The sequence below is a fragment of the Sediminicola luteus genome (assembly GCF_002514735.1).
Lineage (GTDB): Bacteria > Bacteroidota > Bacteroidia > Flavobacteriales > Flavobacteriaceae > HQA918.
The window spans coordinates 230,687-288,357 of sequence record NZ_NBWU01000001.1; the positions used below are offsets into that span (position 1 = coordinate 230,687).

A 57,671-nucleotide genomic window follows, 5' to 3' on the forward strand; every position below is an offset into this window, starting at 1 on the left:
TGGCCTTGGCTAACCCTGAAAAAGAAGGCGAAAAAGTTTTTGAATGGGTCGGAAATCTCGATAAAATCGGGATGGCGGTCGATCAGCGTGTGAAGTTTCCCCGTTGGATGGATGAATTTGAGAAAATGGGCGGTAACTTGGTCATTGCCGATGCCGATGTAGCCTATATGGATAAACTTAGCCAAGAAAATGATTTGGTCTTGGTCTGTGCCGGTAAAGGCGATATCGTTCGCATGTTCGAAAGGGACGACGAAAAATGTATGTACGATCAACCCATGCGCGCCTTGGCCCTAACCTATGTTACGGGAATGACCCCTAACGAAAACCCAGGGGTACGGTTCAATTTGATCCCAGGTGTTGGAGAATACTTCGTTTTCCCGGCCTATACCACAAGCGGACCTTGCGAGATCATGGTTTTTGAAGGTATACCTGGCGGACCCATGGATTGCTGGCAAGACGTTAAGACCCCAGAAGAGCACTTGGCCAAAAGTTTAGAGATCATCGAGCGCTTTGTGCCTTGGGAATACGAAAGATGTAAAAATGTAAAATTAACCGACGACAATGGAAGAATTGCAGGAAGATTTGCCCCAACCGTTAGAAAACCCGTCTGTACCCTACCATCCGGAAATCATGTTCTTGGGGTGGCTGATGTGGTCGTAGTTAACGATCCTATTACCGGACAAGGCTCGAACAATGCTTCTAAGTGTGCTAAGATTTATTTGGAATCTATTATCGCCAACCAAGGTAAAGCATACGATGCCGCCTGGATGCAAAAGACCTTTGATGCCTACTGGGACTATGCCGAAAACGTTTCGTTATGGACCAACACCTTGTTAGGACCACCACCACCACACATTTTGAACTTGTTGGGTGCAGCCAGTGAAATGCAATCCATTGCCGATATGTTCGCCAACAACTTTAGCGACCCACAAGGTTTCTTCCCTTGGTGGCTAAACCCCGATTTAACCGGAAAATTAATAGAAGAGCACGCCCAAGCGGCAACCGCTTAAAATATACCCCATGAGCATAGACCCAAAAGCTTTTAGGAATCGATGTGGTGACTTCGCGACCGGAGTCACCATCATCTGTTCCAAAGACGAAAACAACGAAGTACATGGCATGACCGCCAATGGTTTTATGTCAGTTTCACTAGACCCAGCATTGATTGTGGTGTCTATTGGGAAAAACCAAAAGACCCATGGCCTAATCAAAGCTGCCGGAGAATACAGCGTCAATATTTTGGCCGAATCACAGATGCCCGTAAGCAATCATTTTGCCGGTCGCCCCGATCCAGAGTTGAACTTGGAGTTCGGGGAGGTAGACAACATTCCTATACTCAAGGAATGCATCTCTTATTTCACGGCCAAGGTAACCGCCATGCACGACGAGGGCGATCACACGCTCTTTATCGGTGAAGTACAAGCCATGGATACCGTAAAAGAAGAGGCCCCATTGCTCTTCCATGCCGGACGATATAATGCGATTAAAGAACAATCATAAGCGGACAAATTGGCCCTAAGGGAGGAATTACCATAGTATTTCCGTAACTTTTTAGGCCTGCCGTACAAAAAAAGAATACCATGAAGATAGCCGTTGTAGGTGGAGGGCCAGGAGGACTCTATTTTTCCATCCTGACCAAAAAAAGACTTCCAGATTGTACCATCGATGTGTACGAACAGAACAATTTCGATGATGCCTTCGGATTCGGTGTCGTTTTTTCGGATGAGACCCTGAGCGAGTTCTTGTCGTACGATATGGAATCTTACGAACTCATTCGTAACTCGTTCGCCTATTGGGATAATCTGGATGTGGCCCGAGATGGCGAAAAAGTACGCATTAAGGGTAATGGCTTTTGTGGCTGTTCCCGCAAAACCTTGCTTCTCCTTTTACAACAGCGTTGTCGTGAAGAAGGTGTCAACCTGCATTTCAACACCCGGGTAGAGGACCTTTCGCAATTTGCCGACGCCGATATTATCGTAGCGGCCGACGGCATTAACTCGGGTATCCGTTCTTCCATGGAAAAAGAATTCGGTACCAGCATAGAAATGAAGACCAACCGCTTCGTCTGGTGTGGCTCTACCAAACCCTTAGATGCTTTTACCTATTTCTTTAGGTCTACGCCATACGGTACCATTTGTGCCCATACCTATCAATATGAAGAAGGAAGAAGTACCTGGATCTTTGAATGTACAGACGAAACCTTCCAAAAAGCAGGTTTCGATGTAACCGATGAGGCTGGCACAGTAGCCCAAATGGAAGCCTTTTTCGCCGAAGAATTGGATGGCCATAAATTGATTACCAACCGTTCGCATTGGCGGCAGTTCCCCCATGTAGAGAATAAAAACTGGTACCACGATAAAGTGGTGCTTTTGGGCGACTCTAAAGCCACGGCCCACTACTCTATCGGTTCCGGAACCAAACTGGCCATGGATTGTGCCATTGGGCTTTCAGATGCCGTGGTGGCCAACCCCGAAAACGTAAACGCCGCTTTTGAACAATACGATAAAGTAAGACGCAATGCGGTAGAAATGATCCAGTATGCCGCCGTGGTTTCCTTGAACTGGTTCGAGGCCCAAGATCGCCATATGAAACTCGATTTCGACTCTTTCGCCTTTAGCGTTATGTCGCGATCTAAAAAGATCACCATAGAAAACCAGGCCCGAAGGGATAAAGAATACGCCCAGTCCATCATCCATGCCTTCAATAAAAATTTGGGGCTTGAGAATCTAGACACCCCACCTGCATTCACTAAATTTAAAATAGGAAATGTAGAACTGCCAAACCGAATTGTTATGAGCCCTATGGGCCAATACAATGCCAATGATGGTATCGCCGGAGACTGGCATTATAGCCATTATACCAGCCGTGCCACCGGAGGCGTAGGTTTGATCCTTACCGAAATGACGGCCGTGGCACCCGATGCCCGTATAACACCACATTGTTGTGGTATCTGGAATGAAGCACAGACCCAGGCTTGGAAACGCATCACCGATTTTGTACATGCCCATACCGATTCCAAAATCGGCATACAATTGGGACATGCCGGTAGAAAGGGGAATTGTGAGACCATTGAAATGGGCCAGATGATTCCTCTTAAAGCAGGCCATTGGGATTTGGTTTCGGCCTCGCCCATCGCCTATAATGCCGATCTACCTACCCCGACCGAACTCGATGCGGCCGGTATGGATCGTATTACCCAAGAATTCGCCCAAGCGGCGGCCAACGCCAAAACCGCTGGTTTCGATTTGATAGAGCTACAGGCCCACCATGGCTTTTTGTTGGCCTCTTTTATTTCGCCCTTGACTAACCAACGAACCGATGAATATGGCGGAGCTTTGGAAAACCGTATGAAATTCCCATTGCGTGTATTGGAGGCCATTAAAACAGCCGCACCTGGCTTGGCCATTTCAGTTAGAATCTCGGCAACCGATTGGGCCGAAGGTGGCTTAAGCGCCCAAGAAGCCAATCAAGTGGCCAAGGCATTTAACGATGCTGGCGCCGATATTATCAATGTTTCTACCGGAAACACCGTTGCCGAACAGCAACCCCTTATTGGGCGTATGTGGCAAAGCCCGTTCTCCGAGGCCATTAAAACGGAAATGGAGATCCCGACTATTACGGCCGGTTATATTCAGGATATTGACCAGGTAAACACCTTGATCTTAAACAAAAGGGCCGATTTGGTAGCCTTAGGGCGACCCTTATTACTAGACCCCTATTTTGTGCGTCGTGCCCAGGCTTATGAAAACTTTGAAGGCCATATGCCCGTTCCCAAGCCCTATGAGGCCGGAACCACTCACCTATACCCCTATGTGCGCAAACAGAGGGCCGAGGTAGAAGACATGAAAATCAGACTAAAACCGGTTTCTCACCAAGTCTCTTAAAAATATTCTCAACGTATTAACTAAAACGACTAATTCAACAGATATGAGCACTTTACAAAACCTTTTGTCCGCCGTACAGGGCAAATCCGTAAAAGTGGTAGATCTTACCCATACCTTGAACGAAGAATTCCCTGCCCTACAGCTCCCACCGGAGTTCGGACAGGTGGCCCCTTTTAGCAAGACCAAAATTTCGGAATACGACGATAAAGGTCCGGGTTGGTATTGGAACAATTTTACCTGCGGTGAGCATACCGGCACCCATTTCGATGCCCCCGTGCATTGGGTTACCGGAAAAGATCATGCCCAGAATTCGGTAGATACCATTCCGGCCGAACATTTCGTAGCCGGGGCCAATGTTATTGATGCTTCTAAAGAGGTGGCCAAAAACCCCGATTTTGTATTGACGCCCGAATATATCCAAGCTTGGGAAGCCGAACATGGCGCTATTGAAGCCAGTACATGGGTAATTTTCCGTACCGATTGGTCAAAACGACCTATAGGTCCCGAGTTTTTGAACGTAGGTGAAGATGGTTTAAACCACACCCCTGGCCCCAACAAGGAAGCCGTTGAATATATGATATCTAAAGATGTGCTTGGCTTTGGTGTAGAAACCATTAATACCGATGCGGGCATGTCGTTCACTTGGGAAATGCAATTGCCTTGCCACACCCTAATGCACGGTGCCGGTAAATACGGTTTGCAATGTTTAAAGAATTTGGATCAATTGCCTGCCAAAGGTGCCGTTATCGTAGCCGCTCCCTTGAAAATCGAGGAAGGTTCGGGTAGCCCGTTGCGCGTATTCGCATTGACTTAAAAAACAGTACGCTATGGCAGAACGTTCGTTTAAGAAAGAGGTAGAGACCTTACGAAAAGGCAAAGGTGAAGTTTGGCAGGGTGAAGGGATTTTGGCAGTGACCAAAGCCCTACTCGAAAATGGTGTTGGATATGTTGGAGGTTACCAAGGTTCGCCCATTTCGCACCTTATGGACGTTTTCGCCGACGCCGACCCCTTACTAAAAGAGTTAGGGGTATATTTTGAAAATTCGGCCTCAGAGGCCGGTGCCGCAGCTATGTTGTCGGCCTCTATGATGTACCCGGTACGTGGTGCGGTTACATGGAAATCGACCGTAGGTACCAATGTGGCTTCCGATGCCTTGTCCAACCTTTCCTCTAGTGGGGTTTTAGGTGGTGCGTTGGTTATCGTAGGTGAAGATTATGGCGAGGGTTCGTCCATTATGCAAGAACGTACCCATGCCTTTGCCATGAAAAGCCAGATGTGGCTTATCGATCCACGCCCGAATCTAGAGAGTATCGTAAAGGCCGTTTCCGATGGTTTTAACCTGTCGGAGGCCAGTAATACTCCGGTAATACTACAATTACGGGTGCGCTCGTGTCACTTGTATGGCCAGTTTATAGCCAACGACAACAAACGTCCCGATTATTCGCTTTCCGAGGCCTTGAACAATCCGGAGCGCGATGTAAACCGTATCGTTTTACCTCCGGCTTCCTTTAAACAGGAACAGGAAAAGGTAAAATCGCGGATGCCACGGGCCTTGGAGTATATCAAAAAACATAAGCTGAACGAGGTTTTCCAAGGGGAACGTGAAGATATCGGTATCATCGTTCAAGGTGGTTTGTATAATAACCTGAACCGTGCCTTGGCCCTTTCCGATCTTTCCGATCATTTAGGGAATACCAAGATTTCTACCTATGTCATGAATGTGACCTATCCGGTAGTACCCGACGAAATCGCGGAATTCTGTAAAGGAAAAACCTCGGTTTTATTAATCGAGGAAGGCCAACCGAACTATATAGAGCAAAACCTGTCGTTGATCCTGAATCAAAAAGGGATCGACACCAAGATCTACGGAAAAGAATTACTGCCGGAAGCCGGGGATTATACCATAGGGGTCATCCAAAAGGCCTTACCTAAATTCTTGGATTTGGCCGAGGCGGAAAATGTACGTGCCGCACGCGAAAAACAGTGGGTGTCGCTATTGAATCCGGAAGACAAGGAACTTTTGGAGACCGAAGTACCTGTGCGTCCGGCCGGATTCTGTACCGGTTGCCCGGAACGTCCTATTTTCGCTGCCCTTAAATTGGTCATGGAAAACTTGGGCGACCACCATATCTCTGCCGATATTGGCTGCCACCTGTTCTCCATCTTGCCCCCCTTCAACCTGGGAACCTCTACCATGGGGTACGGACTCGGACCTTCGTCGGCATCAGCCTTCAACACCATAAATATGGAGGTGAAAGACCAAAAAAGGGTCATATCCATTATGGGTGATGGCGGTTTTTGGCATAACGGGCTTAATTCGGGGATCGGTAATGCCGTTTTCAACAACCACGACGGGGTCATCATTATCGTAGATAATAATTATGCGGCCGCTACGGGCGGACAGGATGTACCTTCGAGTAAGAACGAAAACCCGATCCGTTCTACCAAGAACAGTATCGAAAACGCCGTAAGGGGTGTGGGGGTAAAATGGGTAGAGCTCATAGACCATACCTACGATGTTCAGAAGATGGTAAAGATCATGACCAAGGCCTTGACCACAACCGAAGGTGGGCCCAAGGTGATCATTGCCCAATCGGAATGTAGTTTGAACAAACAGCGTCGTGAAAAGAAAATCTTCCGTCAGAAAATGAAGGAAGAAAAACGGGTCGTAAAAGAACGCTTCGGGGTCGACAGCAAGGTTTGTAGTGGTGACCACGAGTGTATGCGACTTTCAGGTTGTCCGTCACTGACACTCGACTATAGCGAGAACCCTTTAAAAGACGACCCTGTTGCCAAGATCGACAACTCTTGTGTGGCCTGTGGTAACTGTGGCGAAGTGGCCGAAGCGGCCGTTTTGTGTCCGTCTTTCTACAAAGCCCAGATTGTAAACCATCCGGGAGCGGGCGAGCGTATGGCGCACAACTTTAAGAAAAAGATCATTAACTATTTACAAAAACGGCGCGACCGCAAAAGGATACGGGCATGAGTGTAGCAAAGAAGAAGAACGAACCCATTAAAATAGCCTTATTGGCCGTTGGTGGGGACGGTGGAGGTGTATTGAGTGGTTGGATCCGTATGACCGCAGAAGATAACGGCTATTGGGCCCAATCGACCTCGATTGCCGGGGTGGCCCAACGTACCGGGGCCACAGTGTACTATATGGAGCTCATGAACAAAGAGGGCTTGGAAAAAGACGGGAAGATCCAAACCCCCGTTTTAGCCCAAATGCCAGCTCCTTTTGATATCGATATCGTAATGGCTACCGAGATTATGGAAGCCGGGCGAGCCATGTACCGCGACTTTGTCTCGGACAAGACCACCCTGATATTTTCGACTAATCGTAACCTGGCCATAAAAGAGAAAGAAACCCCTGGCGATGGCATCTTAGATGGAAGGAGTATCGTAGAATTGGCCGAAAAACATGCTAAAAAGAGCCTTTTCGGCAACCTGAAACTTATTGCCGAACAGCACAAAAGTGTTATCTCGGCCAGTATGTTCGGGGCCTTGGCCGCCAGTGGTGCCCTACCCTTTACCAAACAGCAGTTTTTAGACACCATTGCCAAAACGGGTATCGCGGTACAGGCCAGTTCCAATGCCTTTAATGGGGCCTATGACTATATCAAGGATTTTATAGCTAAACCCAAACCCTACGAACCGGCCTTGAAAAAAGCGGAGATTCCGGCCATGCCTTCAAGTTCCAAAAACAAGACCGTAGCTGGGTTTATCAACTATATCAAATCGGAATTCCCCAAACCCATACACGATGTGGTCTTTAGCGGGGTGCTCCATTTGGCTGATTGGCACAATGCTACATGGGCCCAAGAATATCTCGATAAGTTAAAACCTTTTGTGGCCAAAGACCAGGGCGAGTACACTTTGTCTTTTAACCTCGCTAAATATTTGGCGACGGCCATGGCCTATGACGATCTTATCTTTGTGGCCGACCAAAAGACACGTACCGAGCGTTTTGCCGAGGTCTACGACCAAATCGAGGCCAAACCCGACGACATCGTTCATACCTTGGATTTCCTACACCCGAGTTTCCCGGAATTCTATGGCTTTCTACCCAAGAAAATGGGACTTAAGGTGTCGAAGAACAAAAAGATGGAAGCATGGTTCGCCAAACGTATGGATAAGGACCGTCGTATTAAATCGACGAGTTTGTTCTGGTACTTGAACCTCTATTTCCTAGGGGGTATGAAACGTTGGCGTATGAAGACCTTTAGGCATTACGAGGAGATGGACAATGTAGATGGTTGGTTGGGCCGTATAGATCGTATGCTGTCCCAAAACTATGCCTTGGCCGTAGACTTGGCCAAAACCTATCGATTGAAAAAAGGTTATGGGGACACCTATGCCCGCGGCCATGGTAAATTCTGGCTCATGAACGAGTTCATTATGTCGAATGCCGATAATGGTAAGGCCCAAAAATTCGCGGCCCACCTTATGGAAGTCGCCCTGCAAAACCCAAAGGTAGAAGCACTGCGCAAGAGTATAGAAGAAATTGAAGCCAATTAAGAGACTGTATTAAAACGATTCAAATGGGGTACCATACTATTTTTATAGGCGGAGGCATCAATAATTTGGTAGCTGCCAGCCTTTTGGCCAAAAGCGGTAAGAAAGTGCTGGTGCTGGAACGTACCGAACATTTGGGCGGATGTATACGATCTGCCCAAGCCGAGGGTTGTACCTTGGATACCTTTTCAACGGCCTACCCGCTTTTCGTAACCGGGCCGGCCTATGGCATGTTACAAGAAGACCTGGCCGCCCAAGGTGTCGATTTTGCCAATAACGATACCCCTACCGCTACGGTTCTTTCCGATAAACGGTTCTCCATTTTACGTACCGATCGGGATACCAACACCCAAAATTTCAATGGGTTCAATGCTGGTGAAGGCGATCGGTTCAGAGAAACCATTGGTTGGGTAGAACAAAATGCCGACCTCTTGTTCAGTATACTGGGGCAAGAACCGGTAACCTTGCAAATGGCCAAGCTATTGGGCAAGACCCTCTGGAAAAAAGGGGTAAAACCAAGTTTGGAACTGGTGGGCGAATGTTTGGCTTCATTACGAAACGATTTTCCGGACCATGTTAAAAGTGAAGAGGTCAACGCCTTGTTATCACCATGGATCTTACATACCGGCCTATCGCCTGAGAGTCCGTTTTCGGCTGCCATGGCCAAAATCGTGGCCTTTACGGTAGAACTCGTAGGCCTTCCCTTGGTAAAAGGCGGAAGCTACAAAATCGTAGAAGCCTTTAAGAACATCATCGAATCGAATGGAGGTACTTGCATACTGAACAGGCATGTAGATGAAGTGGTAGTCGATAAGGCCAGTAAAACAGCTACTGGGGTACGTTGTGCGGATGGTAGCAGCTACAACTCAAAATTCGTTGTCGCCAGTACCACCCCTACCCTTTTATACGATAAACTTATTGCCGATAAATCGCTTTTACCGGAAGCGGTAAAGACCCAAGCGGCCAATTATAAATATGGCATGGGCAATATGCAGATCCATTTGGTGCTGAACGAGGCCCCGAAATGGTTCGATCCGGAGTTGGGCACGGTAATCTATACCCACCTTTCGAATGGCATGGACGATGTTTCGCGTTCGGTAAACCAGGCTACCCGCCAGCAATTGCCCAGCGAAGCTACAATCTGTATCGCCCAACCCAGTGCGGTAGACCCAAGTCGTGCCGCCGAAGGTAAACATATACTTTGGATCCAATTGCCGGAATGTCCCAATTACCCAGAGGCCGATGCCGCTGGTAGTCTAAACGACCTTTGCCAGGGTGAATGGACCGATGCCCTTAAAAACGCCTATGCCGACCGTATTTTGGATCGTATCGAAGGCTATATTTCGAACGTAAAGACGGCCCAGGTATACAAAGCCATCATTTCGCCCAAAGAATTGGGACAAATGAACATAAACCTCATGCATGGTGACCCCTACGGCGGATCGTGTGCCATTGAACAATACTTGGCTTGGCGCCCCTTAAAGTCCACCAAAAACCATGAGACCCCGATCAAAAACCTATTCCATTCCGGGGCATCTACGCATCCCGGACCCGGACTTGGCGGTGGATCGGGCTTTTTAATCTATCAAAAACTACATAAGAAGTAATGGACAATCGTTTTTCCAAAGCAGAAAAAATACGTTTTCAACATTGCGATTTCGCCGGAATCGTTTTTTACCCACGCTATTTCGTAATGCTAAACGATTTGGTAGAAGACTGGTTCGAGGAGGCCTTGGGCTATTCCTTTAACGACATGCATCCCAACTATGGGGTGCCTACGGTGAACGTGAATACCAATTTCCATAAGCCGGCCCGCTTGGGCGAACATATTACCAAAAGCCTGTATATAGAAAAGTTGGGCAAGAAATCGGTGGTATACCGCTTTGCCTTTACCAATGCCCAAGGCGATCAGATTGTTGAGGGAGAGGGTACCTTGGTCTTTATTGAGAAAGACGAAAAAGGCGGCTTAAAATCCAAGGCTTGGACCGAAGAACTCTTGAATAAAATGCGGCCTTTTGTAAGCAACCCATAAGTACTTGCACACCATTGCGCTTGTTATCTTTTCGTCAAATTGTTCGGGGGCTGAAAGAGGCACGGCATTTTCAGTATTTTAGTATGAAAATCGCTTAATACCGTATTATGAAGGTTTTTATCAGTTCCAGTAAGAACGACCGGGCCATGTTACAGCAATTGGCCCAAGCCCTAACCGAAAGTGGGCACAAGGTCTTTTACGAAAACCTGAATATAAAATCGGGCGATAACTGGTTTAAAAAAATCAATGAGGCCATCAAGGATTTTGAGGCCGTCGTGATTATCTTGAGTCGGGAGACCATGAACTCCAAATCGGCCATGATGGAGATGGAATCGATCGTATTGAACGATATCTCCAAGAAATCGACCCGGATCATTCCCGTAATTACCGACAAGAGTGTTTTGCCCTCCTATTTGATGAACTATGGGTTTATCGATATGTCGCGTAACCTCGATTACGGTATCGAAAAATTGAGGGCCTTATTGGCCGAAGGTAGCCAGCGGATCCATCACGAAGGCTTGCCGAGCAAGGAGAGCAACCAAAGGCGTAACGCCATTTTCTCAAAACGCCTTAAAGCCTCACTTAAATCGGGCGAGCTTACTTTAGTCTGTGGAGCCGGGGTTTCCATTGGCGCCGATATACCGGATTGGAACGCCCTCTTACTGGACCTGTTGGAAACCATGATCGCTCGGATAGCGAACGACCCCTCGCTCTCGCTTACCACCAAAAGCTCGGCCAGTTATAAATCGCTTTTAGGCTCTTCGTCTTTGGTAATGGGAAAATACCTAAAATCGAATTTGGGCAAGGATTTTTTACCCGAACTGCGCGATGCCTTGTACAAGAACAACCCCATCAGTTGCGATCTGATCGATGCCATTGTAGAAATCTCAAGGCCTCAACGTGATGGCAAACCTTTGGACTCGATCATTACCTTTAATTTCGACGCGCTGATCGAAGAGAACCTAGCGGCCAACAATATCAAATTCAAGGCCATTGAAAAAGAGGGTATCCGTAACCTTCAAGATGAGCTTCCCATTTACCACGTACACGGATTTTTACCCCGAAAAGGCAAAATTGGGTCCGACAAAAACATCGTGTTCAGCGAAGATTCGTACCATACCCAATTTATAGAACCCTTTAGCTGGTCGAATTTAATCCAACTGAACAAGCTAAGCCAAAATACCTGTTTGTTTATTGGCCTAAGCCTAAACGACCCCAATCTTAGGCGACTGTTGGATGTGGCGAACCGTAAAGACCCCACGAACAACCTCAACCACTATATCATCAAAAAAATACCGAGTCTGGACAATGATGCCACGGTAGACGAACTATTGATGTTTTTGGAAGAGCAAGACGCCAACGAACTGGGTCTGAACGTACTTTGGGTAAACGAGTTCGATGAGATCGGTGACCTTATCCGAGATCTTATTCGATAAACACCCCATGTCAAAATCGTGTTAAAATTCTGTTTTACAGCTTCTTAAAACGTATCTTTTTGATATAATCCATCAAAAACAACAACACATGAGAGCTTTATTACTATCGGCCGTATTGGTACTGTGCATGGGCCTAACCATGGCCCAAAACGAAAAAGAAACCGTAAAACAAGTGGTGCAATCGGCCTATATCGAAGGGCTACAGAACGAAGGTGACCTGGCCAAGATCGAAGCCGGCTTCCATCCCGATTTTAAATTGTTGGGTGTGGGTAAAGACGGTAAAATGTGGCAATACGCTATTGGCGAATGGAAACAAAAACAGGCCAAAAAAAGGGAAGAAGGTAAACTGCCCCTGACTGGCGACGAATTGGTGACCGCCAAATACCAATCGATAGATATTACCGGAAACGCCGCCGTGGTAAAACTCGATTATTATAAAGGGAGCACCAAAGCCTATACCGATTACCTATCGCTCTACAAATTCCCAGAAGGCTGGAAAATCGTGAACAAGACTTTTCATAAATATTAAAAGGCGGTTAACGGGCAAGGCGCTCAACCAGACATTGAACTTTGAATTGGTGGCAGTTCGTTATCTTTACGGATATGCGACAGCAATTCATTTTTTTCTTTTTACTCTTCGGTCTACATGGGATACTAGCCCAAGACACCCTAGATGCGGTATTGGTAAAATATGGCGATAGTTTGGTCACCTATATCAGCACCGCCGAATTGGCCGAAAAGGAAAACATGGTTGTATTGGACAGTCGTAAAAAAGTGGAATTCGAAACCAGTCATCTTAAAAATGCCATCTGGATCGGTTATGACAAGTTTAAACCCAAACGGGTTTTGGAACAGCTTCCCGACAAAAGCACTCCCATAGTAGTTTATTGTTCTATTGGGGTGCGCTCTAACCATATTGGTAAGCGATTAATGGATCTTGGTTATACCGATGTCTATAACCTATATGGAGGCATTTTCGAATGGGTCAATGAAGCACGCCCCATTTACGACCTTGAGGGAAAACCCACCAAAAACATACATGCCTACGACAGGGAATGGGGGCGTTTCCTCGAAAAAGGGGATAAAATCTATGGCAAAAAAAGGCCGAAACAGCCCTAGCCTTTGCCATTTCATCAAATTTTTCGTTAAATAAATCCGAATTATTGGGTTTTCTATTTGTTTTTCAAGAACTTAAAGAGAGAATGAAAAACGAAAAGACTATGAAGCGGATTATTACTTTCACCTTGATTTTGGCACCCTTCTTATGTGCCCTGAACGCCCAAGAAACCCACGCCAGAAACCTAACCATATCCATAGAAAACCTAAAAAGCGAAAAAGGCAATCTATTGATCGCCTTATATACCGATGAAACGGGTTTTCTAAAGGACATCTATCAAGTAAAAACCTTGGCCGCCTCGAAAGGGGAAATAGAAGCCACATTCGAAAACTTGCCCCAAGGCGTATACGCCGTTACCGTGATACACGATAAAAATGGGAATGGAAAATTGGATACCAATTTTTTAGGGTTACTGAAAGAACCCATTGGAGCCTCCAACGAAATAGATGGCAGGTTTAAAGAACCCGATTGGCACGATGCCAAATTCCTTCTAACGGGGAATGACAGGGATTTTAAAATTAAATTCTAAAGGTGGGCACACCAAAATCTACGATCCAGTCGTTGAACTTTACAGTTCGGCAAGCATTCTATGGGGTATTGTATCTTTGATGGCATCTTTGTGGTGTAATCAAAAACATATCCCATGATTCGTATTTTCCACCTTATTATCGTTTTTCTTTTAGGTTTATTATCTGCCTGGGCCCAAGAAGCAAATACCACACATAAGATCTCGGTTACTATTGAGAACATCGACAACGACCAAGGTAAACAATATGTGGCCCTTTATAACGAAGAAGCTAAGTTTTTAAAAGAGCTCCATAAAGGGGCCATAGTAACCATTACCAATGGTAAAGCCCAAACCGTTTTCGAGAATATTCCTCCGGGAGTCTATGCCGTGTCTACCTTTCACGATGAAAACGACAATGGGGAACTTGACACTAACTTTTTAGGTATACCAAAAGAAGATACCGGCACCTCTAACGATGCCCCGGCCCGATTTGGTCCTCCGAAATGGGAAGCCGCCAAATTTTTGGTAAGTGATTCCGATGTGGAGTTGGTCATTCATCTATAGTACACCTTAACGCATCAAGCGAATTCTAAAACACAAAAAAACCTGCCTTCATATGAAAGCAGGTTTTTACAGTTTAGGTCGTAGACCTTTATTTCTCCAGTGGGTGATCTTTCAGCAGTTCCTCCGGAGTATAGAATCCTTTTTTATCGGCAGTGACCTCTCGTACCTTCTTAACCGTTTCCGGTTTGATTACGCTGGCTTTGTTCCCGAAAGAGTTTCGTACATAAGTCAGTACGGCGGCAATTTCGTTATCCTTCAGCATACGTCCGTAGGCCGTCATAGGCACCTGACCCGGATACTTTTTACCTTGCACCTCAATAGGTCCGTAGAGTCCGTTTAGGGCGATTTTAATCAAACGCTCTTCGCTGCCTATGGCCCATTTGGTACCGGCCAAAGGTGGGAATCCAGAGGTTTCCAAGCCTTTACCGTTTTCTTGGTGGCAAGTGGCGCAGAACCCTTCCCTATGGTAGATTTCTTTACCCATTACATAGGCATCGCGATCGACTCCCTTAAGATGGGTATCTACCTTTTCCTCTTTCTTTTCTTCTACCGCTGGGGCATCTTCCAAAAACTCTTGTGACATGGCCAATGATGGAGCCATCCAACGATCTAAATCATGTTGTTCGGCTATGGCGAATACGGCCTTGGCATCGGCCTCAGGCAACCAAGATGCAGCTACAAGGGCTGCCAAGCGTACCCTACCGTTTTCATCGGCGGCGGCGGTTTTAAGCTTGCCCAAAGCATCGGCCAATTGGTGGCCCATATAACGTACCACGGTTACGGCAGCAGCACGCACTTTAAAATCTTGGGCCGACAAACATTGGTCTAAAATGGCAGCATCTACTTTATTGACTCCCCAAGTAACCCAAAGGGCTTCCAAGAGGTTATGCTCGTAGTTGGCATCATTCTTATCCAAGCCCTGGGCCCAGTTGCTTACCGCAGCCAAAACCGCTTCGGTATCGCGCCCCCTTAATTCCCTACGGGTACGGTAACGGGTACGGTATTCCGGTAATTTTAGGTTTTCCAACAATTCCGGAATGGAAGCGCCATCGATCTTGGCCGGTGTTACCAACGGACGGCCCGGATAGGTGATTCGGTACACCCTTCCATGGGCATGATCACGTAAAGGATCACGGGCGTTATGCTGCATATGTCCGATCAATACATTGTGCCAATCGATAAAGTATAACGACCCATCGGGGGCGAACTCCATATCTACCGGACGGAAGTTACCATCGGTATCGGACCAGAACAAATCCTGACGGTGTTCGGTCTTGTAACCTGTACCATCGTCTTCGATCTTGTGCTGCTTCATCCCCAGGAAACCAATGGCGTTGTTGATCAAAAGATCGCCTTGTACTTCCTCAGGGAAATGCCTACTGGAAACGAATTCCAATCCGGAGGTAGGCCGTACACGATCGCCTTCAGGAGCCAAATCTTTAGACTTGGGTGATCCCTTACCATATTTGGGTTTAATGCTACTCGGCATCATCCAGCGAATGGCCGGACCAGAGGTCTCTGCAAAGAAATACTGACCGTATTCGTCAAAGGCGATACCCCAAGGATTGGGTATATGTACCTGTACCGTTCTTTCTAAATGCATACGCGCCGGGTTGTAACGCATAAATCCACCATTGGTGGCCCTAACCGGACCGTATGGCGTCTCAACATTGGAGTGCAAAAACACCCCTTCGCCCATATAAATGGCCCCGGACGGATCGGCACAGAAAGCCGAAATTACGTGGTGGGTATCGTGATCATCGAAACCGCTTAACAATATCTCACTGCTATCGGCCTTATCGTCGCCATCGGTATCTTTCAAGATCTTTAAATGGGTACCCTGTGACACATAGACCCCTTCCGGTGCGATCTCGAAACCAACCGGAATATGCAGGCCTTCGGCAAATGTGGTCTGCTTATCCGCCTTACCATCGTTATCGGTATCTTCTAGAATGATCAGTTTATCGTTCGGTTTTTCATCACCGGGCTTGTAGTGCGGATAAGCCGGCATTACCGCTACCCATAGGCGCCCTTTATTATCAAAGGACATTTGTACCGGATTGGCCAAATCGGGGAATTCTACCTCAGAGGCGAACAATTCCACTTTATATCCTTCGGCCACATTGATAGAAGCCACCGCTTCTTCACCATACAAATACTTTTCGGGATCCCCATTTTTACGACTAGGTTGGTAGTTGGTCTCCACCTCGGCCAAGGTATGGGTTTTGGCATCGGCAGCAGCCAGGTCTTTGGTCTTTCCGTTCAGTGCATCCCAAATGGCGGTATCACGAATGGCCGTCATCTCACGGATCTTGATCAATTCATCCGGGTAATTGTCCGGGCCATAGGGCTCGTAACGTCTTCCGTAAACATGCACCCCGTTCGGAATCTTAAAATCGTTATGCCACATCCAATTCTTTTCCTGTACGGCGGTCAATACGGCATCGGCATGGGAGGTATCGGCCTTTTTGTTACCAAAAGTCCAGGTAGCAAGGTAATCGGCCAATTTTTTATGACCGGCATCATTCAGCTGCACCCCATCTATGGTCAAAGGCGTACCGGCCTTATACCATTCCTTACTCGCGGTGAATACATCTACGAAAACCAAGTTATTGGCTTGGGCCACTTCTCCGATGGCTTTGCTATACAAGGCCAAATTATTGTTTTCTGCCGTTCCCTTGGGCACATCTAAAGTTGCCGTAAGGTCTTGAAAGGCATTGGGCGATACCAAAGCGAGCGCCGGAGCTGCTACGCCATTGTACTTTTGTGACAAGGTATGTTTAACATAGGCATCCAATTCGGCCTTAAAATTTGCCACACCCTCGGCACCTTTAAAGGAAGAGTTGTACCCAAAGAAGGCCAAAATGATATCGGGCTTGAGTTCTGATAGCCATTCGTCCGGATACCAAAAATGCCCTTTGGCCCCGGTCGGATTGGCCAATTCGTCGGTATGGAATGCTTCGGCACCGTCAAAGGCCCAAGGGGTTTTTCTACCCGGATGGGGCCTAAAAGCCGGGGTATTACCCCCGTCTCCCATATTCCTGATTACCAAGGAATCGGATGGGTAACGCATTTGCATCTCGGCTTCAAAATGGCCGTAATCCATCATACGGGAAGCCATATTGGTACCCATGAGTACGATGCGGGAATTCGATTTAAGCGGGATGGTTTTCTCGGGGCCCTTAGTACAGCTCCCCATAATCAAAAGCGCGAGAAGGAGCATTTTTGCTCCAACGAACTTTGTTCTGGTCATGATATGAATGATTGAAGGCCCAGACAGCTACCACCATATGCTAGTAAGGCCAGAATTAGTTTCGTCGATTCGTTCTGCTCAAATATAGAATAAAGAATAGGTTTTTACCTATTTTTCTTAGCATTAGTTTAACTTGACCTCCCGACTTTCTTATACCCATGCCCCTATGAAGACCAGTAATATAAGGGCTTCCCTTCGTTCTAGACCGTCTTTAGCTTATTTTGAATTTAAACAATACCGCCCCATAATGTTACAGTACCACAATTGCCCGGAAAGCCGTATTTTTGATATAGCCAGGAATTTCTACCCCTGTAAGTTAATCCTAGTCCCAAAGACTTATTGGCAAACCGTCTATGGAAAAACACCAAAACCTATTATTGATATTTACCCGAAACCCCGAATTGGGGAAATGTAAGACCCGTTTGGCATCGAAGGTCGGTGACCAAGCCGCGCTGGATATCTACACCTTCCTTTTGGCGCATACCGCGCAGGTCACCCGATCGGTAGCTGCCGACAAACAGCTGTATTATTCCGAAACCATTTGGGAAAATGATATTTGGGACAATGCCGTTTACGACAAAAGGCTACAGACGGGTTCAGATCTGGGAGCCCGAATGCACCAAGCCTTTGCCCAAGGCTTTGCCGATGGCTATGAGCGCATCATCATTATTGGCAGTGATCTGTACGATATTGACACCGCAACCATCGATATCGCTTTTTTAAAACTTGACGAAAACGAAGTGGTACTCGGTCCCGCTACCGACGGGGGGTATTACCTCTTGGGCCTATCGCGCCCCCAAAATCATATTTTCAAGAACAAAGCCTGGGGTACCGATTCGGTTCTTGCTGATACCCTGGCCGATTTAAAACACAGTAAGGTGGGCCTTTTGGACGAACGTAACGATGTGGATCATTACGAAGACATTGCCGATAACCCTGCCTTTGCACCTTTTTTAAAACATATGACCCATGACTAAAAAACAAGTAGAAGAATCGATTGCCTATTTGCAAGGCAAAGGTTTCGAAGCCCCCGAGGTCGGTATCGTATTGGGTACCGGTCTAGGTCAATTGATAGACCATATCGAAGATAAAATAGAGGCCCATTACAACAATATTCCCTTTTTCCCCTTGGCCACGGTAGAGTTCCATAGTGGTAAATTGGTCTATGGTAATCTACACGGCAAAAAAGTGGTCGTTATGCAAGGCCGTTTTCATTTTTATGAGGGCTACGACCTTATCGACGTAACCTACCCCATTCGCGTGATGCACGGTTTGGGTATCAAACACTTGTTTATCTCCAACGCCGCCGGTGCCATAAACCCAGCTTTTAAGAAGGGCGAAATCATGCTTTTGGAAGACCATATCAACCTACAGGGCGGATCACCCTTGGCCTTTAAGGGTGTGGCCCAGTTCGGGGAGCGCTTTGTAGATATGTCGCAACCTTATGATAAGGCAATGTCAGATACCTTAAAAGAAATAGCCAGTCAGGAAAACATAACCCTTCATGAGGGGGTCTATGCCGCCGTGGTCGGTCCACAATTGGAAACCCGGGCCGAATACCGCATGTTAAAGATCATTGGGGCCGATGCCGTAGGTATGAGTACGGTGCCCGAGGTAATCGTGGCGAACCACCTGAATTTACCCATAGTCGCTTTGTCAGTTTTGACCGATGAATGCGACCCAGATAATCTAGCCCCGATCAATATCCCGGAGATTATTGAGGTGGCCGGCAAGGCCGAACCCAAGATGATCCGATTGTTTACCGAATTAATACAACGATTATGAGTTATTTAGATGCTACCAACCAACTGTATAAAGAAGCGGCCTTAGAGCCCAATGTAGGACTTTGTTGTACCACCAACCCGGTTTGGCAACTGCCCGGACTCTCTATTCCAAAGATCATGCAAGAGATGAACTACGGTTGCGGGAGTACGGTTTCGGCCTCCGATTTGGTGAACGACCCAAAAGTGTTGTATGTTGGTGTAGGTGGTGGCATGGAATTACTGCAATTCGCCTATTTCTCGCGCCAAAAAGGTGGGGTAATCGGTGTAGATGTGGTAGATGAAATGCTACAGGCCTCTCGCGATAATTTCGCTATCGCAGAAAATGAAAACCCTTGGTTTAAAAGTGAATTCGTCGATTTGGTAAAGGGCAGTGCCCTAGATTTGCCCGTAGCCGATGCCAGTATCGATGTAGCGGCCCAAAACTGTTTGTTCAACATATTTAAGATAGACGACCTTAAAAAAGCGGTAGCCGAAATGTACCGGGTACTAAAACCCCATGGACGATTGGTAATGAGCGATCCTATTTGTGAACAGCCCATGAGTAACGAATTACGTAACGACGATCGTTTACGTGCCCTTTGCCTCAGTGGTAGTATTCCCCTAAAGGATTATGTTAAGGTACTGACCGATGCCGGCTTTGGCACCATTGAAATCCGTGCCCGAAAATCGTACCGGGTATTATCGCCCAACCACTACCCTACCGATGAGCTGATCTATATCGAATCTATTGAAGTGGCGGCCATTAAAGACCCCATGCCCGAAGATGGTCCGTGTATGTTTACCGGAAAAACGGCCATTTACTACGGAAACGACGAATACTATGACGACCAAAAAGGCCATGTGCTATTACAGAACCAGCCTTTGGCCATTTGTGACAAAACCGCAGCAGCCTTGGCCCAGGAAGATGCCGAGATTCATATTAGTGAAAGTACTTGGCATTACGATGGGGGTGGATGTTGTTAAAAATGTATTTTACCCACATCGAAAAACGTAAGTTTTAGGAAGGATCGCCTACCAATGCTATGCACTAGAAGTTGTTTTATGGGTAGGCGATTTTTTATTTTGTTCTTTTTTGTAGTCGGTCTGCTTCAAGCCCAACTGAGCCACGATAATTGGAACGATTTATTACAACAATATGTATCGGAAAAGGGCGAAGTGGATTACGACAATTTTGATAGATCCGCTTTAGAAGATTATCTTAACTATCTAGGTACGAATACCCCGGAAGACCAGTGGACCAAGGCAGACCGATTGGCCTATTATATCAACCTTTACAATGCGGCCACCGTGGCCCTGATATTGGATAACTACCCTTTACAAAGTATCAAAGACCTCAAAAAACCCTGGGGCCGTAAATGGATACGGCATGGCGACCAAACCATTTCCTTAAACCATATCGAACATGGAATCCTACGGAAAATGAATGAGCCCCGAATCCATTTCGCCATCAATTGCGCTTCTATTTCCTGTCCGAATTTGGCCAATACGGCCTATACCCCACACGAATTGGAGTCCCAATTGCAGCAGGCAACAAAAGCCTTCTTTACCGATACCACCAAAAACGACTTTCGTGGTAGTACCCCAAAAATATCGGCCCTGTTCAAATGGTTTAAAAAAGATTTTACCCAGAACGGCAGCTTGGCAGATTATATTAATCCATATTTGGACCAAACCTTAGGTCCCAAAACCAAATTCGAGTACCTCACTTACGATTGGGGACTAAACAAAAAACCATGAGCCAGGCCGAAATCAGTATCATCATACCTACGTTGAACGAGTCCGCCCATATTGGGGGCTTATTGACCCATTTAAACCAAAATGCCCATAAACGGGGGCGATTGGAAATATTGGTGGTAGATGGAGGCAGTTCAGACGACACCCAACAGATTGCAATAGCTCATGGGGCCCGTTTTATTTGCGCTGATCGGGGCCGGGCCGTACAAATGAATACCGGGGCACAAATGGCCCAAGGCAGCATTCTCTATTTTTTACATGCCGACACCCTACCCCCAGTCCAGTTCGACCAATTGATCCTAAACAAACTTTCCAACACCTGTGAGGCCGGATCCTTTCGTATGCGATTCGACCATAGCAGTCGCTTTTTAGGTTTGTTCGCTTGGCTTACCCGCTGGAATTTCCCGATATGCCGGGGAGGTGACCAATCGTTGTTTTTGACCAAGTCGCTATTTGAATCCAGTGGTGGTTTTAATGAAAACTACCGCATTTATGAAGATGGGGAGTTTATACGCAGATTGTATAAGCTTACCGATTTTGATTTGATCCAAAGGCCCGTGACCACATCGGCCCGTAAGTATGAAGAAAAAGGCCTTTTCAATCTTCAATTCCATTTTGGTATGATCCATGCCAAACGCTATTTGGGCGCCGGCCCGCAGGAATTATACGCCTATTATAAAAATCATATTGAGCCCCCTAACCCCCGAAGGGGGAATTTGTGATCACTTGAAGAGAAACCAAAGTGTTCTTGGGCAAAATGATTTGATTTTTACAAGTCTGAGAAGTCCCTATTTAGCTAGCCCTTTATTTCGGGAATTATAATCCAACAACACCCCTTCACTGATCCATTTGGCCAAGGCTTGGCGGTTATCGGGATCCAAAATGCGTCTTTGATCCTTTTTGTTCCGGATATTGCCCAGTTCAATAAAGGTCATGGCGGGTAAGGTATTTTTTACCAAATACAGCGAACTACGATCACTAAACGTTCCCGTATAGGTACGGTTGGGCTGGAATTTCTTATACTTCTTTTCAAAGGTCTTATGTATGCTTTCCGACAAATGCTTGCCGTTTTTGCTTTTATGGTGATGGTAGAAGAACACATCGATATTTTGGCCTTTACTTCGGCTATCGATATGGGTTACGATCAATCGTTGGTATTGCCCCCTATGTTTTTTATACAATTTGTTTACGGCCTTTACCCGCTGCTTTAGACGGTCGATCTGTTTAAGTGGAATGGTCTTTCCTTCTAAAGTCACCTCATCGCGATCAATGGGTAGGTAGCGCTCATCGCGTATGCCGTCGTTGGGGTCTTCGATGATCATGTAGACCGTGGCCCCATATGATTCGAGTTCACGTGCCAATCGCAGGGTAACATCATAGGCATATTCGTCTTCGGCCACATCTTTTTTACCCAGTTTGCCCATTGCCCCCGGGTCGGGACCACCATGGCCCGAAACCAGATAATACACCGCCTTCTTTAGCGCTTCACTCTTTTTGGGCCAAGCCTCCTGACCTTTCCCATAAATAGAATGGACTTCCACCTCGGGCACCGATGCTACTACTTTTCCCGGCGGATTGGCCAGAGTTTCCTTGGGCAGTGTATCCAATTCCACCACAGGCAGGGTATAGGTCTGCCCTTGGGTCAAGTGCAGGCTATCGCCCAACAGGGACTGATTGAGTTCTACAAAATCTTTATAAAGTTGGGGCGGAATACCCTCTTTTCGCAACAGGCTAAAAATACCGTCGCCCTGTTCGGCCACTACCGTACGGATACTATCTTGGGCAGACACCCATCCCGTACAGACAAACAAAAAAGCCAAGCATAGCCGAAACATAACACCCTTTTATGACTACAAAGATAGTTAAACTGTTTTGGAGTGAAGCCGATGATTGATTCTTGATGCTTTTGAACTGGACATCTACTTTACTTGGCCCTAAAAATACTGCCCAATCCCAAATACGATACCGCTGGTGGCGTTTTTGGTTATGCCATAGCCATAGTCGATACGGAAAACAGCATTAAAAATGCGTTTGTGTATAAAACGAACGCCTACGCCTGGGTAGACCCGTATATTGGCTTCATCGGTAAAATCGGCAAAATCGCCGCCAGGGTTGCGCCATGATCCCGCATCTACAAAAAGATTGCTTTGCAAAACGAACCAGTCTTTCTCGATCAGCGAATGGCGGTACTCGGTATTGATCACAATTGAACCGGTACCCCTATCGATTACATTACCTACCCCGCGTATGTTTACGTTATTATCTACCGTAAAGGGCGCAAAAGGACTATCGACATTGGACGCCAGGCCCAAGCGGACACGATTGGCCCAGTTACCGCGTTTGCCCCAGCGTTCAAAATAAATAAAATCATTAAACCCGATCCAAAACTGGGGCGCCTGATCAAAATCTTGGCTCCGCACATATTGCAGGTTCAACCTACTGGCGAAACCATCGAGGTATTGGTGATCGTATCGTATATTCTCATAATTGTACAAGAGTTTTATCAGATACTTGTCGATATCGAGGTCTTGGGGCACCCCGGCATCCGTTGCCCCGGACTGGTAATCGTATTTTTCGGTAAAGACATTGAGTCCCAAGGCAAAATTGTTCCTATGGTCCAACTCAAACAACCCCAAAGCCTCTATAGATTGGTTGTTGTATTTGTAATAAGAAGAACCCGATTCGAGATAGACAGGCTCTTGGGTGGTCAGATCGGTATAATTGACCTCCATACCCCATTTGGGCCCGAACAGATAGGGTGCCTTAAACCGTAACCCGTAGGAATCATATACATCGTGCTGGTAAAAAACACCTAGGGTCATATTGCGACCCAAAAAATTAAACTCTTGTAAACCTATACGAAAGGCAAACTCCTCTGAATTGGACGAATAGAGATTGGCAAAGGGAATTAGGGTAAAGTTTTCGGTGATTTGGTAACGTACCACATGGCCTGTGTTTTGTTGGCTTACGGAATAGGAAGCATTGGAAACCGAAGGCAAACGTTTAAAACGGTTTACGTCTTCTTCCAACAAGGTCGAATCCAACACGGCTCCTTTTTTCAACAGGGCCATGGATCGCATAAAGGATTCCTTGGTACGTTTGAGTCCCTCGAATTGGATCTCCGTCACGGTTTCCTGTGCCTGGATGGGTTTCGCCCATAGAAAAGCCCCCATAAGCAGTGCAGAGAACAGGTATTTAGTATTTCGCATAAAATTCCCGTAAGGTTTGTTCAGCTGGTTTATTTTGCGGGGTAAACCAATTGTCTTGGGCTCCGCCTACGTTTTTATAATCTATAAACCATTTCCAGACAAAACCGCCCGCAAACCAAGATTCCGGCCAAAAGGTTTCCAACAAGGCCTGGGTAGCCCGAGCCTGAGCCCCTAGATTGACAGGGGTATCGGTATCGTCTACCAACCAGGGTTTGGCCCCGGTAAAATCCATGGAGCGGTACCCGAATTCGGTAAACAACACCGGTTTGCCGACGATATCGGACAGTTGTTTTATGGTTTTCTTTCGAGGTTCCCAAGCCGACTTTAGGCTGGCCAGATCTGGGGAACGGTCTTCGGACAATGGGAAATAAGCATCTATACCAATATAGTCTAGCTCGTCCCAAAGCGGGCAACGTTTGTATTCGTCCCAATTAGCCGCATAGGTTAATTTACCTTTATAAATCTGACGGATTTCCTTTACCAGACCGTGCCAATAGTCCGGTCTATTTTTCATAAAACGTTCCAGTTCGGTCCCGATACAGAACAGCGGCAAGTTTTCCGATTGGGCCAACTGGGCATAAGAAAGGATGAACTTTGAATAGGAAGCTTCCAGCTTTTTCCAATCGGCCTCCGACTTCATCTCCAATTTCCCGGTAAACTCGCCCCGCCAAATCCATATTTGGGGTTTTAGCATTACCTGGATTCCTTTTTCCTTCAACAGACCGATATATTGTTTGGCCCCGGCCGCCGTTTCGCCAAACCACTGCCGGTCGGTATCGAAAATGATTTCGGTGGCGGCTAAATTTTCCATAAAACCAAAAGGCATTATGGCGACCCAGTTCGCATTCATCTGGGTAACGGGCACTACTTGTTCGGGAATCAAAGCCTCGTTGGCGGCCACAAAACTTAGTCCGTTTATTTTTTGGGCTTTGGGCGTAGTACAACCCAACAACATAAATAATAAGCCCCAAAAAAGGAATCGTTTCATCTTATAACCCGTTTGCTATCGGCAAAATACAAAGTTTTACATCAAATTGTGGCTAGGAAATACATCCCCCTTATAAAATGGCCCGTAGACCTATATTGAAAGTTTGGCCTAAACCGGTATCGGAGCCGGTGACGAAATTGGTATAAAGGGCTTCTATATTCAGGGCATCGGTCAACTGATATTTCACTCCTCCTCCCAAAGCCAAATAACTTTGCGAAAAGTCGTTCCCTAAGTCAATTCTTTGTAAATATTGCGTGGAGACCAGCACCGTAAAATCGGAACTCGGAAAATAGCTCAAGAATAAACCGGGCACCAAATTCAGGCTGTTATTGGCGAAACTACCCTCGACTCGGGTCAAGGTTTCGCCTTCACCTTCATCTACGGCATCCTTTCCAAAATTGAATTCGGTATTCAACTCGGAAAACAATTGCCATTTGTTACCTGCAAAGGTATAGTCATAAAAGAATCGGTTTTGCCAGATATAGCCTTTTTGATCCAGGAATACCCCATTTTCAATTTCATGGTCTATCAATGGAATATGAAAGGCCGTTTGAACGGAGAAGTTCCCGACATTTTTAAAGGGCACGAATTTAACCGAAGGGGCAAAAGAGGTAAACCCGGAACGGGCCGTGCCTTCTTCCCCATCGAAACGAAATACCTCCAAAGCCCCCCGATCAGCGATCACATTGGAACGGAATTCCAGTATCAAACCTACATTCCAGCGTTTGTTATTCCCCACCCCGGTATAACCTTCCAAAGTTGAGGTAAAAAAAGTGCGACGCGGTTCTTTGCCATCCGTAAATGTACTTTCGGTTTCGGTATAAAGATTATTGAACCATTTAATATCCCACTGCCCCTTGTCCATTAACTTCGAAGGGGTAAATTTTTGGATATTGCTCGTCTGTGGCTCATCTTGTGCGTGGGCCAGTGCTCCCCAAATCAGGGCCAGGGCCAATACGGCTTTTGTGGTAAATTGCTTCATCTTTTTCGTGTGTTTATATTTATTGTTCCTTGTAGGTCACACGGAACATCCCATTAATCATTTTCACTGTGTGTTTAAAAATTAACAATGGATGTTTCATGTTTATGCACCGCAACCATCCCTTTTGGTAAGAGGTGCGGCTATAGGTTTATATTCAAGTAGCGGGCTTACTTCTTTTCGTTTAGGCGCCAATCGTAGGCATAATAAGAAAGCTTGGCTTTTTGGGGTAAGGGTTCTTTTCTGTAGGTATTAATATATTGGGCCAAACTGATTCCGCCTTGGGTAAAATCGCCCGTATACCATTCAAACAATTGGGAAATGCCCACTTTGTTCTTTTTAATACGGATGAATTGGGGGTCGTTCAATGCCATTTCGGTTTGGGTTTGCAGTTGTGCCTCCAAGGTCTCAGGTCTATAAGCGGTAGCGATTAGGGGTGGGCAGCCTAAGCCGGCACAGACCAATACAAAATGAAAACGCGATTCTTCCGGAAACACAGCCCGTAACAGTTTGTGTTCGATATCGTTCAAGGTACGCGGTGTACCCATAACGGTATGGGTGGTCTTATCGAAGAAACCAGCCTTATCCAAAGGCGATTTTAACGGATAGTTTTCTATAACACTCTGTATGACCAATAGGTTGTAGGCGTTGATCAAAAAGGCCTGATAATTATCCTTGTCGGTCTTAGCCACTTGGATAATTCCGATCATTTCGACCAACGATTTCAGTTGGACATCGTCTTGTTTTATGGCCTTATAATCGACCAAGCCATCGGCGACATGGGCCTTTAGAAAAGCGTCGGAGGTGTTAAAAAAGTCCTGAAGCCCTTGGGCCTGGATTCCGGTGGTAAAAAATAGTAGCAGTGCCCCTGCCATCCATTTGCGCATCGACATAATTTCCTTGTTTAGTTGTAACTAATCTGAGTCCGCTATCTCTCACCTCAAAACCTGTGACAATGATTACTTACGTTTAGTTAAGGGCTAGGTCGCAGGAAAAACAAAATCCCTACAATTTTTCGATAAACTTCCATTTCATTGATTTAGCCTACACCTATTAATACATTCGGATTAATTGACCTTGTTATTTGTAAAGTTTCTAAATAAAATACACAACATTAAGTTTTCATACCATAGTTCGACCTTTACAATGAACTCATTTTGACTTTTTGGGTTCAACACACCAGTTCTATTTTGAAATCCAATCAAAAGAAAATGGTCTAACACCTTCAAACAATCCTATGGAGCATATCGCAATCATTGGCAATGGTATCTCGGGCGTAACGGCGGCGCGGCATATCCGGAAACTCTCTGACAAGAAAATCACTTTGATCTCGGCAGAGACCGCCCATTTCTTTTCGCGAACGGCCCTTATGTATATTTATATGGGGCATATGAAATACGAACACACCAAGCCTTATGAAGACTTCTTTTGGAAAAAGAACCGTATCGATCTAAAGCAGGGCTTCGTTTCTGAGGTGAATACCGGCGAAAAGCAATTGATTTTTGCCGATGGGTCGCAATTGGGATATGACAAACTAATCATAGCCTCGGGCTCCAAACCCAATAAATTCGGTTGGCCCGGACAAGATTTACCAGGTGTTCAGGGATTGTATTCGAAACAAGACCTGGATATGCTGGAGCAAAACGCCCCTAACAACACAGTTTGTAAACGGGCCGTAATCGTCGGAGGTGGCTTGATCGGAATCGAATTGGCCGAAATGCTGGTGTCACGTAAGATTCCAGTTACCTTTTTGGTTCGGGAAAGCAGTTTCTGGAACGGGGTTTTACCTGCAGGTGAATCGGCCTTAATCAACGAACATATAAAGGAGCATCATATCGATTTGCGCTTGGGTACCAATCTGGTAGAAATCCATGCCGATGCCCAAGGAAAAGCCTGTGCGGTGACAACCGCTAAAGGCGAACGTATCGAGTGTAATGTAGTGGGGCTTACGGCAGGGGTATCGCCCAATATCGATTTTTTGAAGGCATCGGATATAGACCTAGGAAGGGGTATTAAGGTAAATCGCTTTTTGGAGACCAATGTGCCCGATGTGTATGCCATTGGTGATTGTGCCGAGCAGCATGAACCCATCGGGAACCGACGCCCCATTGAGGCCGTTTGGTATACGGGTCGTATGATGGGCGAAACCGTAGCCCAGACCATTTGCGGGAACCGCATCGAATACAAACCTGGGCATTGGTTCAATTCGGCCAAGTTTTTAGATATCGAATACCAGACCTACGGTTGGGTGTTCGGCGAAAAAGGAAGGCCTGAATATGAAAAACATTTTCATTGGCGACACCCCAAGGAAAACATTTGTATTACCGTGGCTTACCACGCCGCGACCAAACGATTTTTGGGAATGAATACGTTCGGCATCCGGATGCGGCACGAAATTTTCGACCATTGGCTTACCGAAGAAAGGGATGTACACCATGTGATGGAGTACCTGAAGGATGCCAATTTTGACCCGGAGTTCTATACCACTTACGAAAGTGAAATCCTTGCCGCCTATAATCAAGAGATGGGGACAAGCATTCGCCCTAAAAAGAAAAGCTGGAAACGGATTTTTAGTCATTCCTAAGCCCATAACCCGCATTAGGAAAAACTGATTGAAACCAATCGCATAATACTTAATTGAATCATCGAGTCAAAATCATATTGTAGATGAAAAATATACAACGCATCGGATTATTCCTGTTCCTCGTGGGCTTAGGTCTTTTTACCGCCCTCATCTTTATTGGTGATTTCAAACTGGATCAACAGACTTTTGACCAGGTGGTGATCGAAAAGAACATTAAAAGCGAATTGTTCATAGAAACACTACAGAACCAGGTCGTAGACCAATCGTTTAACGGTATGTTGGCCTTTGGCCCTAAAATTACCTCGGCCCTAGCAACGGCCAATGCCACCCATAGAAAAAACAAAGAATACAAAAAGATCATTTACACCAAACCCCACGATATGGCCGCCTTGATCGGCAAGAAATCGGGTACGGGTTTTATTGCCGAAAACAAAGGCCTTATGTGGTGGCTCACCTTTGGGCTGGGCATCATCGGTTCATTGCTATTCATTGTACCGAATGTTGTTTTATTAGGCCCCAAAGGCATAAAGAACAATGGTATTTATCTAGAGAACGCCACCAATCGCGGATGGATCGCCTGGATCGTGTTCTTCTGGTTGGTTGCCTTTTATCTGGTACTGTATTTCCGTGCCGAGTATGCCGTAAACTGGACGTATTTGGTTGACCCTATCAGTGAGGCCCTTAGCGGTAACCCGGCCGGACACTGGTTCGTATATGGTTTTATGTATTGTGTGGTCATGGTGGTCATGGGTATTCGCATGTATATCAAATACCGCCATAACAAATACCAACTTATCCGCACCACTTCGGTACTGTTCTTCCAGATCGTGTTCGCCTTTTTGATCCCCGAGATCATGGTGCGTTTGCAAATGCCGTATTACGATTTTAAGAATGCCTTTCCGCTGGATTACGATTTCTTTTTCCAATGGAACCTTAAATCGCTGATCAATAGTGGAGGTATCGGTATTTTTATCTTGGTATGGGGTATTGTACTTACGCTGGTAGTGGTGCCGGTCATGGTCTATTTCTTTGGGAAACGCTGGTATTGCTCATGGGTCTGTGGCTGCGGTGGCTTGGCCGAGACCTTGGGCGACCCCTACCGTCAGCATTCCAGTAAAACCTTGCTTTCTTGGCGGGTAGAACGTTGGTTGATACATAGTGTTTTGGTCTTTGCCGTAGGTATGACCCTCATGACCTTGTATAGTTTCTTTGCCGAAACCAGTACGGTATTGGGCATAAAGACACAGACGGTACAGAACGTATACAGCTTTTTGATCGGGGCCGTTTTCGCCGGGGTTATCGGTACAGGTTTTTATCCCATTTTCGGAAATCGGGTCTGGTGTAGGTTCGGTTGCCCCTTGGCCGCCTATCTAGGTTTTGTACAACGCTTTAAATCGCGATTTAGAATTACCACCAATGGCGGACAATGTATTTCTTGTGGAAATTGTTCTACCTATTGCGAGCAGGGTATCGATGTTAGGGCCTATGCCCAAAAAGGGGCCAATATCGTGCGCTCAAGTTGTGTGGGCTGTGGTATTTGCTCGGCCGTTTGTCCGCGCGGGGTATTAAAATTGGAAAACGGACCTTTGGAAGGCCGCATCAACCCTAAAGAGGTATTGTTGGGTAACGATGTAGACCTTATGGAATTGGTAAACCGCAAATAATCATTTTCGATTGAAATCCCTTTTTTACTTGGTTCCCTTGTTGTTTTGGATGTTAGCTAGCCCTCCAAAGAAAACCTATGTAAAACAAACCGATACCTTGGGTCGCCTTATGGCCGAGGGCTGGATGAAAGGTAGTTCTAAACAAGGGTATTGGCGGCATTACCACCCCAATGGGGCTTTGGCATCACAAGGAAACTATGATAATGACACCCGGGTAAAATATTGGTATTTTTACCAGGAAAACGAACAAAAGCTAAAAGAGGGACATTACAAAGCAGGCATCCAAATAGATTGGTGGATCTATTATAACGAACAAGGGCAGCTGGTGCATAAATGCCAGTTGAAAAACAACCAAAAAAACGGTTACTGCCTAAAATATAAAGACCAACGTTTGATAGCCGCCTCCAAATTTAAAAAGGGAATCAAGATAAAAGAGTGGACCGATTTTAACGCCTTTACCAAGGAAAATAGCCTTTCTGATCTGAATTAATGAAAAACATAAAAGTAATCATCCCGGCCTTTAACGAGGCTGACTCCATAGCCCATGTGATCCAAGAGATTCCCGATTTGGTTTCGGAGGTTATCGTGGTGAACAATAATTCTACCGACGATACGGTAAAAAATGCGCAAAATGCCGGGGCTACCGTACTCACTGAGAACCGTATGGGCTACGGCAACGCCTGTTTGTGTGGCATGGATTACATTGCCCAACAATCCAAAAGCCCCGATATTATCGTATTTATCGACGGGGACTATTCCGATTATCCAGAAGATATGCACCAAGTGCTAGCGCCCATACTCGAAAAAGATATCGATTTGGTCATTGGGGCGCGGGTAAAGCAGTTACGGGAAGGCGGATCAATGACCCCACAACAGGTATTCGGCAATTGGCTAGCCACTACCTTGATGCGGATCATGTTCCGTGCCAAGTTTACCGATCTAGGTCCGTTCAGGGCCATCAAATACCAAAAACTCTTGGATTTGAACATGGAGGACAAAACCTATGGTTGGACCGTAGAAATGCAGCTCAAAGCCCTTAAACAAAGGCTAACATGTGCCGAAGTACCAGTGCGTTACAAAAAAAGAATTGGAGTTTCCAAGGTGTCCGGTACCGTAAAAGGAACTATATTTGCCGGTGTAAAAATCCTTGGTTGGATATTTAAATACAGTTTTACCTAGCATGGGCCTGACTATTTCCTACATCGTTATAGCTATCTACTCGACGGCTTTAATCCTGATTTTTCTCTACAGCCTCTCCCAACTCAACCTACTTGTAAATTATCTTGGTTACAAACGTAGGAACGAAGAGGCACCCAAATTCAACCTGATGGATCCCACGGAGATTCCGTATGTGACCATTCAGTTACCCGTCTATAACGAAGAGTATGTTATGGAGCGGCTCTTGGAGAATATCGCCAAGATCGAATACCCTAAAAGTAAACTCGAAATACAGGTCTTGGACGACTCCACCGACGATTCCGTGAAGGATACCGCGGCTATGATTGCCCAGCTGCAAGAGACCGGGCTCGATATACAACATATACGTCGCGAAAACCGCGAAGGTTTTAAGGCCGGGGCCCTTAAAGAAGGCCTCGCCATTGCCAAAGGGGATTTTATCGCCATTTTCGATGCCGATTTCCTTCCGGATAGCGATTGGTTAAAAAAGACGGTCATCTATTTTAAAGACTCCGAAATCGGTGTAGTACAGACCCGATGGGGGCATATTAACCGAGATTATTCTACCCTGACGCGTATTCAAGCTTTTGCCCTCGATGCCCACTTTACCTTGGAACAGGTGGGCCGAAACTCCAAAGGACACTTTATCAATTTTAACGGTACGGCCGGAATTTGGCGTAAAGAATGCATCTTGGATGCCGGTAACTGGGAAGGCGACACCCTGACCGAAGATCTCGATTTAAGCTACCGAGCGCAATTGAAGAATTGGAAGTTCAAATATCTGGAAGACGTTGAGACCCCGGCCGAATTGCCCGTGGTCATCTCCGCGGCCCGTTCACAACAATTCCGCTGGAACAAAGGTGGGGCCGAGAATTTTAGAAAGTCGGTTTTAAGTGTTCTCGGCGCCAAACATATTCCTTTCAAGACCAAGTTCCACGGGGTAATGCATTTATTGAACAGTTCTATGTTCCTTTGTGTATTTATCGTGGCCTTTTTGAGTATACCCATGTTGTACATCAAAAACGCCTATGGCCATTTGGGCTGGGTGTTTCAGGTGACCAGTTTCTTTATTATAAGTACCATTATTTTGTTCGTTTGCTATTGGTTTACCTATAAGAGTATTCAGGGCAGTGGCTTCGATAAGTTCGTCGATTATATAAAACTGTTCTTTACCTTCTTCTCGGTCGCCTTGGGCTTTTCTTTGCACAATACCCGGGCCGTTTTGGAAGGCCATATGGGCAAGCGCTCTGAATTCGTGCGTACGCCCAAGTTCAATATCAACGGACTAACCGATAGCTGGAAAGGGAACAAATACATCAACAAAAAGATATCGCCCAATGCCTTTTGGGAGTTTGCCCTAATGTTGTATTTCCTTTTCGGGATGTACTCTGCGGTACCCTTGGAAGATTACGGACTCTTCCCCTTCCATTTGATGTTGTTCCTAGGTTTCGGTTTTGTCTTCTTTAAATCCTTGACGGCGAAGGCGTAGGTTTTGGTCATTGGTCAAAATTGGAATATCGAAGGGTATTCCTACATATTCACGAATACGTTGAGATATGGGTTTCCGCTTATCTATTATTGGTTTATATAATATTAGAAGGAGTGGCAAGTAGACAGCCCAATTACGTTTAGAGATTGTAACGTTGTAGTTCCCTTTCAAAGGAATCGGATTTGACAAAATTCCGTTTCTTTTTATTTACCTGGATAACGTCTAAAAAGCCCAGTTCAACCAGCATCTTTAAATCGGTTCGAGCAGTAAAATCGGAAACATTGAACCTAGAACTGACACCCTTATTCGTTAGGATTCTATCCGGGTCCTCATGTAACAGTTTTAAAATCTGCGCCATGCGTTCGTTTATCCCAGGTATTTTTAGATATTTCGCCGCCCGATACACCTCTTTTCGCTTTCGATCAATATACCGTATCAAAGCTTCGTAGGCTTTCTCCATGGTTTTGATGTGATAGGTAATAAAGTAACCTAAATCATTCTCATCCGTTTCAGTATACAAATAAGATTTTTCGTATTGATTCTTTGTGTCTTGGATAATTCGGGAAATTGAAAGGTATTCAGTCAACCAATAGCCCTTCTTCAACATAAACCAATAATATAAGGCTCTGGCCGTCCTACCATTTCCGTCGACAAAAGGATGAATCCACCCTACCATAAAATGAATAATACAGCCTTTAATAATCGGGTGTATGAAAGTATCCGAATCTGAATTAAAGAATTCACATAAAGCCTCTATCAATCCCATTATTTCTTTATGCCCAGGTGGTGTGTGTACTATTTCCCCCTTGACATGATCTACCACATGCACATTGTCACTAACCCTAAACCGGCCTTCATCCTGCTTTATATCAAGTGTGTCATTTGTTATTAATTGGTGTATATACAAGATGTTAGCAGGTGTTAGATCTTCAGATTTGTGCTGAACAATATGTTTCATGGTAACAAAATTGTTCATGATCATCATTTCTGATTTGGTTTTGGGCTTATTCTCCAAGCGAATCATTTCTTTGGCCTTTTTCCTCGTGGTATTCGCCCCTTCCATTTGGCTACTCGAAATAGACTCTTCCATAAGGGAACTAATGATAAACTTGTTTTTCTCTGTTTCCGGAATCCCAATATTGCTACCCAATGTACCTCCTATATGCATATCAAATCGATGCAAGGCCCGGAGCATATAATCCGTTACCACAAATGAAAAGGAATGCCGACCAAACAATATTCGGTTGGCATTTATCCTCCGATGGAATTTTACGGCATTCCACAATTTATTCGGAGGGTATTTAGCCTCTCTGTATTTCACCTTATCCCAATACAGATATTCGTCCTGAATGGTTTTAAGAACACCATCCAACTGAATATCGACCATAATCGAAATCGTATCATCCTCCTCTTGATATGATGGTGCTTTCTCTATCATCCAGTTTTGTAGCTAAATAACAAACGTAAAAATAGCGAGATTATTCGATAATCTCGCTATTTTTATTGTTTAATCTAACAACTGAAGTTAATTATTACTATCCTTTTACAAGTTAACTTAAGTTTCTTTACTCAATAATTCCAACTTTGGATGTAAATTGTTAGACCGATGTAATGTCCTCTTTTTTTCGACGACGAAATTCGACATATGCCCACCGCCCTAAACACCTATTACCGCTTACATAAATTCCCTATACTCATGGTGTTGGGTAGTATGGTGCTGTATTGGAGTTTCTTTTACGATCTGGCCCGGGCCGATTTTATTAAACTGATTTCCCTATATGTTGCCTTATTTTACTTGGCATATAAATTGATCCAACTCGAATCTTGGAATCCCAAATTCCTTTGGGTGGCCGGCATAATGTTTCGTTTGGTGCCCCTTTTGGCCTTGCCCAACCTTTCGCAAGATTTTTATCGCTTTATCTGGGACGGGGAACTACTCCTGTCGGGTCAGAACCCTTATCTACAGACCCCGAACGACATTATGGCCCTGGGCGACACGACCATAGCCAATGCCCAAACTTTATTCGAGGGCATGGGAAGTCTAAGTGCCCGGCATTATTCGAACTACCCACCTTTAAACCAGGTATTTTTTGCCCTGGCCACCTTTTTTTCTGGAGGGCAACTATTAGGTGCGGTCATCGTGTTACACCTGATCATGCTATTGGCCGATCTGGGCATCTTACACTTCGGCCGAAAACTTTTGGGTCATTTTAACTTGGATCCCAAATGGGCCTTTTGGTATTTTTTAAACCCGCTGGTCCTCGTTGAACTGAGTGGCAACCTCCATTTTGAAGGGGTTATGCTGTTCTTTTTCGTTTGGACCCTTTATCTGTTGGCCCAAGGCAAATGGGCTTGGGCGGCACTACCTTATGCAGCGTCTATTTTGGTAAAATTGGTTCCCTTGTTATTACTACCCGTTCTTTTTAAATTTTTGGGTTTTAAAAAAAGTGCAGCATTCTATACACTGACCCTAGTCTTGGTACTCCTTGGTGTAGCCCCCTTTTTTTCGGAAGCTTTTGTCATTAATTACCAAAGTACGGTAGGGTTGTGGTTCTCCAACTTTGAGTTCAATGCCAGTCTGTACAACTTTCTGAAATGGAGCCTGACCCATTTTACCGATATTAAAAATTACGAACTGATTAAAACCGTAGGTTCCATTACCCCTTGGCTTACCTTGGCCATGGCCCTAGCCTTTACTTTTATTCCTAAAAACAAGACCCTACCCCAAGTTGCTACTTCCATGTTGTGGATCTTAACGTTATACTACTTTATCTCTACCACGGTACACCCTTGGTACCCCATTTTCCTTCTTGTGCTTTTTCCGCTATCTCGCTTCCGTTACCCTATTCTTTGGTCCTTAACGGTTATTTTAAGCTATACGGCCTATATGGGTGAAAGTGTTACCGAACGGCCACTTTTTATCGTTCTTGAATACTTAGCAGTTTTTGGGTTTATATTTTACGAATTGACTCGAAAACAATCGAAAGCTGCACATATCTTCAAAAAATAAGATAACTTCTTTGCAGTTTTCATTTTATTCCTACCTTTGGTCACAGATGAAAGGCAAATTTCTACATAGCAACGATCACCTAGGGAATACTTCCCCGGTTCGCCCGTTCCGCATTTTCCGCCGTCGCCCGTAAGGGTACTCATTCATCTTTGGAAATAGGTGTGTCCATTTCCCCTCCTTCACGGAACGTTTAGAAAAAATTTCAAAATCAAGACTTTTTCCTTCAAAGCAATACTATGGAACTTGTTATTGCCAATGAATCCCATTTCCGCTATGCGGATGATGTTTGCGACACCATAGCCGATTCGGCCAAAGTGCGCGGTACCGGAATCGCCAAAAGAACCCCGGAATACATTCGGACCAAAATGGCCAACGGTAACGCCATACTGGCCTTGGACCAAGGTAAATTTGCCGGTTTCTGCTATATAGAAGTATGGCAACACAACCGATTCGTAGCCAATTCGGGCCTGATCGTACACCCCGATTACCGAAAACAAGGCCTAGCCAAAAAGATAAAGGAAGCCATATTCGAACATTCGCGAAACAAATTCCCTGATGCCAAAATATTTGGGATCACCACCGGATTGGCCGTAATGAAGATCAATTACGAACTAGGCTATAAACCGGTTACCTTCTCGGAACTGACCGACGACGATGCTTTCTGGAAAGGCTGTAGCACTTGTAAAAACTTCGATGTGCTTACCCGTACCGATAGAAAAATGTGCCTCTGTACCGGAATGCTGTTTGACCCTACCCAAGAAAAACCGAGGAAAAGGGATCAATTCAATGAAAAAGTCTGGAAGCGACTGAAAAACATAAAAGAATCGCGATTCCTTAAAAAACTAAAGAAGAATAAAGGCGAAAAGGCCTTAAAGAAATAAAACATGAAAAAATTAGTATTGGCCTACAGCGGCGGATTGGACACATCTTACTGTATTAAACACCTCACCGAAGAGGGCTATGAAGTACATGCCGTAAGTGTGAACACCGGGGGCTTTGACCCGCAGGAAACCCAACAAATGGAAGAAAAGGCCCTAGCCCTTGGTGCGGCCTCTTACCACAACATCGACGCTGTACAGACCTTTTACCACAAGGTGGTAAAATACCTTATTTATGGCAATGTACTCAAAAACAATACCTACCCGCTTTCGGTTAGCGCCGAGCGGATCGTCCAGGCCGTTGAAATCATATCTTTTGCCCAGAGAATTGGCGCTCTTTACATCGCCCACGGTAGCACCGGGGCAGGCAATGATCAAGTCCGTTTCGATATGATTTTTCAAACCCTGGCGCCCCAAATCGGGATCATTACCCCGATCCGGGATCAAGGCCTAAGCAGGGAAGCAGAAATCGAATACCTGCAATCTAAAGGCGTTTCCTATTCATGGGAAAAAGCTAAATACTCCATTAACCAAGGCCTTTGGGGAACCTCGGTGGGCGGTGCAGAAACACTCACCTCCCACCAGCCCCTTCCCGAATCGGCCTACCCCAGCCAGCTGATGGAGACGGCTCCCACGAAAATTGAATTGGGGTTTAAAAATGGCGAACCGGTTTCCTTGAACGGCGAAACCGACAGTCCGGTGGCCATAATCCAAAAACTACAAAAACTCGCTTCTAAATATGCCATAGGTAGGGATATTCATGTAGGCGACACCATAATAGGCATCAAAGGTAGGGTCGGTTTTGAAGCCGCTGCCCCTATGATCATTATCAAGGCCCACCATTTGTTGGAGAAACATACGCTGAGTAAATGGCAACAATACCAAAAAGAACAACAAGGTAATTTTTATGGGATGTTATTACACGAAGGCCAATACCTAGACCCCGTAATGCGGAACTTGGAAGCCTTTTTGGACGACACCCAGAAAACCGTCGAAGGTACCGTACACATTGCCTTGCACCCCTACCGATTTGAATTGGAGGGCATCGCTTCCGAACACGATCTTATGAATGCCTCTTTCGGTAGTTATGGAGAAGAAAACAAAGGTTGGTCGGCCCAAGAAGCCAAAGGGTTCATCAAAATATTGAGCAATGCCGGCACTATTTATAACCACGTAAACAATAACTCATGATCAAAGCAGCCATAGTTGGGGCCTCGGGCTATACCGGAGGGGAATTGGTACGTTTGTTATTGCAACACCCCGAAGTCGTTATCACCAATTTATACAGTACCACCAAAGGTGGGCAACCCGTTACCAATGCACATCCCGATCTATTGGGTCAGACCGACCTACATTTTAGCGATAGCCTCGATGCCGAGCTCGATGTGATCTTTCTATGCCTAGGGCATGGTAATTCCAAGGCTTTTTTGGAAAAACATAGCTTTGCTGATCATACCCGCATCATAGACCTCAGCAACGATTTTAGGTTAACGGCCGATCGTAATTTTCAAGGCCGGGAATTCGTATATGGTTTGCCCGAACTGCAAAAAGAGGCCATCCAAAATGCCAAGGCTTTGGCCAATCCGGGTTGTTTTGCCACGGCCATTCAATTGGCACTATTACCCTTGGCCCAAAGTAAAAGTTTAAAACAGACGGTTCACGTAAATGCGGTTACGGGCAGTACGGGTGCTGGGGTAAAACCATCGGCCACCACCCATTTTAGCTGGCGAAACCAAAACGTGTCTTGGTACAAGCCGTTTAACCATCAGCATTTGGGCGAGATCGGCCAATCGTTGGAGGGGTTACAGGGCAGTCCGGCTTCGGTGCTTTTTCTACCCCAACGCGGTAACTTTTCACGGGGCATTTTCGCCACGGCCTATACCCCGTTCGAAGGCACTTTGGAAGAAGCCCAACAGCTATACCAAGCCTTTTATGAAGATGCCGCCTTTACTCAAGTATCCGGCCAACCGATTGGGTTAAAACAAGTGGTGAACACCAACCAATGCCACCTCCATTTGCATAAACATGAAGACGTGCTCTTGGTAACCTCTTGTATAGATAATTTATTAAAAGGAGCCTCAGGGCAAGCCGTACAAAATATGAACCTTATGCTCGGTTTGGCCGAGGAAACAGGACTCCAACTTAAATCAATCGCATTCTAAAAACGAACCCCATCATGAAAATAGCCATCATAGGAACCGGAAACCTAGGTAAATCGATCGCCAAAGGTATTTTGCACTCCAACGGGGCCACTACGCTATACCTTACGAAAAGAGATACCAGTGAACTGGCTCCTTTCGAAAAGTACGGCAACGTAAAACTGACCTCCGATAATATACAGGCAGTCCAAGAATCAGACATTATCATTTTTGCGGTACAGCCCGGTCATTTGGCCAAAATCTTGGAAGACATCAAGGGTAGTCTGACCGAAAAACATGTATTGATCTCTACCGCCGCCGGTTTTCCGATTCAAAATATGGAAGCCATCGTTGGTGCCCATAACTACATTTTAAGGGCCATGCCCAATACGGCCATTTCAGTAGGTAAATCCATGACCTGTATCTGTGCCAATGCACCGGGACAGAAACGTATGGATCTGGCCCAGGCCATTTTTGATCGTATGGGGCACACTATGGCCATATCTGAAGAATTAATGCAGGCCGCCACGGTGATCTGTGCCAGCGGAATCGCCTTTTGGATGCGTTTGGTCAGGGCCACTACGCAAGGGGCCATACAATTGGGTTTCGATGCCAAAGAAGCCCAAGAACTGGCCGTACATACTTGTAATGGCGCGGCCGGACTATTGATCGATTCCCATAGCCATCCGGAAGCCGAAATAGACAAGGTAACCACCCCTAGGGGCTGTACCATAGAAGGATTGAACGAAATGGAACACCAAGGCCTGAGTTCTTCCCTGATACGGGGAATTGTGGCCTCCTTTGAAAAAATAAACCAAATAAAGCAGATGTAGATGGAACTTTTTAATGTGTATCCCCTGTATGACATTACACCTGTAAAGGCCCAAGGGCTAGAGGTAATCGATGATACCAGTAAAACTTATCTGGATCTTTATGGTGGCCATGCCGTAATCTCCATTGGACATAGCCATCCGCATTATGTAAAGCGATTGGGCGATCAATTGCAACAAATGGGATTTTACAGCAATGCCGTTCAAAACCCGTTACAACAACAATTGGCCGATAAATTAGGTAAGCTGTCCGGTTGTGCCGATTACCATTTGTTTTTGTGCAACTCGGGGGCAGAAGCCAATGAAAATGCTTTAAAACTGGCCTCGTTCCATACCGGAAGAAGTGAGGTAATCGCCTTTAAAAATGGTTTTCATGGGCGTACCTCTGCCGCCGTAGCCGCTACCGACAACCCCGCTATTAATGCGCCATTGAACCAACAACAGAAGGTCCATTTTATTGAGTTTGGCGATTTGGTCTCCTTGGAAGCACTTCTAAAAACGGAAAAGAACTGTGCGCTGATCTTTGAATGTATTCAAGGTATTGGCGGACTTGATGAACCTAGCACCGAATTTTTACAGGAGGCCGCCAGGCTCTGTGAAAAATATGACACCCTTTTGATCGCAGACGAGGTTCAATCGGGCTATGGTCGTACCGGGGATTTTTTCGCCTTTCAAAAACATGGGATTACCCCACATATTATACCCATGGCCAAAGGCATGGGCAACGGATTCCCTATTGGGGGTATTCTAATCCATCCGGATATCAAAGCTTCCTTCGGATTGTTAGGAACTACATTTGGGGGAAACCATCTGGCCTGTGCTGCCGGTTTAGCCGTTCTAGAAGTCTTGGAAAACGAAAAATTACTAGCCCATACACAGAAGATATCATCCTATTTCGTAGAAAAGGCCCAAGAAATTCCCGCCATTAAAAACATTAAAGGACGTGGACTCATGCTCGGACTCGAATTCGATTTTGAGGTGGCCCCATTGCGTAAGGCCCTGATTTTTGAGCAACGCATTTTTACCGGAAGCGCCAAAAACAAAAACCTGTTACGCATTTTACCGCCATTAACCATTACCAAGGCGCAGGTCGATACTTTTTTCGTCGCACTTGCCAAAGCCTTGGCCGCGACACCCGCCACGGGTATTGAACAATAACAGTACTACAAATCCATGAAGCATTACCTTAACATATCCGATATAGACCATTTGCCCACTTGGGTAGATGAAGCCATCCAACTTAAAAAAGACCCAAGGGCCCAACAGCATTTGGGGCAAGGAAAAACCTTGGGACTTTTCTTTTTCAACAATTCGTTGCGCACCCGTTTAAGCACGCAAAAAGCAGCCAAAAATTTGGGCATGGAGGTTATGGTGATGAATTTTGGCACTGATGGTTGGCAATTGGAATATGAAGATGGCGCGGTAATGGATCAAGGCTGTGCCGAACACATCAAAGAGGCCGCCCAAGTGGTGTCACAGTATTGCGATATTATGGCCGTACGTTCTTTTGCTCAATTGCAAGACCGTGACGCCGATACCGCGGAAAAAGTACTGAACGGATTTAAAAAATATGCCAGCATTCCCATCGTTAATATGGAAAGTGCTACGGCCCACCCCCTTCAAGCCTTGGCCGATGCCATAACGCTTGAAGAACACCGAAAGGCAAAGAAACCCAAGGTTGTCTTATCGTGGGCCCCACACCCTAGGGCCCTTCCCCATGCGGTGGCCAATTCTTTTGTAGAAATGATGAAGGCACAAACCGAAATGGACTTTGTAATCACCCATCCGGAAGGCTATGCCCTAAACCCGAACCTAACGGCCGATTGTGTTATAGAGACCGATCAGGAAAAAGCCTTGACCGATGCCGACTTCGTCTATGTAAAAAACTGGAGCAGTTACGAAAGCTACGGACAAGTTTTAAATAACCATGACCACTGGACCATCACCCCAGAAAAATTAGGTAAGGCCCAATTTATGCATTGCCTACCGATTCGAAGAAATGTAGTAGCCACCGATGCCGTATTGGATGGTGATCAGAGCTTGGTCATTGCACAAGCCAATAATCGCACCTTTGCCGCCCAATTGGTACTACAAAAACTATTGGAACATCAATCTAAAATCAAATAACAATCATGAAAAAAGAGGTAATCGTCGTTAAAATCGGCGGCAACGTACTCGAAGACCCGGAGAAAAGCCAAGCCTTTCTCGAAACCTTTGCCCAATTGCCCAACCCCAAGGTGTTGGTGCACGGTGGTGGCAAAACGGCTTCGGCCCTATCGGAACGCATGGGCATTCCCCCAAAAATGGTAAACGGTAGGCGTATTACCGATGCCGACACCTTAGAGGTAGTAACCATGGTATATGCCGGATTGGCCAATAAGAAGGTGGTGGCCCAATTGCAGGCTTTGGGCTGTAATGCGCTGGGCTTAAGTGGCGCGGACGGCAATAGTATACAAGCGGTAAAGCGCCCCAAAGGACAAATAGACTATGGCTTTGCAGGCGATATCAAAGAAGTGAACTGCTGTGGTATCGGGTCATTGATCGCGGGCGGATTCGTTCCGGTCTTTTGCGCCCTTACCCACGATGGCAAAGGGCAACTATTGAACACCAATGCCGATACCATTGCCTCGGAAGTAGCCATTTCACTTGGTGAGGGCTATTCTGTAAAACTCTATTACTGTTTCGAGAAAAACGGGGTACTCAACGATATTGAAGACGACGATTCGGTGATTCGCGACATCAACCCGAAAAAATATGAAAAACTGGTTATGCAAGGCAAAATCGCAGCCGGTATGATCCCAAAAATGGACAATAGTTTCCATGCCCTGGCTCACGGGGTATCGGAGGTAGCCATCGGGCATGTACGAAGCCTACAAAATCCCGCACAACCATACACCAAACTAAGCTTACACTCATGACCTTAGAACAACGCGCCCAAGACGCCCTAACCCTTTTAATGCAGCTTATCGGGATCCAATCCTTTTCCGGGGAAGAAGACCCTACCGCCCAATGTATTGGCGATTGGTTATCGGAAAGAGGGATCGCTTTCGAAAGACGTCAGCATAATATTTATGCTTTTAACAAGCATTTTGATCCAGCCAAGCCTACCCTTTTACTTAACTCGCATCACGATACGGTGAAACCGAATGCGGCCTATACCAAAGACCCTTTCCATGCGCATATCGAAGATGGTAAGCTATACGGTTTAGGTAGTAATGATGCCGGAGGCTGTTTGGTTTCGCTCTTAGCTACCTTTGCCCACTTTTACGAACACGACAATCTCAATCACAATATCGTAATCGTGGCTTCGGCCGAAGAGGAAAGCTCGGGGCCCAATGGGTTGAACAGCATGTTGGCCCATTTACCCGAAATCGATGTGGCCATAGTGGGCGAACCTACCCTGATGCAATTGGCCATAGCTGAAAAAGGGCTGGTAGTTTTCGATGGCACCATCACCGGAACCCCCTCACATGCCGCACACCCCAATACCGATAATGCCATTTATAACAGTATTGCGGTCTTGGAATGGTTTAAGCAGTTGAAATTCGATAAGGTCTCTGAAAGTTTGGGTGAAGTAAAACCCACGGTAACCCAGATCAACGCTGGTAAGCAACACAATGTGGTTCCGGCCGAAGTTAAGATCGTTGTCGATGTAAGGGTAAACGATTGTTATAGCAACCAAGAAATCGCCGACTTTATGAGCGAAGAGGCCCCTTGCGAAATGGTGGCCCGTTCACTACGATTGAACTCAAGCCGTATAGATCCAGAGCACCCCTTGGTAAAAAGTGGGGTAGCCTTGGGCCGGGAAACCTACGGATCCCCTACCCTCTCCGATCAAGCCGCCCTGAGCTGCCAATCGGTTAAATTAGGACCAGGCGACAGTACCCGATCCCATTCGGCCAACGAATTCATCTATGTACACGAGATCGAGGAAGGCATTGATCTATACATCAAAATATTGGAGGGCTTTTTAATCGAAGAATGAATTTGGGTCAAACAAATCTACGAGGGAATATCCAACTACCTTAAATCCGGTAAACGGAATTAAAAAAAACAATGAATCACCTAAAATGCTATTGGCAAAAAAGTACGACGCCCGAAGAAGATTTTTAACCGGAGCAACCTAGTGGTTGTGAGGATTATAAATATTCAAGAAGGAAGTAGTTTGAAGCCAATACCATTTTATTTTAAAAAGATCAACTATGAAACTCTGGGACAAGGGCTTTAGCACCGACCAAAAAATAGATCATTTTACCGTAGGCAACGACCGTGAGCTGGACTTACTTTTGGCCAAATACGACGTAATCGCCTCAAAAGCCCATGCCAAGATGTTGGGCAGTATCGGAATTTTGACCGAGACCGAGGCCCAAACCTTGTGCGAGGCCTTAGATCGTATTGGGTTGCAAATTGAAAAAGGAGCCTTTACCATTGAGGATTCTTTTGAGGATATGCACTCCAAAATCGAATACTTGTTGACGGAAGATTTAGGTGACCTGGGTAAAAAAATCCATACGGCCCGATCTAGGAACGACCAGGTTTTGGTGGCCATGCAATTGTACCTTAAGGAAGAGCTGACACAAATCAAGAAAAGCACCCAAGAACTTTTCGATTTATTGTTGCAATTGGCAGAAACCCATAAGCAGGTGTTACTTCCAGGCTATACCCATTTACAGATCGCCATGCCTTCTTCTTTTGGACTTTGGTTTTCGGCCTATGCCGAAAGCCTGATTGACGATTTATATTTTGTTGATGCGGCTTATAAAATCGCAGATCAAAATCCGTTGGGCAGTGCCGCCGGTTATGGAAGCTCTTTCCCCATAGACCGTGAAAAGACCACCCGTGACATGGGCTTTGCCAACTTAAAATACAATGTTGTGGCCGCCCAAATGGGACGTGGCAAAGTAGAAAAGGCCACCGCCATGGGCCTTGGTGCCTTAGGCCATACCCTTTCTAAAATGGCCATGGATGTTTGCCTATACATGAGCCAAAACTTCGATTTTATCGGTTTCCCGAACGAACTGACCACGGGCTCCAGCATTATGCCACATAAAAAGAACCCCGATGTATTTGAACTTATCCGTGCCAAATGTAATCGGATCCAGGCCGTACCTATGGAACTTACCTTGATTACCAATAACCTACCCAGTGGGTACCACCGTGATCTACAATTAGTAAAAGAAGCCTTGATTCCGGCTATATCGGATCTAAAAGCCTGTTTGGAACTAATGCATTTCAGCTTGGCACAAATACAGGTAAACCCCAACATATTGGATGACCCTAAATACGATTACCTTTTTAGTGTAGATACCCTGAACGAATTGGTACAACAGGGCATGCCCTTTCGGGATGCCTATAAAAAAATGGGACAAGATATTGAAGCCGGAAACTATAGCCCCAAACGCGATATAGAACATACCCATTTGGGCAGTTTGGGCAACCTGAGTCTAGACGGCATTCAAAAAAAAATGGAAGAACTTTAGACCTGACAGGTTTCGTTTTCCAGACCTGACAGGTTTTGGAAACCTGTCAGGTCTTACGTAGGCGTTTTTGATAACGCCTTAAGGCCAAAAAAAGAAGCAAGGCCAAGGCCAAACAACCTATGGTAAAATACCAATGGTAACCCAGTCCGGCCAAAATGGGGAAGATAACCAAACAACCGACCTCAAAAGGCGTCACACTTATATAACCCAAGGCGAAAGTGGGCAGGGTACCCGATTTGGCCTCTGGATCCACCATACGTAAGAGAGCTATACCAATGGCGGTGACCCCCAACGACATACCCCAAAGGAAAAGTGACTTTTCGAACCACGCATTCACGAAGAGGGCCGGGCCCGCTTTTCGTAAAACCAACACCGCCATAATAAGTCCGAAGGCAAACAACAAAACTAATGGCCCTGCATAGGCCACAACCACACTCAATTTTATGGAAGCGATTCCGTAAATCACGATTAGATCGGCAAAAGAGCCACAGATCCGACCCATAATCTGGGTATCGATGTATTGCAGTCCCTTCGTTTTGTTTAACACCCATTTCAGCAATAGCCCCAAAATAAAGGCAAAAGAAAAGGCAGCAATACTATACCCTCCCAATAGGGGTTTGGTCCATTGGGTAAGATACATACCCCCAATGCCCACGGCCAAGGCCAACATCAGGTGCATAACAAAGGGGTCTATGGCGATATTGGAAAAAGTGGTTTTTCCCATGGGCCTTTGTTCCGAATTCGGGATCAGCCCCGTTCGTAAACTGGAGGGCAATTGGTTAAAATCCTTTAAATATTCGGTCTTTCCTTTCCTTACCGCCCATTGCACCATAAAGATTCCGCCTATGGTAGCTGAAAGTATGCCTACCGTGGCCGATGTCATGGCCAAACTTTTAGCATCTTCCCAATTGAGGTTAGTGGCCAAAGTATCGCCAATGGCCGCTGCGGTACCATGACCCCCAAAAAACCCGGCGGCCAATATAGAACCAAATCCAAAATTAATATCAGGATACAACCCACGTAAAAGGGTGAGTCCGAACAAAAGTCCCAAGCCCCATTGCAACACCAAAATAAAAATGGTGGAACCCCCCATCTGAAGGGTGTCACGCTGTAAGGCCTTCGCTTCTTTTTTATCAACCTTATGGGTAAAAGGTAGGGTGCCGAAAAGGAAAGCGATCATAATACCCGGATAGGTGCCTATTTGCTCGGAAAAGGCCAAATACCCGAAGCCATTGGGGCCGAAGGTCAAGGCCAAAAGCCCTGCAATGATACTGACCGGAATGAACAAACGTTGGAGAAAACCCAACTTTAAGCGCATAAAAAAGGCCAAAAAGATAAGAAGGGCGGCCAAACCCAAATCTTGGATAAAACTAAACTGCATCTATTTTCGATTATACCCAAGTAAGATAGCTAGTAATAGTTCTAATATCCAAAAATAGGGCCGGTTTCCCAGCCTGACAGGTTTCGATTCCCAGACCTGATAGGTTTCGTTTTCCAGACCTGACAGGTTTCCAAAACCTGTCAGGTCTATAAATTGCCTAGGTTTATCACTTCTTGCTTGGTCAAAAAGCGCCAATGGCCACGTGGTAGGTCTTTTTTGGTAAGGCCGGCAAAAACCACTCGATCCAATTTGATTACCTCATAACCCAAATGCTCGAAAATACGTCTTACGATACGGTTACGACCGCTATGGATCTGAATACCCACTTCCCTTTTTGGGGTATTGGCAATATAACTTACCTCATCTACCTCTACGGTGCCATCTTCTAAGGTGAGCCCTTCGCGAATGGCCCTAAGGTCGGCCGATGTCACGTTTTTATCCAACTCTACATGGTAGATCTTTCGAATGCCATGCTTGGGATGGGTAAGCACCTTGGCCAAATCGCCATCGTTGGTAAACAATAACAAGCCTGTGGTCTGACGGTCTAAGCGCCCCACCGGCAACAAGCGGTTATTGGAGGCCGAACTGACCAATTCCATTACCGTTCTGCGGCCTTTATCGTCGCTAGTAGTAGTTATAAACCCTTTAGGTTTGTTGAGCAATACATACTCCTTTTTCTCCGGTGTCAGTAAATTACCATCGAAACGAACCTTTTCGCCGGGCTGCACCCGATACCCCAATTCGGTAACCGGTTTTCCGTCTACGGTAACGCTACCGGCCGTTATATAGGTGTCGGCCTCACGACGGGAGCATACCCCGGCATTGGCAATATACTTATTGAGGCGAATGCCGCTTGGCACAGGGCCTTTGGCTTTTTTTTGTGGACTTGGTTTCGTTTGCTTTGGGCGGCCCCCAACTTTGGGTTTATTCACCTTCCCATAACTTGGCTTATTCGGAGCACCTCCGGTTTTCTTTCCGCCTTTTGCCCTACTTTTTCCCTCGCGCTGTGCCATATTGCTCAATTTCGGGCAAAGGTACGGTTTTAGAAAATAGATGATAGACCGCTTCCCTATTAGACAAAAGATAAAAGACCTAAAAAATTGGTATACGATATGTGATCGTTGTATTCTACCCAAAAAGGGTACAAACCTATGCGGCCTATACCCTTTTCATTCTAAAAATTCACAAACACTATTTTTTTCGCAACTCGGCCAATACTTCTTCAGTTGTATACACATGGCTCGAGATCATCCGGAAATTGGTCACCGCAGCGGCATAGCCATCCAATCCGGGTACTTGGGCCGCGGCAGTGGCATCTTTTACCACGGCTACGTCAAAACCATCCTCAACCAATTCACGCATATGGGACTCGGTACATAAGTTGGCCGACATACCGCCTAATATCACTTTGTCAATACCATATTTTCGCAATTGCAGACTTAAGTCGTTGGATTCCGGCCCATACACTTTATGCGGACTGGTAACAATTACATTCTCCCCGTCGATGTACTTCTTATAGCGATCTAACCAATCGGCGCCCGAGCCTTCGAAACCTTCTAGCGATAGGGCGTCTTTTCTATCGAACATATGAATACTGTGCATGAGTTTCTCTAAGGCGCCTTCCATTTTCCATCCGTGATCATGGGGATAATAATAGTGGGGCGATACAAACACCTTAATGTTCTTTTCTGCGGCAATCTTAAACAGGGATTCCAAGTTTTCTACCGTACCGTTTTCGGTAACGTTTTTACCTACTACCCCCCAAGTAACCCCATCGGGACTTAAAAAATCGTTTTGGGGGTCGGTAATGACAATGGCCGTGCGATCATCGATCGTAAAACCGGGATCCGGGATCTGGGCAAAGCTTTTAACCGTGGCCAAAAGGGCCATTCCTATGAATACTATTTTTTTCATCTTTACTATCATTTAAGTTGTTATTGTTTTTTGATAGTACAAAGATGCGACCGGCTTAGCCCGATTTGTTAGGACGGATTTCCTGAGGGGTTGCCAAAGTTTCCTATTTGGTATATGCTTCGAACAAATCTTCCCGAATATAGATGTCATCTGATCGGTGCATACTGAAATTATCGAAAATACTTACCATATCTTTTTTGGGTGATACATTCATCTGCCATAAGGTGCCTTCGGAATCACGGAACGAAAATCCACCGCTTGTTGCTCCATTATACCTCCTATTATTTATGATAATCGTTTTCAATATCTGGTATTCTTTGCCCACATATTCATAAAAAACAATGGAATCGGGGTGAATAGCCAATTTTTGTTTATAATACCCTCTAGTAAAATTAAAACTACGCATGTATCCAGCATATACCCAACGCCCTAACAAGGCCACACTATCTTTTTGCCGTAAGATGGCCCGAATGGAATCTACCTTAACTTGGCAGTCTTTGGCCAAGGGTGTATTTACCTTTTCCGCGGTACAGTAGTGGAACCCAACCAATGCTTGGCGAAGTTTACCTTCCTTTAAAAACTTTTGGGAGACCCTGGCCAAAGACTCCTGGTTATTTTCATCCGCAATTAGTTGTGCCTGCCCAAAAAATGAAAGCAGACCGAACAGAACCAGACTCAGGCACCATCGAATCATTTTATTGAAATTTAACCGTACTCTGCCGGTCACGATTTACTTGCAGTTGGGTTACATCGGGGCGGGAATAATGCCCTACGCAATCAAAATTCATACGTTCTTCGAGTACCCGATTAAAATCGAGCTCGGCATAAAAAATCCCTTCTTTTCCTATTTGGGGTGCTAGGATCCATTCCCCGTCCGGGCCGGCAATACAAGAGCCCCCATTGCCCAAAACCTTTGGGGCCTTCGCTAGTATCTTTTCTAAATGTGGGGTGTCTTCGGGGAAATCGGCATGGGTCATGGTGGCCCCGACCGAGATAACGTACGAACGCCCTTCACGAGCTACAAAACGGGTAATGTCTTGGGTATTGAAATCGTTGCCCGGCCATACGGCTATATGTAGGTTTTCGCCCTGACCATAGAGGGCGGCCCTGGGCAAGGGCATCCAGTTTTCCCAGCAATTCAGTCCGCCTACGGTAAAGTCTTTTAAGGGATGCACCCGAAGTCCGTTACCATCGCCCGGGGCCCAGGTCAACCTTTCGTCGTAGGTGGGTTGCAGTTTTCGGTGTACCGACCCAATTTCCCCTTGGGCATTAATATATACCAGACTACAATAAATACTATGGCCACCACGATCGGCGGCACGTTCCATTACCCCCAAATACAAGGCCATTTTATGGGTCTTGGCCAAGTCTTGTACCCCTTGCAGCTCTCCGGCCTCAATGTTTACGGCATTTCGCACATAATGGGCATGGATCTCTTTGTTTACCCGAGTATCCCAAGCGGCACCCTCGGTATAGGCTAACCAAAAGGGATAACCCGGTAAAAAGGCCTCGCCGAAAACCAATAGCTCGGTATTCTTGGCGGCGGCTTCCGCCATAGCTTCTTCTATTTTCTTTAGGGTTGCTTCCTTATCTAACCAAATAGGAGCTATCTGGGCCAAGCCCACTTTTAAAAGGGAATCGTTCATAAAAATCGATTGATCAATAAATCCATATCGATCAACAAAATACTAAAAACCCCCACAACTATAAGTACTTTTAAGATGTTGTGCAGCCAAACGAAATGCTTTTTCCGCGACGATTTCCACAATAAAAAGACACAAAAGGGCATCAACAACATGGCCGCACCAAAGTAATAGTCCATTCGCCCCACATGAAAACGACTGACCAAAGCCCAACAGGGAATCAAGGTCAATACGAACAAGGCAGTTACCATACCCTTTGAAAAAGGAACACCATAACGTATGGGTATGGTACTGTAGTTTTGGGCCATATCGCCAGCCATATTCTCGAGATCCTTGATCATATCGCGGGCCAAAATCAATAAAAAGAGGAAAACGGCATGTACGAATATTACCGTCTCAAAATTCTTATAATACACGAAGACGGCAAAAAACGGGGTGATGGCCAATACGGCAGACACCAAGTTGCCCAATAACGGCAATCGCTTTAGTTTATGGGAGTACAACCAAATTCCGAAAATATAGGAAGAAAAGAAGAATACTGCCCTGAACGACACATAAGAAGCACAGAATACGGCCAAAAAATTCAGTACGAAATAGCCCGTGATCTTAATACGTTGGGGTACCAAGCGATCTAACATACTCTTGCGGGGTTTGTTGATCAGGTCTTTTTCGGCATCGTAAAAATTGTTGATAATATAGCCCCCGGCAATGGTCAGGGCAGAAGCGGTGACCAGCATAAAAAGGTTCAGGTCAAACACCACCTTTTTAACCGGCCAATCGGGTGCCAAGATAAAAATGGCGGCCAAGTATTGGGCCAAGGTCACCATTAGGATATTGTACCCCCTTACGACCGAAAAAAGCCCAAAGACCCTAAGTATCCATACTTTTTGCCTTCGGGACAACATGTTTTTCTAGAAATTATAGACCACCTCGAGTTTGTAGTCCTTTAATTGTGATTTGGCCTTTTCAATATCTTCAGTAAAGCCCAAAATATAACCTCCGCCTCCGGAACCACATAACTTTAGATAATAATCGTTGGTCTCCAAGCCTTGTTTCCATAGACGATGGAACTCTTGGGGTATCATGGGTTTAAAATGATGCAAGACCACTTTAGACAGTTGCTTAACATTACCGAAAAGTGATTTTACATTGCCATTGATAAAATCTTCTACGCAGGCATCGGTATGTTTAATGAACTGGTCTTTTAGGGCATTGCGGAAGCCTTCTTGCTTCATTTTTTCCATAAAGATCTGTACCATCGGGGCCGTTTCACCCACGATACCACTATCCAATAAGAAAACCGCGCCCTTACCCTGTTTATGTTGCGAAGGAATACTGGCCGATTCTATATGGTTACCGGAATTGATCAGAATGGGTAGGCTTAAATAACTGTTCAAAGGATCTAAGCCCGAAGATTTACCATGGAAAAAAGATTCCATTTGCCCGAAGACGGACTTTAGTTGCAATAATTTATCGCGGGTCAGGTTCTCCAAAACCGTAATCTTGTCTTGGGCATATTTATCGTAGATAGCCGCCACCAAGGCACCACTACTACCCACCCCATAACCTTGCGGAATGGAACTATCGAAATACATGCCCTCGGCAATATCGGCCGTTAGGGTCTTAAGATCAAAACGCACCAAGTCGGGTTGCTCTTTTTCGAGTTGGGTCAGATACTGGGCGAAATCGGCTAAATAACCATTCGATTTCTTCGCCTGTTCCGTATCGCTACCCTCCTTTTTCAGGGCGCCTTTGTAAAAGTTGTACGGAATGGACAACCCTTTGGAGTCTTTGATAATTCCGTATTCCCCGAACAATAGGATCTTGGCGTAAAAAAGTGGACCTTTCATCTATTTCTTGCTATGAACTCAATTAGACTTTTTGAGTTCTATTACCGTAAGATAACGTTTTTCAATGAATTATATTCTTTGGGCACCGTTCCCTACATTATCGCAAATATACTGACCGTTCTCACAATAAGCAACCAATTCATCTTGAATGAATTGAATCACCGACGAACGGTTCGCTTCCGGATACAATAAATGTACATTGGCCCCGGCATCTAAAGTAAAACAGGCAGGTATCCCGGTTTCCTTTCTAAAGGCCCAAATACGGTTGATGATTTCCAAGGTTTGGGGCTGCATTAAAATAAAATAAGGGCTAGAGGCCATCATCATAGCATGCAGGGTAAGAGCCTCACTCTCTACCAAGGCTATAAAAGCCGTTAAATCGCCCGAAGCGAAAATCGATTGTAAGGCATCAAGATTATGATGTGCCTGGGCAAACCTACTTTCGGCATAGGGGTGCCCATGCATAAGGCCATGGCCAACGGTACTACTCACCGCTTTTTGGCCTTTGTGTACCAACAAAACGGTATCTTGATAGGTTTGGAACACCTCATGCACTGGAAAGGGATAAGGAATACCAAAAAGGTCGCTACTCCCCCCAATATGTGCGGTGGCTCCCCAGGTCACCAAATTGCCCCGCACACTTCTACAGGCACTACCCGACCCCAAACGGGCCAAAAAAGAAGCTTTTTGATAAAAGTGATCGTCCGTGATCTCGGGAATCAAGGCCTTCTCCAAACTCATGATATTCAAGGCCAAGGCGGCCATACCACTTGCTGAGGAGGCAATGCCGCTACTGTGCGGAAAACTATTGGCGCTATCTATGGTAAAATGATGCTGCTGAATATAGGGACAATAGGGAAGGATACGCTCAAAAAAGGTTTGGATCTTGGGCCTAAAGGCATCTTTGGGCCGGCTTTCGAACAAAAAATCGAATGAAAAGGTATCGCTGGTGCCCTGCTTTTTCGCAAACCCCATGGTTGTGGTTGTGGCACATTTCTCCAAGGTAAAACTAACCGATGGGTTGGCCGGAATCTGGCCATCTCGTTTACCCCAGTACTTTACCAAGGCAATGTTCGAAGGGGCTTTCCAAGTGGCTTCCCCAACATAGACCCCGTCGGTTTTTGGGGCCTTAAAAGATTCAGCTTGCATGCAATTTGGCTTTGCACAAAGATAAGGTAACTCTGTAGCCTCTCCCATCCCAAAACAAGCATACATGAAAAATTTATTATTTTTAAAGGAATCCCATTCTATGCATCCTTATTTAAAAAGACAATTGACCTTTAGCGTAGTTTGTGTAGGCGCCTGCCTACTGGTGGGCTACCTGTCTAGCATAGCTACCGATGCCGGTATGGGTTCGTGGTATGCCCAATTGAACAAACCGAGGTTTACCCCGCCCAATTGGATTTTCGGGCCTGTTTGGGGGTTACTTTATATCTGTATGGGGATTTCCGTAGCCTTGGTCTGGGCCAAGGGATTCCATCATATTTGGGTAAAGACCGCCATGTACCACTTTATCTTTCAATTGCTGTTCAATGCGCTATGGAGCCTGACCTTTTTTGGCCTTCATGCCTTGTTCGCTTCCCTTTTGGTGATCATAACCTTACTTTTTTTAATCGGTTTTACGATAAAATGGTTTCGGGTGGTAGACAAAAGGGCAGCCCTGCTTTTGGCACCCTATATGGCATGGGTGGCCTTTGCAACCTTCTTGAATTTCAGGATCTGGATGCTGAATTAAATCGCGGCCATACCTAACATGGTGGTCATGGTACGTAAATTACGAGTGGTCATTGAGACCCCTAGTTTTTTCTCAAAGAAGGCATGGTTTAGCTTGGCCTTGCCAGTTCCTTTCGGATATATGGCGTAAATACAGTTACCAACAATGTTGAAGTGTTCATCGGGATAGGAAATAGCTTCAAGTGCCAACAATTTTTCTGGCGTTGGGATATTGGACAGAATACTAAAATATACCGGGGCCGAAACCATAAGTTCGGTTCCTAAATAGGGATTAGAGGCTAAAATGCGTTCTACATCTTTGGGCAACAACACCATAACCGGAACTTCAAACCCAAAGTGATCAAAAATCAATTGGGTCAGGTTTTGGGCATGCTTACCGGCATCCAACTCTTTTGATGCGAATACCAGGTTACCACTCTGAATATAGGTCCGTACTTCGGCATATCCCGCTTGGGCGAGCACTTGCCTTAGTTCGGCCATTTTTATGATACGATGCCCCCCTACATTGATTCCCCTTAAAAAAGCGATAAACTTCTGCATGGCTTTATAGGTCTTTGGCTAGGGCTTGAGCTACCATATAGCCCCCGGTCCAGGCGTTTTGAAAATTATACCCACCAGTTATGGCGTCGATATCCAATACCTCTCCAGCAAAATAGAGTCCGGGACAGCGCTTACTGGAAAACGTCTTAAAATCTATCTCTTTTAAAGCTACACCCCCAGCAGTTACGAACTCTTCTTTAAAGGTGCTTTTTCCCTGAATATGGAATGTACTTTCCTTCAAATGATTGGCCAAAGCCCGCAAAGCTTTATTCGATAATTCACCCCAAGTCTGGGCCCCATCGATTTCGACTGCCCCAAGCATAGCCAACCATAAACGTTTAGGTGTGGTTATTGGCATTTGTTTCCCCACGGATTTTTTGGGTGATTTTTTCCGTAACACGAACAATTGCTCTTCCAGTTGGGCCAAGGAAAATTCAGGTACCCAGTCTACAAAAAGGTTGAACTGATAGTCAATACCAGCCAAATGTCTTGCCCCCCAGGCCGATAACTTTAAAACGGCCGGGCCACTAAAACCCCAATGGGTAATCAATAATGGGCCTTCGGCTTCAAGGCTTTCGGAAATGGCCTTGTGTTTTATTTTAAGATGTACCCCATGGGAGATTCCTGGGAGCTCGCTAACCCAAGATCCCTTACAATTAAAGGTAAATAAAGATGGTACGGGCGGCACAATGGAATGCCCCAAACACTGTATCATTTTCCAGACCTTTGGACTCGCTCCCGTGGCAACCACCACATTTTTGGCCCCAAAAGTCTTTGAGTTAGTGATCACACTCCATGAAGCTGGGTTTTCTTCCCAAAACAAATCGACCACCACTTGCTGACGCATTACGGTTACCCCATGATTATGGGCCAGACCGGTTAGACAATCGATAATACTTTGCGAACTGTCGCTCTCGGGAAACACCCGGCCATCGTCTTCAATTTTTAAGGGCACTCCGTTTTCCTCGAAAAAGCCCATGGTATCGTCACTACAAAAACTATGAAATGGCCCTCGCAATTCTTTACGCCCACGCGGATAACCCAAAACCATGTCTCGTGGGTCAAAAGCGGCATGGGTCACATTACAACGGCCACCCCCAGACACTTTGACCTTGGCCAAAACCTCCTTCGATTTTTCTAAGATAAGAATAGATGCTTCGGGGCGCTGTTCCGCCAATTGCACAGCGGTAAAAAAACCGGCCGCCCCGCCCCCAATGATAATGCAGTCGTACATTTACGGATTAACGCGTTCCGGGAAATCGGAGATGATACCATCTACCCCGAAATCCTTCATTTTTTGGATATCCTTGGGTTCGTTTACTGTCCAGGTAAACACCTTTAGACCGGCCTGTTGCATTTGGGCCACATTTTCGGCCGTTAGGGTTTTGTAGTTCGGGTTTATTGCCACGGCTTTTAGCTCGTTGGCCACATCTAGGGCCTCTATGGGATCTTTACCAGTAAGCACGGCTATCGGTATATCGCGGTTGGCCTTGCGCATGGCACGAAGTTCGTCCCAATTGAAGCTTGAAATAACGAACTTGTCCAAAGACCATTTCTTTTCCTTTAAATAGTAATTGACGATATGGTTGACCTTATCGGCCGTATCCGTCCCTTTGAGTTCGATATTCAGCTGTACCTTATCATCCAAAGCCTTTAAAACGTCTTGCAGATAGGGAATCCTTTCGTTTCCGTGCAAAATTACTTTGCGTAGGTCATACGCATAGTACTCTTCTATAGGGCCCCCGGCATTACTTAACTTATCCAAGGTCTTATCATGAAACACAACGATTTCCCCACTTTTTATACGGAAAACATCGATTTCGATCATATCGGCACCCAAGGCCATGGCCTTATGGACCGAAGGAATGGTATTTTCCATTTCATGGCCCATGGCACCCCTATGGCCAATGGCCAGTACCTTTTCTTCTTTACAAGACCCCAATATCAATATGAAAACCAAGGCGATCGGCAAGTATATTCCTTTCATTTTGCAGTATCTAAAGTTTAGGGTTGCTAATATAAAATAAAGCCTGTAAACTACCTCGGGGCAATCCCGATGGTTATCGAGACCCGAGGTATGCTACAAGTAGCTTTATTTCCGTAATGAGACCGGCTGCCGGTAGGCAGGATTATCACCCCTAAATTTGGTTAAGGGGTAGACTCCCTCTCGATCAAGGTGGCCTTTAATATTTCGGTGGTGTAGGTCTCTTCTTCCTGCTCGCTCTCGATTTTGTTGATCAACATACGGGCGGCATGTTCCCCCATAAGTTCCCCGTGCTGATCCACCGATGTAAGGCTCGGATTGGCATACTTTGAAAGTAGTCCGTCGGTAAAACCGATAAAGGCGATATCTTCCGGCACTTTATAACCTTTGCGTTGCGCCATTTTCATGGCCCGGACGGCAAAAATCTCGTTCACCGTTACAATGGCATCTACCTTTTGGGTCTCTAAAAAAGCATTTACGGCTTCCTCATCGAATTGCATCTGGGACATGGGCAGTATCAAATTCTCGTCAATAGAAATACCGGCCTCAGTGAGGGCTTCTTTATAGCCTTCCATTCGATCGTGTACCATGATCAAATAATCGTCGGAGGTAATGACCCCAATACGTTTACGCCCACTATCTATCAGCTTCTTGACCGCCATATAGGCTGCCTCACGATCTCCGATAACCACCTTGTCGCAAACCACCTCATCGGTAGTTCGATCAAACAAGACCAAGGGAATGCCTTGATCGGTGACTTCCTTTAAATGGTTATAATCGTCTTTCATCATGGTTTCCATGGACAAAGACATGATAAAACCATCGATACTGCCGTTGGCCAACATTTCCATATTGATAACCTCTTTATCGAAGGATTCGTCGGATAAACAAACGATTACATTATAGCCTTTTGCATTGGCGTAAAGCTCTACACCCCGTACACAGGTCGTAAAAAAATGGTGCACGATATTGGGTATGATCACCCCAATATTTCGCGACCTCTTATTCTTCAGGCTAATGGCAATATTATTGGGTCTATAATTGTACAATTTGGCAAAGGCCTGGATGCGCTCTTTGGTATCGCGACTTATTTCCTCACTGTTTTTCAAGGCTTTGGAAACCGTTGAAATGGAAACCCCCAACTCCCGGGCAATATCCTTTAAGGTTATTTTCTGCTTCATATACCTTTGCTTTTAAAGACTGGCTAAAAATAAGATTAAATTCAAGGATATACACACCTGTTGTACGGAAAGCACCTAGAAGACCACCAACCGCATTAAAACTTCCAATACAAAAGCCTGTCACCTTTCTGCGGGAAGATCCATAATTTCATCTAATAGTCGGACACGTAAACCCGTCTTCCCTTGATTTC

Annotated in this window: 54 protein-coding genes (2 of these 54 running past the window's edge); 34 read left to right on the forward strand and 20 right to left on the reverse strand. The window is 45.7% G+C overall.

The features are described 5' to 3' along the window. The 13 genes from B7P33_RS07825 to B7P33_RS07885 all read left to right on the forward strand — a co-directional run. A protein-coding gene (locus tag B7P33_RS07825; protein WP_097441425.1) for a styrene monooxygenase/indole monooxygenase family protein crosses the window boundary here: on the forward strand, positions 1 to 1,010 show its 3' portion. The gene continues 244 nt to the left of window position 1, outside the view; 1,010 of the gene's 1,254 nt are visible here — the last part of the coding sequence; its start codon lies off the left edge, out of view; its stop codon occupies positions 1,008 to 1,010. A 10-nt stretch (positions 1,011 to 1,020) separates the two neighbouring features. Next, positions 1,021 to 1,500, forward strand: coding sequence for a flavin reductase family protein (locus B7P33_RS07830; RefSeq protein ID WP_097441426.1), 480 nt, complete (start codon positions 1,021 to 1,023; stop codon positions 1,498 to 1,500). Positions 1,501 to 1,580: 80 nt separating this feature from the next. Next, positions 1,581 to 3,884, forward strand: a complete 2,304-nt coding sequence (locus tag B7P33_RS07835; RefSeq protein WP_097441427.1) for an oxidoreductase — start codon at positions 1,581 to 1,583, stop codon at positions 3,882 to 3,884. A gap of 43 nt (positions 3,885 to 3,927) precedes the next feature. Further along, positions 3,928 to 4,698: a cyclase family protein gene (locus tag B7P33_RS07840; protein WP_097441428.1), complete on the forward strand. Its 771-nt coding sequence runs from the start codon at positions 3,928 to 3,930 to the stop codon at positions 4,696 to 4,698. Positions 4,699 to 4,711: 13 nt separating this feature from the next. Continuing rightward, entirely contained in the window at positions 4,712 to 6,871 is a 2,160-nt protein-coding gene (locus B7P33_RS07845) for an indolepyruvate ferredoxin oxidoreductase subunit alpha (RefSeq protein WP_097441429.1), read from the forward strand. Continuing rightward, positions 6,868 to 8,403 (forward strand): indolepyruvate oxidoreductase subunit beta family protein, encoded by a 1,536-nt coding sequence (locus B7P33_RS07850; protein ID WP_097441430.1) that lies wholly within the window; start codon positions 6,868 to 6,870, stop codon positions 8,401 to 8,403. Before B7P33_RS07845 ends, B7P33_RS07850 begins: the two co-directional genes overlap by 4 nt. A 23-nt stretch (positions 8,404 to 8,426) precedes the next feature. Next, on the forward strand, positions 8,427 to 10,007 hold the full coding sequence (locus B7P33_RS07855; protein ID WP_097441431.1) for a phytoene desaturase family protein: 1,581 nt from the start codon (positions 8,427 to 8,429) through the stop codon (positions 10,005 to 10,007). Further along, positions 10,007 to 10,432, forward strand: a complete 426-nt coding sequence (locus tag B7P33_RS07860) for an acyl-CoA thioesterase (protein WP_097441432.1) — start codon at positions 10,007 to 10,009, stop codon at positions 10,430 to 10,432. Before B7P33_RS07855 ends, B7P33_RS07860 begins: the two co-directional genes overlap by 1 nt. 107 nt (positions 10,433 to 10,539) lie before the next feature. Next, positions 10,540 to 11,868: a TIR domain-containing protein gene (locus B7P33_RS07865; protein ID WP_097441433.1), complete on the forward strand. Its 1,329-nt coding sequence runs from the start codon at positions 10,540 to 10,542 to the stop codon at positions 11,866 to 11,868. Positions 11,869 to 11,956: 88 nt separating this feature from the next. Continuing rightward, positions 11,957 to 12,397 carry a nuclear transport factor 2 family protein gene (locus B7P33_RS07870; protein ID WP_097441434.1) on the forward strand — a complete coding sequence of 147 codons (441 nt, stop codon included), beginning with the start codon at positions 11,957 to 11,959 and terminating at the stop codon, positions 12,395 to 12,397. A 74-nt stretch (positions 12,398 to 12,471) separates the two neighbouring features. Next, a complete protein-coding gene (locus tag B7P33_RS07875) occupies positions 12,472 to 12,987 on the forward strand; it encodes a rhodanese-like domain-containing protein (protein WP_097441435.1) in 516 nt (171 codons plus the stop codon). 101 nt (positions 12,988 to 13,088) lie between these two features. After that, positions 13,089 to 13,514, forward strand: a complete 426-nt coding sequence (locus tag B7P33_RS07880; RefSeq protein ID WP_172435893.1) for a DUF2141 domain-containing protein — start codon at positions 13,089 to 13,091, stop codon at positions 13,512 to 13,514. A 114-nt stretch (positions 13,515 to 13,628) separates the two neighbouring features. Continuing rightward, on the forward strand, positions 13,629 to 14,057 hold the full coding sequence (locus B7P33_RS07885; RefSeq protein ID WP_097441437.1) for a DUF2141 domain-containing protein: 429 nt from the start codon (positions 13,629 to 13,631) through the stop codon (positions 14,055 to 14,057). 88 nt (positions 14,058 to 14,145) lie between these two features. Here B7P33_RS07885 and B7P33_RS07890 read toward each other — a convergent pair whose 3' ends face one another. Next, the gene (locus B7P33_RS07890; protein WP_097441438.1) at positions 14,146 to 17,310 is read right to left on the reverse strand and encodes a PVC-type heme-binding CxxCH protein; all 3,165 of its coding nucleotides are present in this window, start codon (positions 17,308 to 17,310) and stop codon (positions 14,146 to 14,148) included. A gap of 353 nt (positions 17,311 to 17,663) precedes the next feature. Here B7P33_RS07890 and B7P33_RS07895 point away from each other — a divergent pair, with 353 nt between their 5' ends. The 5 genes from B7P33_RS07895 (at position 17,664) to B7P33_RS07915 (ending at position 21,550) form a co-directional block, all read left to right on the forward strand. Beyond that, positions 17,664 to 18,287 (forward strand): TIGR04282 family arsenosugar biosynthesis glycosyltransferase, encoded by a 624-nt coding sequence (locus tag B7P33_RS07895; protein ID WP_097441439.1) that lies wholly within the window; start codon positions 17,664 to 17,666, stop codon positions 18,285 to 18,287. Further along, a complete protein-coding gene (locus tag B7P33_RS07900; protein ID WP_097441440.1) occupies positions 18,280 to 19,095 on the forward strand; it encodes a purine-nucleoside phosphorylase in 816 nt (271 codons plus the stop codon). The genes B7P33_RS07895 and B7P33_RS07900 overlap by 8 nt, the downstream gene beginning before the upstream one ends. Beyond that, on the forward strand, positions 19,092 to 20,057 hold the full coding sequence (gene arsM / locus B7P33_RS07905; RefSeq protein ID WP_097441441.1) for an arsenosugar biosynthesis arsenite methyltransferase ArsM: 966 nt from the start codon (positions 19,092 to 19,094) through the stop codon (positions 20,055 to 20,057). The genes B7P33_RS07900 and arsM overlap by 4 nt, the downstream gene beginning before the upstream one ends. Positions 20,058 to 20,135: 78 nt before the next feature. Beyond that, a complete protein-coding gene (locus B7P33_RS07910; protein WP_172435894.1) occupies positions 20,136 to 20,831 on the forward strand; it encodes a DUF547 domain-containing protein in 696 nt (231 codons plus the stop codon). After that, the gene (locus B7P33_RS07915; protein ID WP_097441443.1) at positions 20,828 to 21,550 is read left to right on the forward strand and encodes a TIGR04283 family arsenosugar biosynthesis glycosyltransferase; all 723 of its coding nucleotides are present in this window, start codon (positions 20,828 to 20,830) and stop codon (positions 21,548 to 21,550) included. The genes B7P33_RS07910 and B7P33_RS07915 overlap by 4 nt, the downstream gene beginning before the upstream one ends. Before the next feature lie 66 nt (positions 21,551 to 21,616). Here the strand turns inward: B7P33_RS07915 and B7P33_RS07920 are convergent, their stop codons facing one another. The 5 genes from B7P33_RS07920 to B7P33_RS07940 all read right to left on the reverse strand — a co-directional run bounded on the left by B7P33_RS07920 (position 21,617) and on the right by B7P33_RS07940 (position 26,897). Then, positions 21,617 to 22,663 (reverse strand): N-acetylmuramoyl-L-alanine amidase family protein, encoded by a 1,047-nt coding sequence (locus B7P33_RS07920; RefSeq protein ID WP_097441444.1) that lies wholly within the window; start codon positions 22,661 to 22,663, stop codon positions 21,617 to 21,619. 99 nt (positions 22,664 to 22,762) lie between these two features. Beyond that, a complete protein-coding gene (locus B7P33_RS07925; RefSeq protein WP_141402415.1) occupies positions 22,763 to 24,037 on the reverse strand; it encodes a POTRA domain-containing protein in 1,275 nt (424 codons plus the stop codon). After that, positions 24,024 to 25,025, reverse strand: coding sequence for a glycoside hydrolase family 113 (locus tag B7P33_RS07930; RefSeq protein WP_097441446.1), 1,002 nt, complete (start codon positions 25,023 to 25,025; stop codon positions 24,024 to 24,026). Before B7P33_RS07930 ends, B7P33_RS07925 begins: the two co-directional genes overlap by 14 nt. A 70-nt stretch (positions 25,026 to 25,095) precedes the next feature. Further along, positions 25,096 to 26,007, reverse strand: coding sequence for a hypothetical protein (locus tag B7P33_RS07935; protein ID WP_097441447.1), 912 nt, complete (start codon positions 26,005 to 26,007; stop codon positions 25,096 to 25,098). A gap of 167 nt (positions 26,008 to 26,174) precedes the next feature. Continuing rightward, positions 26,175 to 26,897, reverse strand: coding sequence for a DUF547 domain-containing protein (locus B7P33_RS07940; RefSeq protein ID WP_245871716.1), 723 nt, complete (start codon positions 26,895 to 26,897; stop codon positions 26,175 to 26,177). A gap of 344 nt (positions 26,898 to 27,241) precedes the next feature. On the opposite strand from B7P33_RS07940, the gene B7P33_RS07945 reads away from it, so the two are divergent. From B7P33_RS07945 to B7P33_RS07965, 5 genes are all read left to right on the forward strand, one after another. Then, the gene (locus B7P33_RS07945) at positions 27,242 to 28,588 is read left to right on the forward strand and encodes an NAD(P)/FAD-dependent oxidoreductase (RefSeq protein WP_097442273.1); all 1,347 of its coding nucleotides are present in this window, start codon (positions 27,242 to 27,244) and stop codon (positions 28,586 to 28,588) included. An 83-nt stretch (positions 28,589 to 28,671) separates the two neighbouring features. After that, positions 28,672 to 30,252: a 4Fe-4S binding protein gene (locus B7P33_RS07950; RefSeq protein WP_097441449.1), complete on the forward strand. Its 1,581-nt coding sequence runs from the start codon at positions 28,672 to 28,674 to the stop codon at positions 30,250 to 30,252. A 10-nt stretch (positions 30,253 to 30,262) separates the two neighbouring features. Then, positions 30,263 to 30,742 carry a toxin-antitoxin system YwqK family antitoxin gene (locus B7P33_RS07955; RefSeq protein WP_245871719.1) on the forward strand — a complete coding sequence of 160 codons (480 nt, stop codon included), beginning with the start codon at positions 30,263 to 30,265 and terminating at the stop codon, positions 30,740 to 30,742. Further along, positions 30,742 to 31,431, forward strand: coding sequence for a glycosyltransferase family 2 protein (locus B7P33_RS07960; protein WP_097441450.1), 690 nt, complete (start codon positions 30,742 to 30,744; stop codon positions 31,429 to 31,431). Before B7P33_RS07955 ends, B7P33_RS07960 begins: the two co-directional genes overlap by 1 nt. Position 31,432: 1 nt before the next feature. Next, the gene (locus tag B7P33_RS07965; RefSeq protein ID WP_097441451.1) at positions 31,433 to 32,917 is read left to right on the forward strand and encodes a cellulose synthase family protein; all 1,485 of its coding nucleotides are present in this window, start codon (positions 31,433 to 31,435) and stop codon (positions 32,915 to 32,917) included. 139 nt (positions 32,918 to 33,056) lie between these two features. On the opposite strand, the gene B7P33_RS07970 is transcribed toward B7P33_RS07965, so the two are convergent. Next, positions 33,057 to 34,355, reverse strand: coding sequence for a Fic family protein (locus B7P33_RS07970; protein WP_097441452.1), 1,299 nt, complete (start codon positions 34,353 to 34,355; stop codon positions 33,057 to 33,059). 207 nt (positions 34,356 to 34,562) lie between these two features. Here B7P33_RS07970 and B7P33_RS07975 point away from each other — a divergent pair, with 207 nt between their 5' ends. The 10 genes from B7P33_RS07975 to argH all read left to right on the forward strand — a co-directional run bounded on the left by B7P33_RS07975 (position 34,563) and on the right by argH (position 45,253). Then, positions 34,563 to 35,927 (forward strand): mannosyltransferase, encoded by a 1,365-nt coding sequence (locus B7P33_RS07975; protein WP_097441453.1) that lies wholly within the window; start codon positions 34,563 to 34,565, stop codon positions 35,925 to 35,927. A gap of 236 nt (positions 35,928 to 36,163) precedes the next feature. Beyond that, the gene (locus B7P33_RS07980; protein ID WP_097441454.1) at positions 36,164 to 36,808 is read left to right on the forward strand and encodes a GNAT family N-acetyltransferase; all 645 of its coding nucleotides are present in this window, start codon (positions 36,164 to 36,166) and stop codon (positions 36,806 to 36,808) included. Positions 36,809 to 36,811: 3 nt separating this feature from the next. After that, a complete protein-coding gene (argG, locus tag B7P33_RS07985) occupies positions 36,812 to 37,996 on the forward strand; it encodes an argininosuccinate synthase (RefSeq protein ID WP_097441455.1) in 1,185 nt (394 codons plus the stop codon). Next, positions 37,993 to 38,967, forward strand: a complete 975-nt coding sequence (argC, locus tag B7P33_RS07990) for an N-acetyl-gamma-glutamyl-phosphate reductase (protein ID WP_097441456.1) — start codon at positions 37,993 to 37,995, stop codon at positions 38,965 to 38,967. Before argG ends, argC begins: the two co-directional genes overlap by 4 nt. Before the next feature lie 14 nt (positions 38,968 to 38,981). Beyond that, positions 38,982 to 39,776 carry a pyrroline-5-carboxylate reductase gene (gene proC / locus B7P33_RS07995; RefSeq protein WP_097441457.1) on the forward strand — a complete coding sequence of 265 codons (795 nt, stop codon included), beginning with the start codon at positions 38,982 to 38,984 and terminating at the stop codon, positions 39,774 to 39,776. Further along, positions 39,777 to 40,931, forward strand: coding sequence for an aspartate aminotransferase family protein (locus B7P33_RS08000; protein WP_097441458.1), 1,155 nt, complete (start codon positions 39,777 to 39,779; stop codon positions 40,929 to 40,931). It abuts the gene before it with no gap. Between the two features lie 15 nt (positions 40,932 to 40,946). Continuing rightward, entirely contained in the window at positions 40,947 to 41,900 is a 954-nt protein-coding gene (locus B7P33_RS08005) for an N-acetylornithine carbamoyltransferase (RefSeq protein ID WP_097441459.1), read from the forward strand. 5 nt (positions 41,901 to 41,905) lie between these two features. After that, entirely contained in the window at positions 41,906 to 42,691 is a 786-nt protein-coding gene (gene argB / locus B7P33_RS08010) for an acetylglutamate kinase (RefSeq protein ID WP_097441460.1), read from the forward strand. After that, a complete protein-coding gene (locus tag B7P33_RS08015; RefSeq protein WP_097441461.1) occupies positions 42,688 to 43,758 on the forward strand; it encodes a M20 family metallo-hydrolase in 1,071 nt (356 codons plus the stop codon). Before argB ends, B7P33_RS08015 begins: the two co-directional genes overlap by 4 nt. Positions 43,759 to 43,975: 217 nt before the next feature. Continuing rightward, entirely contained in the window at positions 43,976 to 45,253 is a 1,278-nt protein-coding gene (gene argH / locus B7P33_RS08020; protein WP_097441462.1) for an argininosuccinate lyase, read from the forward strand. Positions 45,254 to 45,299: 46 nt separating this feature from the next. On the opposite strand, the gene B7P33_RS08025 is transcribed toward argH, so the two are convergent. From B7P33_RS08025 to B7P33_RS08060, 8 genes are all read right to left on the reverse strand, one after another. After that, a complete protein-coding gene (locus B7P33_RS08025; protein WP_097441463.1) occupies positions 45,300 to 46,634 on the reverse strand; it encodes a sodium/glutamate symporter in 1,335 nt (444 codons plus the stop codon). A 146-nt stretch (positions 46,635 to 46,780) separates the two neighbouring features. Then, positions 46,781 to 47,647 carry a pseudouridine synthase gene (locus B7P33_RS08030; RefSeq protein WP_097441464.1) on the reverse strand — a complete coding sequence of 289 codons (867 nt, stop codon included), beginning with the start codon at positions 47,645 to 47,647 and terminating at the stop codon, positions 46,781 to 46,783. A gap of 178 nt (positions 47,648 to 47,825) precedes the next feature. Then, complete coding sequence (locus B7P33_RS08035) at positions 47,826 to 48,548, reverse strand: cysteine hydrolase family protein (protein WP_097442275.1); 723 nt, start codon at positions 48,546 to 48,548, stop codon at positions 47,826 to 47,828. Between the two features lie 103 nt (positions 48,549 to 48,651). Continuing rightward, entirely contained in the window at positions 48,652 to 49,242 is a 591-nt protein-coding gene (locus tag B7P33_RS08040; protein WP_097441465.1) for a hypothetical protein, read from the reverse strand. A gap of 1 nt (position 49,243) precedes the next feature. Beyond that, the gene (locus tag B7P33_RS08045; protein WP_097441466.1) at positions 49,244 to 50,194 is read right to left on the reverse strand and encodes a carbon-nitrogen hydrolase family protein; all 951 of its coding nucleotides are present in this window, start codon (positions 50,192 to 50,194) and stop codon (positions 49,244 to 49,246) included. Continuing rightward, positions 50,191 to 51,096, reverse strand: coding sequence for a geranylgeranylglycerol-phosphate geranylgeranyltransferase (locus tag B7P33_RS08050; RefSeq protein ID WP_097441467.1), 906 nt, complete (start codon positions 51,094 to 51,096; stop codon positions 50,191 to 50,193). Before B7P33_RS08050 ends, B7P33_RS08045 begins: the two co-directional genes overlap by 4 nt. A gap of 6 nt (positions 51,097 to 51,102) precedes the next feature. After that, on the reverse strand, positions 51,103 to 52,041 hold the full coding sequence (locus B7P33_RS08055; RefSeq protein ID WP_097441468.1) for a mevalonate kinase family protein: 939 nt from the start codon (positions 52,039 to 52,041) through the stop codon (positions 51,103 to 51,105). A 69-nt stretch (positions 52,042 to 52,110) separates the two neighbouring features. Further along, positions 52,111 to 53,190 carry a diphosphomevalonate decarboxylase gene (locus tag B7P33_RS08060; RefSeq protein ID WP_097441469.1) on the reverse strand — a complete coding sequence of 360 codons (1,080 nt, stop codon included), beginning with the start codon at positions 53,188 to 53,190 and terminating at the stop codon, positions 52,111 to 52,113. A gap of 64 nt (positions 53,191 to 53,254) precedes the next feature. On the opposite strand from B7P33_RS08060, the gene B7P33_RS08065 reads away from it, so the two are divergent. Then, positions 53,255 to 53,776, forward strand: coding sequence for a TspO/MBR family protein (locus tag B7P33_RS08065; RefSeq protein ID WP_245871721.1), 522 nt, complete (start codon positions 53,255 to 53,257; stop codon positions 53,774 to 53,776). On the opposite strand, the gene B7P33_RS08070 is transcribed toward B7P33_RS08065, so the two are convergent. The 5 genes from B7P33_RS08070 to B7P33_RS08090 form a co-directional block, all read right to left on the reverse strand. After that, on the reverse strand, positions 53,773 to 54,315 hold the full coding sequence (locus tag B7P33_RS08070) for a DUF1697 domain-containing protein (RefSeq protein WP_097441471.1): 543 nt from the start codon (positions 54,313 to 54,315) through the stop codon (positions 53,773 to 53,775). The two genes, B7P33_RS08065 and B7P33_RS08070, sit on opposite strands and share 4 nt — an antisense overlap. A 4-nt stretch (positions 54,316 to 54,319) precedes the next feature. Next, positions 54,320 to 55,549, reverse strand: a complete 1,230-nt coding sequence (locus B7P33_RS08075; protein ID WP_097441472.1) for a BaiN/RdsA family NAD(P)/FAD-dependent oxidoreductase — start codon at positions 55,547 to 55,549, stop codon at positions 54,320 to 54,322. Then, entirely contained in the window at positions 55,550 to 56,302 is a 753-nt protein-coding gene (locus tag B7P33_RS08080; RefSeq protein ID WP_097441473.1) for a glycerophosphodiester phosphodiesterase, read from the reverse strand. It abuts the gene before it with no gap. Between the two features lie 161 nt (positions 56,303 to 56,463). Next, positions 56,464 to 57,480 carry a LacI family DNA-binding transcriptional regulator gene (locus tag B7P33_RS08085; RefSeq protein ID WP_097441474.1) on the reverse strand — a complete coding sequence of 339 codons (1,017 nt, stop codon included), beginning with the start codon at positions 57,478 to 57,480 and terminating at the stop codon, positions 56,464 to 56,466. A 120-nt stretch (positions 57,481 to 57,600) separates the two neighbouring features. Next, positions 57,601 to 57,671, reverse strand: partial view of a family 65 glycosyl hydrolase domain-containing protein gene (locus B7P33_RS08090; RefSeq protein ID WP_097441475.1) — the 3' portion only. It continues 2,224 nt past the right edge of the window; only the last 71 of its 2,295 coding nucleotides appear in the window; the start codon falls outside the window, past its right edge; its stop codon occupies positions 57,601 to 57,603.

Excerpts from the sequence above, each read along its gene's own strand:
- B7P33_RS07830 (WP_097441426.1), top strand. The coding sequence starts at position 1,021 with ATGAGCATAGACCCAAAAGCTTTTAGGAATCGATGTGGTGACTTCGCG.
- B7P33_RS07835 (WP_097441427.1), top strand. The coding sequence starts at position 1,581 with ATGAAGATAGCCGTTGTAGGTGGAGGGCCAGGAGGACTCTATTTTTCC.
- B7P33_RS07840 (WP_097441428.1), top strand. The coding sequence starts at position 3,928 with ATGAGCACTTTACAAAACCTTTTGTCCGCCGTACAGGGCAAATCCGTA.
- B7P33_RS07845 (WP_097441429.1), top strand. The coding sequence starts at position 4,712 with ATGGCAGAACGTTCGTTTAAGAAAGAGGTAGAGACCTTACGAAAAGGC.
- B7P33_RS07850 (WP_097441430.1), top strand. The coding sequence starts at position 6,868 with ATGAGTGTAGCAAAGAAGAAGAACGAACCCATTAAAATAGCCTTATTG.
- B7P33_RS07855 (WP_097441431.1), top strand. The coding sequence starts at position 8,427 with ATGGGGTACCATACTATTTTTATAGGCGGAGGCATCAATAATTTGGTA.
- B7P33_RS07860 (WP_097441432.1), top strand. The coding sequence starts at position 10,007 with ATGGACAATCGTTTTTCCAAAGCAGAAAAAATACGTTTTCAACATTGC.
- B7P33_RS07865 (WP_097441433.1), top strand. The coding sequence starts at position 10,540 with ATGAAGGTTTTTATCAGTTCCAGTAAGAACGACCGGGCCATGTTACAG.
- B7P33_RS07870 (WP_097441434.1), top strand. The coding sequence starts at position 11,957 with ATGAGAGCTTTATTACTATCGGCCGTATTGGTACTGTGCATGGGCCTA.
- B7P33_RS07875 (WP_097441435.1), top strand. The coding sequence starts at position 12,472 with ATGCGACAGCAATTCATTTTTTTCTTTTTACTCTTCGGTCTACATGGG.
- B7P33_RS07880 (WP_172435893.1), top strand. The coding sequence starts at position 13,089 with ATGAAGCGGATTATTACTTTCACCTTGATTTTGGCACCCTTCTTATGT.
- B7P33_RS07885 (WP_097441437.1), top strand. The coding sequence starts at position 13,629 with ATGATTCGTATTTTCCACCTTATTATCGTTTTTCTTTTAGGTTTATTA.
- B7P33_RS07890 (WP_097441438.1), bottom strand. The coding sequence starts at position 17,310 with ATGACCAGAACAAAGTTCGTTGGAGCAAAAATGCTCCTTCTCGCGCTT.
- B7P33_RS07895 (WP_097441439.1), top strand. The coding sequence starts at position 17,664 with ATGGAAAAACACCAAAACCTATTATTGATATTTACCCGAAACCCCGAA.
- B7P33_RS07900 (WP_097441440.1), top strand. The coding sequence starts at position 18,280 with ATGACTAAAAAACAAGTAGAAGAATCGATTGCCTATTTGCAAGGCAAA.
- arsM (WP_097441441.1), top strand. The coding sequence starts at position 19,092 with ATGAGTTATTTAGATGCTACCAACCAACTGTATAAAGAAGCGGCCTTA.
- B7P33_RS07910 (WP_172435894.1), top strand. The coding sequence starts at position 20,136 with ATGGGTAGGCGATTTTTTATTTTGTTCTTTTTTGTAGTCGGTCTGCTT.
- B7P33_RS07915 (WP_097441443.1), top strand. The coding sequence starts at position 20,828 with ATGAGCCAGGCCGAAATCAGTATCATCATACCTACGTTGAACGAGTCC.
- B7P33_RS07920 (WP_097441444.1), bottom strand. The coding sequence starts at position 22,663 with ATGTTTCGGCTATGCTTGGCTTTTTTGTTTGTCTGTACGGGATGGGTG.
- B7P33_RS07925 (WP_141402415.1), bottom strand. The coding sequence starts at position 24,037 with ATGCGAAATACTAAATACCTGTTCTCTGCACTGCTTATGGGGGCTTTT.
- B7P33_RS07930 (WP_097441446.1), bottom strand. The coding sequence starts at position 25,025 with ATGAAACGATTCCTTTTTTGGGGCTTATTATTTATGTTGTTGGGTTGT.
- B7P33_RS07935 (WP_097441447.1), bottom strand. The coding sequence starts at position 26,007 with ATGAAGCAATTTACCACAAAAGCCGTATTGGCCCTGGCCCTGATTTGG.
- B7P33_RS07940 (WP_245871716.1), bottom strand. The coding sequence starts at position 26,897 with ATGTCGATGCGCAAATGGATGGCAGGGGCACTGCTACTATTTTTTACC.
- B7P33_RS07945 (WP_097442273.1), top strand. The coding sequence starts at position 27,242 with ATGGAGCATATCGCAATCATTGGCAATGGTATCTCGGGCGTAACGGCG.
- B7P33_RS07950 (WP_097441449.1), top strand. The coding sequence starts at position 28,672 with ATGAAAAATATACAACGCATCGGATTATTCCTGTTCCTCGTGGGCTTA.
- B7P33_RS07960 (WP_097441450.1), top strand. The coding sequence starts at position 30,742 with ATGAAAAACATAAAAGTAATCATCCCGGCCTTTAACGAGGCTGACTCC.
- B7P33_RS07965 (WP_097441451.1), top strand. The coding sequence starts at position 31,433 with ATGGGCCTGACTATTTCCTACATCGTTATAGCTATCTACTCGACGGCT.
- B7P33_RS07970 (WP_097441452.1), bottom strand. The coding sequence starts at position 34,355 with ATGATAGAGAAAGCACCATCATATCAAGAGGAGGATGATACGATTTCG.
- B7P33_RS07975 (WP_097441453.1), top strand. The coding sequence starts at position 34,563 with ATGCCCACCGCCCTAAACACCTATTACCGCTTACATAAATTCCCTATA.
- B7P33_RS07980 (WP_097441454.1), top strand. The coding sequence starts at position 36,164 with ATGGAACTTGTTATTGCCAATGAATCCCATTTCCGCTATGCGGATGAT.
- argG (WP_097441455.1), top strand. The coding sequence starts at position 36,812 with ATGAAAAAATTAGTATTGGCCTACAGCGGCGGATTGGACACATCTTAC.
- argC (WP_097441456.1), top strand. The coding sequence starts at position 37,993 with ATGATCAAAGCAGCCATAGTTGGGGCCTCGGGCTATACCGGAGGGGAA.
- proC (WP_097441457.1), top strand. The coding sequence starts at position 38,982 with ATGAAAATAGCCATCATAGGAACCGGAAACCTAGGTAAATCGATCGCC.
- B7P33_RS08000 (WP_097441458.1), top strand. The coding sequence starts at position 39,777 with ATGGAACTTTTTAATGTGTATCCCCTGTATGACATTACACCTGTAAAG.
- B7P33_RS08005 (WP_097441459.1), top strand. The coding sequence starts at position 40,947 with ATGAAGCATTACCTTAACATATCCGATATAGACCATTTGCCCACTTGG.
- argB (WP_097441460.1), top strand. The coding sequence starts at position 41,906 with ATGAAAAAAGAGGTAATCGTCGTTAAAATCGGCGGCAACGTACTCGAA.
- B7P33_RS08015 (WP_097441461.1), top strand. The coding sequence starts at position 42,688 with ATGACCTTAGAACAACGCGCCCAAGACGCCCTAACCCTTTTAATGCAG.
- argH (WP_097441462.1), top strand. The coding sequence starts at position 43,976 with ATGAAACTCTGGGACAAGGGCTTTAGCACCGACCAAAAAATAGATCAT.
- B7P33_RS08025 (WP_097441463.1), bottom strand. The coding sequence starts at position 46,634 with ATGCAGTTTAGTTTTATCCAAGATTTGGGTTTGGCCGCCCTTCTTATC.
- B7P33_RS08030 (WP_097441464.1), bottom strand. The coding sequence starts at position 47,647 with ATGGCACAGCGCGAGGGAAAAAGTAGGGCAAAAGGCGGAAAGAAAACC.
- B7P33_RS08035 (WP_097442275.1), bottom strand. The coding sequence starts at position 48,548 with ATGAAAAAAATAGTATTCATAGGAATGGCCCTTTTGGCCACGGTTAAA.
- B7P33_RS08040 (WP_097441465.1), bottom strand. The coding sequence starts at position 49,242 with ATGATTCGATGGTGCCTGAGTCTGGTTCTGTTCGGTCTGCTTTCATTT.
- B7P33_RS08045 (WP_097441466.1), bottom strand. The coding sequence starts at position 50,194 with ATGAACGATTCCCTTTTAAAAGTGGGCTTGGCCCAGATAGCTCCTATT.
- B7P33_RS08050 (WP_097441467.1), bottom strand. The coding sequence starts at position 51,096 with ATGTTGTCCCGAAGGCAAAAAGTATGGATACTTAGGGTCTTTGGGCTT.
- B7P33_RS08055 (WP_097441468.1), bottom strand. The coding sequence starts at position 52,041 with ATGAAAGGTCCACTTTTTTACGCCAAGATCCTATTGTTCGGGGAATAC.
- B7P33_RS08060 (WP_097441469.1), bottom strand. The coding sequence starts at position 53,190 with ATGCAAGCTGAATCTTTTAAGGCCCCAAAAACCGACGGGGTCTATGTT.
- B7P33_RS08065 (WP_245871721.1), top strand. The coding sequence starts at position 53,255 with ATGAAAAATTTATTATTTTTAAAGGAATCCCATTCTATGCATCCTTAT.
- B7P33_RS08070 (WP_097441471.1), bottom strand. The coding sequence starts at position 54,315 with ATGCAGAAGTTTATCGCTTTTTTAAGGGGAATCAATGTAGGGGGGCAT.
- B7P33_RS08075 (WP_097441472.1), bottom strand. The coding sequence starts at position 55,549 with ATGTACGACTGCATTATCATTGGGGGCGGGGCGGCCGGTTTTTTTACC.
- B7P33_RS08080 (WP_097441473.1), bottom strand. The coding sequence starts at position 56,302 with ATGAAAGGAATATACTTGCCGATCGCCTTGGTTTTCATATTGATATTG.
- B7P33_RS08085 (WP_097441474.1), bottom strand. The coding sequence starts at position 57,480 with ATGAAGCAGAAAATAACCTTAAAGGATATTGCCCGGGAGTTGGGGGTT.